The organism is Neobacillus oceani (genome assembly GCF_046237595.1).
In the GTDB taxonomy this organism is placed as follows: Bacteria; Bacillota; Bacilli; order Bacillales; family Cytobacillaceae; genus Bacillus_D; species Bacillus_D oceani.
In genome coordinates, this window is sequence record NZ_CP143543.1 from 4,436,555 (window position 1) to 4,494,225 (window position 57,671).

Here is a 57,671-nt window from a genome sequence, read left to right on the forward strand (position 1 = left end):
CTATACGGATTACCGTACCGAGAAGAAACGGCAGCACGAGCAGCAAGTAAAGGAGCATCAAAAGCAGCAGCAGCGAATAGAGCTCATAAACGAGCAGGTTGCCCAGCTTAAGCAATGGTCTGAAAAGTCGCACCGCGAAGCCGGAAAAGGCAGGTCTCCCTCCGAAAATCGGCAGACGGGTTTTAAAGAATATGGCCGGGTCCAGGCAAAGAAAAAAGACGTACAAATCAAATCCAAGCTACAGCGTCTAAATCATGAACTATCCAAGAAGAATATAGAAAGACCAAAAGATGAACTTTCTGTCCGGTTTGACTTTGAAGCAGCCGGAAACCGCGGGAAGCGAATTCTTGAAGCCCGCGGATTGGGCAAATCATTTGGTGAACGAATTCTATTTGAAAAAAGCCATTTTTACATCAAACACGGTGAGCGGATTGCCCTGCTTGGATCTAACGGAGCCGGAAAGACAACCTTTATAAAAATGCTGCTGGGAGAATTGAGCGCCTCCAAGGGATCACTTTGGATAAGCGATTCGGTTCGGATTGCCTATTTAAGCCAGGATGTGGGCGACCTTCCGGGTGACCGGACCGTCCTTGAGTTCATGGGCTTAGAAAGCATTGAGGACCGCACAAAAGCGCGTACCCTTTTTGCTAATATGGGCATGAAGGAAGAGAAGCTTTCAAATCCTGTTTCAGCTTTAAGCCTTGGTGAACGGACGAGGGTCAAGCTTGTTCATATGATTATGCAGGAATACGATATGCTTGTCCTTGATGAGCCAACCAACCATCTTGATTTGCCAAGCCGCGAGCAAATGGAGGAAACGTTGGCGAGCTATTCCGGTACCCTTCTAATCGTTTCGCATGACCGGTATTTCATTGAACGGCTTTGCGATAAATTGTTAGTAATTGAAAATAACCGGATTCAGCGAATTGAGATGGGCCTGCGCGAATACGAAGAACGGCAAATGACAAACGCGCGGCCGGATAATCGCCGCCGACAGGAAGAGCTTGTTATTCTTGATACAAAAATAGCCGAGCTGCTTGGGAAAATTAGCATGTTAACGCCCGAAAGCGATGACTATTCCAAGGTTGATAAGGAGCTGAACATACTCATTCAGCAAAAGCAAACGTTGCTCTAAAGGATCGGGTGCTGCCAATTCCTGGCAGCCCTTTTTTATTTCCCCTTAAAAATTTTCCCAACTCCAAATAGGTTTGCTAACTAACTTGCTGGATAAACAGAAATGGTAAGATTTTAAATCATTGAGGGGGTCCTTATGAAAAAATTCAAATTCCTTGTCCTGCTTGTTTTGCTTTTCACCCTGTTGAGCCCATCCTTTTCAACCCAGCCAAAGGCTCTCGGCCTAACAGCCGAAGTAAGTCCCGCCATTGCCAAACTGCTAAACTCTACTTTATCGGACAGCGAGGCTGAAGCTATCATTACCTATAAAAAGGCTCCAGCCCTCTCGGACATCAAGCTTCTAAAGGCTCTTGGCTTTGAAACTAAAACATTTGAAAACCTACCTATGATTGCAGTCAAGGGCAAAATTGCCGCCTTGACTACCCTACTTCTCTCATCCACGAATATTCTATCAGTCTATGAAAATAAGGAGCTTCAGTACTTCCTTCGCGACAGCCGCCAGCTGATTGGCGCTGAATCGGTTTGGAACGATCTTGGCTATACCGGGAAGGGAGTCACCATTGCCGTCATTGACAGCGGCATCGATGCGACTCACCAGGATCTAAAATTCGGTGAAAAGGTCGTCCAGAACGTAAAGTTTGTTGTCGGTAATCTTTTTGGCAATTCACCGCTTTACCTTGAGAACGTTGTTAACACAGATACCACTTCGGGACACGGAACCCATGTAGCTGGAACCATTGCCGGCAGCGGCACGGCGAGCACCGGCGTTTATAAAGGGGTGGCCCCGGATGCAAAGCTTGTTGGCCTTGGCGTTGGTGAAGGCATCAACATTCTATGGTCGCTTGAAGCCTTTGATTATGCCATTAAAAACAAAGACAAGTATGGAATCGACGTGATTAGCAACAGCTGGGGGACAACTGGTGACTATTCACCGAACGACCCAATTAACGTAGCTTCGAAAACCGCCCACGATGCTGGGATGACAGTTGTTTTCGCAGCGGGCAATGAAGGCCCTGGGGACAATACATTGAACCCTTATTCGGCAGCACCATGGGTAATTAGTGTTGCTGCCGGCACAAAGGATAAGCAGCTGGCTGATTTTTCATCGCGCGGTGTTGCAGGTGATGCGTTTCTGCATCCTGACATTACAGCTCCGGGAGTGGACATCGTTGCGACGAGGTCTTCAACAGGCCTCATCATGAATGTGCTAGGAACAGCAACGGACATTTCGTATATTGATCCAGAACATATGCTGTTCTATACAACTTCTAGTGGCACAAGCATGGCGGCTCCGCATATTTCCGGGGTTGTTGCCCTCATGAAGGAGGCTAAGCCGGATCTTACCCCCCGGGAAGCGCATGAATTTTTAGCCGAAACGGCTGAGCCAATGCCGGGTTATCAGTACCATGAAGTTGGCGCGGGCTATGTAAACGCCTATGAAGCTGTGAAAAAAGCTTCAGCTGTACAGTAAAATAAAAAAGAACTCCGCCTGCTGAAGTAGAGTAGCAATGCGGAGTTCTTTTTTGTTAATCAAGGGCAACCGCCCCGTCTGTCCCCTCTTTTTTCCTAATGATTCCTACAAGAAGGTACACAAGCGGTGTAATCGCAATCGCAGCAAAAAATTTAAAAATGTATTGTGTAATGATCATTGTCCCAAGCACCGCCGCCGGTACGACCCCGTAAAAAGCAATTCCTATGAATATGGCCGTATCAGCCAACTGGCTTAGCATGATGGAAGCATTGTTGCGGAGCCAAAGCTTTTTTTGGCCATGGCGGGTCTTCAATTTGTTGAAAACAAGAACATCTAGATTTTGGCTGATAGCATAGGAAATCAGGCTCGCGACAATGACCCGGAAGCTTCCTCCCAAAATGGTTTCAAACGACTCTTGCTGTGAAAACACAGGCGCAGACGGCAGCGCAATTGCTGCCGAAATGAATACCAGCGCTAGGATTTGAGTAATCAAACCAGCCTTGACAGTCCTTTGCGCCTGCTTTTTCCCGTACACCTCGACAATTACATCAATGATTGGGTAGGTAAAGACAAACACAATGACGGCGGCAGGCAGGACGGCATAATTTCCGATGCTGAAAAGTTTTACAGCGACCACGTTCGCAAGGATCAAGAGGCCGACAAACGCACCATTCAAGTATAAAATCATCTATTTAGCCTCATCTTACCTGTTGTCGATTTTTTCAGGGTAAAGGTCATGGTTCATTAACCGAAAATGTGCCATTTCCTCATATTTCGTCCCCGGTTTCCCATAGTTGCACCACGGGTCGATGGAAATGCCTCCCCTAGGCGTGAACTTGCCCCAAACCTCGATATAGCGCGGGTCCAGCAGTTTAATCAAGTCGTTCATGATGATGTTGACACAGTCCTCATGAAAGTCACCGTGGTTCCGGAAACTAAAGAGATACAGCTTCAGCGATTTGCTCTCAACAATTTTTTTATCCGGAATATATGAAATATACATCGTGGCGAAATCCGGCTGATTGGTCAGTGGGCACAGGCTTGTAAATTCAGGGCAATTAAATTTAACGAAATAATCTCTATTTGAATGGAGATTGTCGACGGCCTCCAAAACCTCCGGCGCATATTGAAACGCATACTTGGTCCCTTGGTTGCCCAATAGCGTCAAATCCTTCAAACCTTCCTCATGGCTTCGTCCAGACATAAAAAAACCCCCTTGCAAAAGTATCCCGCCCTTTTACAAGAGAGCCTAAGCCAATGAATCTATTAAAAACAACGGAAATAACCAATAAAAAAGCCATGTCCGATTATGGACATGGCATATAGTCATGTATCCATAGTTTTTTATAGAGGGTATCAGCTATGAACCTCTCCCGTTAAGGCACGGGTATTCAATTCCTTTTCATATATTACAGAAAAGGCGCGTAAACGTCAAACATATTTTTCCGGCAAAAAAATGCCCGTTACACCATAATCTTGCAGATATCATTCGTAAATTCAACCGGATCCTGGAGCGGCAGCCCTTCAATCAAGAGCGCCTGGTTGTAAAGCAGGTTCGTATAAAGGGCCAGCTTCTCCTTGTCCTTTTCAAGCGCACCTTTGAGCGACTGGAACACTTCGTGGTTCGGATTGATTTCAAGGATTTTCTCCGCTTTTACATCCTGGCTGTTCGGCATCTGGCGGAGGATTTTTTCCATTTCGATTGTCAGGTCGCCGTCGCTTGCCAAGCAGACAGGATGGGACTTGAGGCGCTTGGAAATCCTCACATCCTTTACTTTTCCGGAAAGGACGCCCTTCATCGCATCAAACAGCTCTTTGTTTTCCTGCGCTTCGGCCTCGGCTTCCTTCTTTTCTGCTTCTGATTCAATCCCAAGGTCGCCACTTGCAATCGATTTGAATTCCTTTTCCTTGTAATTCATCAACATGCGGATTGCGAACTCGTCAATGTCCTCGGTGAAATAAAGGATTTCATATCCCTTTTCCGAAACAAGCTCCGCCTGGGGAAGCTTTTCGAGACGCTCAACCGATTCACCGGCCGCATAGTAAATATACTTCTGCTCTTCCGGCATCCTCGAAACGTATTCATCTAGCGTGACAAGCTTCTTCTCCTTTGATGAATAGAACATCAACAAATCCTGCAGGGTTTCCTTATGCGTGCCAAAATCGCTATACACGCCATACTTCAACTGGCGGCCGAACGATTGATAGAATGTTTCATATTTCTCGCGGTCGTCCTTCAGGAGGGCGAGCAGCTCACTTTTGATTTTCTTGCTGATATTCTTGGCAATCAGCTTCAGCTGTCGGTCATGCTGCAGCATTTCCCTCGAAATGTTCAAGGACAAATCCTCGGAATCGACCATCCCTTTTACGAAGCTGAAATGGTCGGGAAGCAGGTCCGCGCACTTGTTCATAATCAGAACACCGTTGGAATACAGCTCCAACCCTTTTTCGAATTCCTTCGAGTAGTAATCGAACGGGATGTTTTCCGGAATGAACAGGATGGCGTTATAACGGACAGCCCCATCTACGCTGATATGGATGTGCTTCAGCGGCTTGTCGAAGCCATAATGCTTTTCGTTGTAAAAATTCGTGTAATCCTCATCCGTCAGCTCGTTCTTGTTCTTTCTCCAAATCGGCACCATGCTGTTTACCGTCTGCTCTTCGTTGACGGTCTCCCACTCTTGGTCGCTGCCCTCTTTTTTCCTGCTTGTGCTGATGTCCATTTTAATCGGATAACGGATGAAGTCGGAGTATTTTTTAACAATCGACTTCAGGCTGTATTCCTCGAGGAACTCATCGTAGTTCTCGTCTTCGGTATTTTCTTTTATTTTTAAAATAATTTCCGTGCCCACGCCATCCTTTTCGGTAGGCTCAATCGTATAACCGTCCGCACCGGTCGATTCCCACTTGTACGCCTCATCACTGCCAAGCGCTTTGCTAATCACCGTTACGACATCGGCAACCATAAAGGCCGCATAGAACCCGACACCGAATTGGCCGATAATGTCATAGCCATCTTTGAGGTCCGTTTCTTTTTTAAATGCGAGCGAACCGCTTTTCGCAATCGTACCGAGGTTCGTTTCTAACTCTTCTTTCGTCATCCCAATCCCGGTATCAATAATCTTCAATGTTCGGCTTTCTTTATCCGGAACAATCTTTATGTAGTAATTGTCTTTATCAAAAACAAGCGAATCATCAGTCAGCGCTTTGTAGTAAATTTTGTCGATCGCATCGCTGGCATTGGAAATCAGCTCGCGCAAAAACACTTCCCGCTTTGTGTAGATGGAGTTAATCATCATCTCTAAAAGCCGTTTTGACTCGGCCTGGAATTGCTTCTTTTCCATAGTGATATCCCCTTTCCAGTTCATGTCCACATCTATTTTAGCACTCTTGCAAATAGAGTGCTAATCCCACTATTTATTTATCATACAGGTTTGAAAACTGTCAATAACCCAGGCTTCAAATTCTTGTAAAATATATTGCAATGCTTTTCGCAGGGGATTTTTTCACGAGGAAAGTGGCTAAGAGTTTGGCATTTTATCATTAATAGCCAGAAGACTCCTTCCTCAGCCAAGCAGATGGGAGATGAATGGCGTCAAATGCTTTTGCTCTTTTGAACTGCGGGGGTAGCCTGCTCATAAACTGCCTGTTAGGGCGGTGTTCGCAGGAATCTCCCACTTCAACGAAGTAAGTGGGAGTAGTTGTTCAATGAATGGCTCTTACAAACACCTGAATAATCAGTGCAACTGTGGCGAAGCGGAGGATTGGTTTTACAAATTGCGGCTTCAGTTTTTCGGCAATCCTCACACCCAGCTGCGCCCCTGTTACCGACCCAAGCATAAGGGCGAGCGTCATCGGCCAAATGATTTTTCCTGAAGCGATATACATCGCCGCCGCCCCAATGCAGCTTGAGAAAGTGGCCAGCCGCACGAAGCCGACAGAACGGAGATAGGAAATGTTCAAATGGCCGAACAGATAGAGCATCAGTGTTCCCTGGCCAGGCCCAAAAAGCCCGTCATATATACCAATTCCATAGAGGCCCGGAAGGCTAAGTTTGTTAATTTTCAGCGTTCCATTCCCCGTGAAACTTCCTTTTCCGATAAATGAAGTAATAAAAGCAAAGGTTAATAGAATTAAGGCAAGGACCATCATTTTATCCGCTGGTATTCTCGACGCAAGAAAGCCGCCGCTCATTCCTCCTAAAATGCTGACAGGAATAATCCAATAGGCTTCCTTCCAAGTAATCCGTTTCGTCCGGTAGAGATGGAAAAAGCTTGAGAACGAGCTAACTGTATTTGATACTTTATTCGCCCCGATGGCCGAGTGGGCAGGCATGCCAAGCAGAAGCATAATCGGCAGGCTGATCAAACCGCCTCCCCCAGCCAATGTACCTATTGTCGTCGCACATATACCAGTAAGGAAAATTATAATATATTCCAATTAAACCACCTCTTTCCTTTAGTATAGTACAGTAAGATACTTTAGGAAATTTTATTGTTTTTATAAAAACACATAAGTTTTTCTTATTGAATTTTGTCGAATGTTGGAGGAATATAGGGTAGCAAGAAAAAGTCGTAGAGAGGAAGAAAATCGGCTCTGATATTGTTATAGATGAGGGAATCGGACATTGAAAGAGGAAAAAACGGGGTGACTGTCAGAATCAAGGGGCCATGTTCGGATATAGACCGAGCAAATCGTAGTACCGGTGTCCGAAACAAGGGTGGATTCGGACAAAGAGAGTGGAAAACGCGACGCCACTGTCAGAATCAGGGGGCGATTGGGACATAGAACCAGGAAACATGCATTGTCAATGTCCAAATGCGGGTCCGATTTGGAATAAGAGGATTAAAAAAACAAAGCTTTGTTCATAAAGAGGATCAAAAATCGAAGTTGTGTGAGATCGCGGAGCAGGCCGGTAAAAACAAAAAAGCCTGCCCCGGCATACTCGAAAGCAGCCGGGAAACAGGCTTAGGAAAAGAAATATAACTGAATCGCAAACAGGATGCCAAATACATAAATAAGCGCGTGAACGTTTTTGCCCTTTCCGCTTACCAGCTTGATAATCGGATAGGTGATAAACCCTAGGGCAATTCCAGTAGCAATGCTCGAAGTCAGCGGCATTGCGAGAATTGTGATGAATGCTGGGAAAGCCTCATCAAGCTCACGCCAGTTAATTTTGGCAAGCCCCTCCATCATGTAGCAGCCTACAATGATTAGGGCAGGCGCGGTGATTGCTGGCAAGGACGCGATTGCCGAGACGAGCGGCGAGAAGAACAAAGCAGAAAGCATAAGCGCGCCGGCAGTCAAAGCGGTAAGCCCGGAACGGCCGCCTGCCGCCACACCGGTTGATGATTCGATATAAGCGGTAGAAGGGCTTGTCCCAAGCGCGGCTCCGACCGTAGTCGCAACGGCATCAGCGCTTAAGGCAGCTTTAGCCCTCGGCAGCTTACCGTTTTTCATCAGGCCGGCCTGCTCGGTCACGCCAATCAGCGTTCCGGTCGTATCAAATAGCGTTACAAGCAGGAAGGCAAACACAACGGTGAACAAACCATGTGAGAAGACGCCTGAAATATCCATATCGAAGAAAACAAGCGGCGGCGGAGCCGAAACAACCCCGTTCAGTTTGAGCATGCCCATGAAATAGCCGATGACCGCTGTCACAAGCATCCCGATAAAGAGAGCCCCCTTCACCTTGCGCGCAAGCAGGATTAGGGTTATGAACAATCCCGCAATGGCCAGAAGAGTTCCCGGCTGATGGAGGTTCCCAATCGAAACCAAGGTTTCCTTGTTTCCTGCTACAATGCCCGCCATCTTAAGGCCTAGGAATGCGATGAACAAGCCAATCCCCGATGTAATCGCGTGCTTAATCGATTCCGGAATTGATTCAATTAGCATTTCCCGTAATTTTGTTATAGACAGAAGCAGGAACAAGACCCCCGCCAAGAAAACCGTTCCGAAAACAATCTGGTAGCTCACGCCCTGTGTTGCAACGACGCTGGCAAAATATGCATTCAACCCCATCCCCGGCGCAATAGCAATTGGGTAATTGGCAAACAGGGCCATAATCAGCGTCCCGGTTACGGCGGCAATAATCGTTGCCATGAATACTTGGTTAAACGGCACACCCGCAGAAGATAGAATTGCTGGATTTACAACAAGGATATACGCCATGGCCATGAACGTTGTCATACCCGCCACGACCTCGGTCTTTGCGTTTGTTTCTAATTCTTTTAGATTAAAAAGGCGTTCCATGATGGCCTCCTAAAAAACTCCCACTTTTCGTGAAGTAAGAATATATTTACTAGAACACATGCAATAATAAGCGAATATTAAATTCAAGTCAACACCAATTGTTCGTGTTAATTTTCAATTCATTGGCATATTTGGTAAAAACAACAGTTTGTTTCAACAGTTTCGACCAAAATGGCCCTAACCTTCAATTCCGATATGAAATTCACTAAAAAAAGACAGCCCTACCCCAAAAAGGCAAACGGGCTGTCTTTTTTTTCAAACTCCTTTGGAAACGCGCTATAGGGGCGCTTACGCTTTTCTAGATAGATCCAAGCAGGAAATACAAGAGGAAGAAAAACGCGATAACGTACATTGTCGCGGATACTTCCGCTCTTTTTCCTGTCACGAGCTTTACTATCGGATAGGCGATAAACCCGAAGGCAATCCCGTTCGCGATGCTGAAGGTCAACGGCATGATAGCAAGCATCAAATAAGCAGGGAATGCCTCAGTAAAATCATCAAAAGGAACCTGTTTCAGGCTTTGTACCATCAGGCAGCCTACAATGATAAGAACAGGAGCGATCGCTTCGTTCGGAATGACTTTAAAAAACGGAATGAGGAACAATGCAGGGATGAACAATAGCCCTGCCGTAAACGAAGTGAGCCCCGTCCTTCCACCAGCCGCGATGCCTGTCGCCGACTCAGCAGAAGTTGTCGCCGGGCTGCAGCCAAACAGCGATGCGGCAATGACCGAAACCGAATTGGCCTGAAAAGACCGCTGGAATTTCGATTTATCGGGCAGCATCCCCAGCTGGGCGCCCATGTTTTGAAAAATGATGACCATTGACAGCGAAAAGACGGCTGTCCAAAAATTCACTGTACCGATTTCGCTAAAATCATAAGCCGCAAAGATGGAATCGTATCCTTTGAAGGAGATGCTGAAGTCGTGAAGTGAGGAAAAATCAACAATCCCGAGCAAAGCCCCGATTATCGTTCCAGCGATAATGCCGATCAGGAAATTTCCTTTTATATTTCTAAGGAATAGCGGCAGTACAATCAGCAGGGTAAGTACCGTTGTCAGGACATGCGGGTTGGCAAAGTCGCCTAATGTTACGAATGTGCCTTCACTCGCAACAATCAACCCGCCATTTTTCAAACCTAGGAAAGCAATAAACAGCCCAATCCCGGCTGTCATGGCATGAACCATCGACTGCGGGATGGATCGCGATAAATAGACGGCTCCCTTCGTAAAGGCCGCCAAGGCAAAGACAATTCCGGCGAATAGAACAGCGGTAAGCGACTGCTGCCATGTCAGGCCAAACGACAGGACAAGCGTGAACACGAAAAATGCATTGTCCCCCATCCCAGGGACGATAATGAGCGGTGAATTCGCCCATAGCGCCATCAGCATACAGCCGGCAAAGCATACGATTAGCGTGGCAAGAGTAACCGCTTCGTACGGCATTCCAGCCATGCTCAAAATCGCGCCGTTCACGACGATAATGTAGGCCACCGTCATGAATGATGTTAGCCCGGAGAGTATTTCCGTCCGGATATTCGCCTGTTCGGATTGTATAGAAAAAAGTTTATTCACAGTTACCTTCACCTCAAATGCGTAAAAGAGCCGGAGTCCTTCAAGACACCAGCTCTTTACTTTAAGAAAATCACTTACCTCTTTCCAACATCATACGGTTCGCCAAGCGCTTTAGGCGAACGGGAACGCCCTACCGCTCCAATGAGGACAAGAAGTGTCAAGACGTACGGGAGCATATAGAAAATTTCATTCGGTATGCTCTGGGCAAACTCAAATATTTGGAATTGGTCCTTGATGGCCTGCGCAAGACCGAAGAACAATGCGGCAAGCATCGCCCCTACAGGATGCCATTTTCCGAAGATTACAGCAGCAAGCGCGATGTACCCCTGGCCGGAAATGGTGTTAAAAGCAAAGTTGCTGTTCGATGTCAGAACGATCGTCGCCCCGCCCAATGCCGCAAGCGACCCGCTTAGGATCACAGCAAGATAGCGGGTGCGATTGACCTTGATTCCGGCCGTATCCGCTGCGCTCGGGTGCTCACCGACGGCGCGGAGTCTGAGGCCCGCAGAAGTTTTGAACATGACATAGTATATAACTAGCACAATCGCAATTGCAAGGTATGTTGTTGGATACGCGTTGAATAGAACCCTTCCGAAGAATGGGATATCGCTTAAATACGGAATCGAAACTTTATGGAATACTTGAGTAAGCATTGGCGTTTCAGCGGAACCCATAAAGATCATTTTTACAAAAAAGAACGTTGAACTCGCGGCCAAGATATTGATAACGACGCCGCTCACCACCTGGTTCGCCTTATACTTGATAGACGCTAGAGCATGGATTGACGAAAAGATGGTTGTAAAGACAAACGCCCCGAGCAATCCCATCCAAGGCGAAAGAGCGCCCATTCCGGCTGTTTCGGCATAATATGAAATGATAGCTGAGAAAAATGCCCCCGAGACCATGAAACCTTCCAGCCCGATATTAATTACCCCTGATCGTTCGGAAATAAGCCCGCCCAACGCCGCAAAAATCAGTGCTGTCGAGAAAACGAGCGTCCCGTTCAGGAGATTTGCAAGAATATCCATCGGTTATGCCTCCTTCTTCTTCTTAAGAAATCCCGGGAGGAACGCCCTAACAATGCCAGGCGCCGCGACGAAGAAAATAATGAACCCTATTACCATCCGGACAATTTCACCTGGTACGTTGGCACCAAAGCTCATACCTTGCGAACCATAAGTTAATGCCCCAATCAGTCCGCCAGCCAGAAGCACGCCGAAAGCCGAATTCGCGCCAAGCAATGCAACGGCGATGCCGTCGAAGCCAAGCCCTGATGTAACGGAGCTAATCGCGACATACTTGAAAACGCCGAGAACCTCGAAAGTGCCAATCAGGCCGCCGATTACACCTGAAATGAACATCGCCCGGACCATTACGTTTGATACCTTCATTCCGGCGAATTTCGCCGCATGGGGATTCAGCCCTGCGGCGCGGAGTTCATACCCCCACTTCGTCTTGTTGATATAAATGTGGTAGAAAATGACCGCCCCAATCGCGATGAAAAAGCCCCAGTGGATGCGCGCCCCTCCCATAAGGCCTGAAAGCCAGCCAATCTGGATATTCGCGGTTTCATTTATCATTTCAGAACGCTGCGTACCCGCCTGTGCCATAAAAAGGCGGATCATCAGGTTGGCGATATAAAGGGCGATGAAATTGAACATAATTGATGTGATAACTTCATTTACTCCCCTCTTCGCCTTAATGTAACCAATCAGGCCGCCCCAAATTCCTCCGAGAAGCGCGCCAAACAAGATGGCGACAATCCCATGGATGATGGGAGGAAGGCTTAACTGCGTACCGACAATCAGCGCGCCAAGCGAACCCATGACAATCTGGCCGTCCACCCCGATATTAAAGAGCCCGGAGCGGAATGCGATGGCAACCGCGAGGCCGCTCATAACAAGCGGGGTGATGGTCCTGAGCGCTTCACCGATATCATAGCTGCTCCCAAAGATTTTCCAAACCATTGAATTATAAGCCAGAATAGGGTCATAGCCCCCGGCGAACATGACGAGCGCCCCAATGAGCAAGCCGAGGATAATCGCCACAAACGGAACGACCCACGACTTCCTTCTAAAAATATTAGTGAGCATTTCCATTTGGTTCATCTCCTTCATGTTTACCCGCCATCATTAAACCAAGTTCCTGGTCGCTAGTTGTTTCAGGCGTTGTTTCACCGACAATCCGCCCCTCTGAAATAACCAGGATCCGGTCGGATACATTCAAGATTTCTTCAAGTTCAAACGAGACAAGGAGGACTGCTTTCCCCGCGTCCCGCTGGGCGATCAGTTGTTTATGGACGAACTCGATCGCGCCAACATCGAGCCCCCTTGTGGGCTGGGCTGCAATCAGAAATTCTGGATCCCTGTCAATTTCACGGGCAATGATAATTTTCTGCTGGTTTCCCCCGGACATTGAACGGACATGTGTCTCAACTCCAGGCGTCCGGACATCGAACTCCTCTATAAGGCGTTTCGCCATATCGTCCATGGCCTTGCGGTTAATGAATCCGCGCTGGGTAATTTCCGGGCGGTAATACGTTTGCAGAATTGTGTTCTCGCTAACTGTAAAATCAAGAACGAGGCCATGTTTATGGCGGTCTTCAGGTATATTGGATACGCCAGCCTCCCCGATTGCCCGGGGAGTCATATTTGCGATATTTTTCCCTTTTAAAAGAATCTCTCCAGATTCAACAGAACGCATGCCTGTCAAAGCTTCAATTAATTCCATTTGTCCGTTGCCATCGACGCCTGCCAGCCCGACAATTTCACCGGCACGGACAGCCATCGAGAGGTGGTCAATCGCATGCCTGTTGGCTGATGAACCCGCGACTACCAAATCCTTGACCTCAACAAACACCTCTTTTGGATGTGCCGGCTGTTTTTCTGTTTTAAAGCTTACTTTTTTCCCGACCATTTTTTCCGCCAATTGCTGTGGATTGGTTTCGGATACCTTTACGCTTTCAACTACTTTTCCTCGGCGGATAATTGTACACGTGTCCGCTATTTCCATGATTTCCTTCAGCTTATGGGTGATAAGAATGATCGATTTCCCTTCTGCGATCAGCTTTCTCATAATCTCAAGCAATTCACTGATTTCCTGCGGGGTCAGAACTGCCGTCGGTTCGTCAAAAATCAAGATATCCGCGCCGCGGTAAAGGGTTTTAATGATTTCAACGCGTTGCTGCATTCCAACGCTGATTGATTCAATGGTTGCGGTCGGGTCGATATCAAGGCCATATTTTTCCGAAAGCTCCCTGACCTTTTTGACCGCGCCTTTATAGTCAATTTTCAGGCCGCTTTTCGGTTCCATCCCCAGGATGATGTTCTCTGTTACCGTGAACGGCTCAACAAGTTTAAAGTGCTGGTGCACCATCCCGATTCCAAGGTCGATTGCTTTATTTGGGCTGTCGATGATGACTTTTTTTCCATTTACCTCTATTTCCCCTTCATCCGGTTGGTAAAGGCCGAATACAATGCTCATCAAAGTCGATTTGCCTGCACCGTTTTCCCCCAGCAAGGCATGGATTTCTCCTCGCTTTAGCTGGAAGCTTATCGAATCATTGGCTACAACGCCGGGAAATCGTTTTGTTATTCCTTTTAGCTCCAACGCGATGTCGGCATTCATCACAGTGATTCCCTCCCAAAAAATGTCCGTCCCCTAACGAATTCATTGCTAAGGGACGGAGCGATACTTATTCTGTCGGTACGACGATGTCACCATTAATGATTTTCTGGCGGTATTCTTCAACTTTATCAAGAACTTCTGGCGCTACATTTTTCTTCGATGTCGGCGCGATATCGACACCGTTTTCCTTCAAGCCCATCAATGTAACTTTTCCGCCAGGGAAATTCCCTTCAGCAAGGGCCATCGATACGCTGTAAACGGCTTCGTCAACCTTTTTAATCATAGAAGTAAGGGTAATGTCATCTCCGAATGTCAATGACTGGTCTTTATCGACACCGATTACCCATACATTTTCGCCCTTGCTCTTACGTTCTTTCGCTTCGTTGAATACGCCATTTCCTGTCAGGCCGGCCGCGTGGAAAATAATATCCGCGCCGTCGTTGTAAATCGTTGAAGCTGCGGATTTACCCATATCAACACGATTGAATAAACCAGTATAGTTCACAATTAGCTTTGCTTCCGGGTTCACTGCCTTAATCCCTTCCCTGAATCCAGCTTCGAATCGCTTGATAACAGGAATATCCATTCCGCCGACAAAACCGATTTTGTTTGTTTTTGTTGTCAGCCCTGCAATAACCCCTACGAGGAACGCGCCTTCTTGCTCCTTAAAGGAAACAGCGGCAACACTCGGCAAGACCAAATCCGAATCAACAATCCCAAACTTGGCATCCGGATTTTCATTCGCCAGTTGGGAAACCGCGTCGGCGAGTGTAAAGGCCGTCGCCCAGGTCAAATCATAATTACCTTTTACAAACTGCAGTAGGTTTGGCATTACATCAGCATCTGTCTTAGGCTCAAGGTACTTTACTTCAAATCCATGGTCCTTATTAAGTTTCTGAAGCGCTTCCCATGCACTTTGGTTAAATGACTTGTCATTTACGCTTCCAAGGTCGGTTACCATCCCGATCCTTAATTTGTCCTCTCCGTCATTTCCGCCCTTGTTGCCCGCATTGTTTTGTCCGCAAGCTGTTAGAAGAAGGGACAGGATAATCATAACTGGGATTGCGATTTTTCCGAATTTCTTCATGGATGATTCCCTCCAAAATTTTTTTTACTATATTTTAAATCCTACTAATGAAACCACTTTCATTTAAGCGTATGGCTCATTCCTTCTGCGTTGTCACTATTCGTAAACATCTTGTTCATCTCCCTCTTGAATCAAGTAGCCTCATCAGAGTCGTCCAATTCTGATATAATGTTTTTTTGAAAAACATTATTACTTCATTTAACTGCCAGATGAGTAAGGCAGAAGGCTACTCTTAAAATAGAAAGGATTTGCACAGATGATAAACAACCTCTCGGATTTTCCAATATTCTCTGGCCTTCCAGAAGATGCAATCCAAGACATAATGCCTTTGCTGAAGGAGCGGCAGTTTAAAAAGAACCACATCCTTATGTTTGAAAATGATGAAAGCGATGAAGTTTACCTGATCCGTTCCGGTATGCTTAAGGTATACCGCCTCCATGATGGCAAGGAAATTGTTCTCAGCATTGCAATGCCAGGGGAAATCATTGGTGAAGTTGAAGCGCTTTCCAACGATTCATACAGGATTTCCTCCGTTGAAGCGCTTGAACCAGTAACGACCTGGCAAATCAGAAAGCAGGATTTTCTCGAAATCGCCGAAACATATCCATCTGTCTTCCGCAAAGCCTATATGATTCTTGTTGAACGGATCCGCATTCTCAACAGGCTTGTCCGCTACTTGACTTTCTATGATGTAAGGACAAAAGTTGCGAATTTAATCATCGATTTTTATTTCAACTTAGGCCGGCAGACTGATAACGGTTACAAAATTGAAATGAAAATCAATCAAACCCTGCTAGCGAATATGCTCGGAGTGACAAGGGAATCGGTTTCAAAAACTCTTACAGAATTCCAGGATGAAAAAATAATCGACATCCGCGAGAAGTACTTTTACATAGTGGATATGAAAAAGCTTGAGTCACTCTGCGAGGAAACCGAAGAAATCCATACCCTCCGAAAATGGTATAAACTATAGCCTGCTGTGAAGATACTATACCAGTGAAAGCGCTTATTTTCCGTTAGCGCCTTAACGGTTATTTTGTTAACTGGTTCACAGTTTTTGCGCCAGACCCTTAACAGATAAAAAATTCGCTGTATGGTAAGATTTTCAGCGAATGAAACCGTTTTCCAATTCGATATTATGGAGGGAAATGTAATGAGTCTTCACATTGAAGCAAAAGCAGGAGAAATAGCCGAGTCCGTATTGCTGCCGGGGGATCCACTGCGCGCGAAATATATTGCCGAAACATTCCTGGAGAATGCGGTCTGCTACAACAACGTACGTGGAATGCTTGGTTTTACAGGTACTTATAAAGGAAACCGCGTTTCCGTCCAGGGAACTGGAATGGGCATGCCATCCGCAATGATTTACATCCAGGAGCTCATCGAAGGCTACGGGGCAAAAAACTTGATCAGGATTGGGACATGCGGAGCCATCCAGGAAGAGGTAAAGATCCGCGATGTCATCGTCGCACAGGCAGCGGCAACCAATTCCAACATCATCCGCAACAGCTTCCCGGGTTATGATTTCCCGCAGATTGCAAACTTCGATTTGTTGAAAAAAGCCTATGATACAGGCACAGAAAAAGGCTTGAAGCTTCGCGTGGGCAATGTTTTGTCTTCCGACCTTTTCTATACTGACCGCCAGGATGAATTTGTCCGCCTTGGAAAACACGGAGTTTTGGCAGTAGAAATGGAAGCCGCAGGCCTCTACTACCTTGGCGCAAAATTCGGCGTAAAGGCACTTACACTTCTGACAGTCAGCGACCATATCCTGACTGGCGAACAAACATCCGCACAAGAGCGCCAGACAACATTCAACGACATGATTGAAGTCGCGCTTGAAACAGTCCGTGGTTAAATCTCTTTCATAAAAACAGGAAGCCAGCGTCCCGGTGCCGGCTTCCTGTTTTTTTATACTTCAAGAACGTTTTAGCTTAAGTTCCCAACGTAGACAGTCTTGATAACCTCCATCAGGACAGTTTCATCTTAGATTCCTACCTAAAGCAGTCCTGATAACCTCCGTCAGGACCGTTTCATCCTAAACATCTCAAAATGGTCTTGAGATCATCACTACAGAACCTAATTGTTTTCTTTTCCATAAATACCCTCCAGTTCCCAAAAGTACTATAATGAAAGGGATCAATTCACCGGGGGTGCCAACATGCTGGCCATTCAAAACCTGACAAAACGATTTAAAAACGGGAGAGGGATTTTCAATGTCTCTTTTGAGGTGAAAAAAGGCGAGGTTTTCGGTTTTTTAGGTGATGCTTCCCACACAGCTGGTGGCCAAACTCGTCGACCACGGGTCAATGGCCTACCTTCTCGCTACTCCGACTACAAGGGGCAAAATCGCGTTTACCCAGGCACTTGTCCTCATAACAGGGATTGTGCTGATTATGGCCCTTACCACCATTTCTGGGTTCACGGGCTTTTATTTATTCATTGAGGATGCCAGCGCCTTCCATACCGCCCGCTTCCTTCAGCTAAATATCGGGGCCTTTCTTCTTTTCTTTGCGGTTGGCGGGATTTCCTTCCTGATATCTTCCCTTTCGAACGATAGAAAAAAATCTTTAGGGATATCAGGGGCGATCGCAATAGGCTTTTTTAGCCTTGACCTGGTTGGTAAAATTAGCGAAAAAATTGACTGTCTCCGGAACATGACCATTTATTCTTTGTACGCCCCTTCCGACATTGTGAGCGGCACCGCAAAGCTTGGACTATCGTGGGCGCTTCTTGCCGTAATTGGAACGTTTGCCTATTTTGCGGGTATATATGTTTTTAAAAAAAGAGATCTTCCACTGTAACAAAAAACGCCAGCCCATCAATTCAGGGGGCTGGCGCTACTATTATCCGTTCCACTATTGTTTACTTAATTAAACAGCTTTGAAAAGATAGCCTTCAGCGATTTCCCTTTCTTGTAGTAAATTTCATCGCGTACCTTCTCGTTAATCGACTGCCAGAGCATGATTTCAACATCGGAGAGCGGCTGGGTCTGTTCCTCTTTAATAAATGCCGCGAAATAATCAAGAGGCACTCCATAGAATCTCGAAATATCCGCCATGATTTCAAAAGAAACAGATTTCCGGTCACCTTTTTCCAACATGCTTATATACTGAAGCGTGATCCCCGTTCCATTTGCAACATCTTCAAGCCTCAGGTTTTTTTCAAGTCGTAATCTTCTTAGTTCCTGTCCTAATGGCGTAGTCATATTTGTCTCTCCCTCTCCCCTAATCGACTTCGATTCTATGTTTAAGCGTTACTATACAGTACCAGCTGATGGCCGCTTCGAAAAAAGTTATAATCATTTCTTCTGTCTTTATTGGAAACTTGAATCTTCTCATATTGAAGTGGAGCAACTCGTGTATAATCGTTTGCAGCTGCTCCGGGTAATCCAATTTCTCATCGATGGCGATCATTTTTTTCTCGAAGTAACATATACCTTTTATTTCTCCTAAATCCATAAAGTAGAACTCGACTTTATACTTTTTTGAAAATTTTTCCGTTATCATGTCAATATGCGCCTGGTTGATTCCGATAAATTTCTTATGCAGGAACCCAATGAATGTGTAATAGGAAAGAAAAAGAATGAGTACGAGATTAATTTCGAGATGGTCGTAAAAAGCGAGAATTGGGAAAACAATCCCCGCCTCAAACAACATTGGCCCAAACCGATCCAGGAAAAGCTTTGTAGTTGCAGCCCCGGTTTCAAGATACACATATACATATTTCAGCAGGACACTTAGGAATAGCATAAATAAAGACGTTAAATAACGGGCCTGGTAATCCATATCGGAATAGCCATTATACAATTCGTTGCAGACTATGATTATAATGGTATAGATCGACAATAATGATAGGATAGATTGAAGCCGGCCCCTTTTCTGAAGAAGGAGGGACATTATGCTATCAACCAAGAGATAAATAAATCCATATACGACCGAAAATCGATCAAATACAATCAGCGACAAAATGACATTGAAAAATGAGTACCCAAAACCGGAAAAAACCTTCAAATTGACTTGATCAAACACGACCATAATACAGAGGAATAAAAGAATGCCCCACTCAAGTTCGGTGGGAATCGTTATGAAAGCGTTCGTTAATAGCAGCGCGGGTATAAGAAAAACAAGACTGACATGTTTCCGGATAAAGCTTCTCATGGTGCTTCACCTGTTTTCCTAATAATAGTTTTCCTACTTCCTTCCATCTTACTTGAAAAAAACAGTTTTTTTAATCATTATTTTTCTACATACACACGGTTTTTGGCGTAATTTGTCTATTAAAAAAGGTATAATTTAACTATCGTTTACTATATACTTTGATTAAATAAGGGCAGCGATTGCCCTTGTTTACTTTCTTCCTCCTAGATATACACAATCCATTGCCAGCGCTAACCTTGTTAGTGCTCTTTTTTTGTTTTTTTCCATGCCAAATCCGGAAGTGATTTGTCGAGATTTTAGCAATAATGTCGGCTGGAAACGATTCACATTAAACTATAGTTTAATTTATATTACACTATAACAGATGTTCGATATAAAAGAATTTCCACTCAATAAATCGAATCTCTGTTTTCGGTTTGTCTGTACATGGTACCGACCGGCATTGGGGGAAGCGTTGAAGTAAAGCCTGTACGTGGGCACTTGGGTAATATGGAGCCAATAGTGTAACCGGCCCTTTAGAAACAAATCATACTCTAAGGGGAGAGGAATTTTCCAGTAATGTAAAAAGGAATCAATCGTCATCGATTGATTCCTTTATTTTACCTCCAGCATTTCACTGTGGAGGCGCCCTTCTTCTTTTAAAATCTCAACAAACGCTTCAACGACTTTCCTATCATAATGGGTATCAGCCATGCTGATTAGCTCATTGACAGCATACTGGACATCATAGGCTTTGCGGTAGGCCCGATCTTCGGTCATGGCATCAAATGAATCGCTTACCGCAATGATTCGTGCTTCCAAAAGGATATCATCCCCTTTTAAGCCATGGGGATACCCGCTCCCATTCAGCCGCTCATGATGTTGTTCGATAATCATGGGGATATCTTCATAATAGAGGTCTTTCACCATTTCCGCCCCATCGCCCGGGTGCCGTTTAATATAGGCAAACTCCTCGTCCGTTAACTTATCAGGTTTATTTAATATTTCCATAGGTATATTAATCTTTCCTATATCATGCAATATCGAAGCAATATATAAGCTTTCTAGCTTATCTTTTGGAAACATAAGCTTTTTGGCAATTTTCACGGCATACTCTGAAACCCGTTCACTATGTTCTACGGTATGGTGGTCTTTCCTCTCAACTTCTTCAACAATCTTTTTTAACCTTGTGAGGCTTTCGCTTAGTTGATAAAAAGTTGGCTCCGTTATCATCCATAGATAAGAAACATCTGTCAGGGTAGAGAAGTGGACGGGCTCATCCAAATCAACAGCTTTGTAGTAATCACCTGGCCCAAGTTTTATCTTTTCACCATCAATTTCACAAATCATTTCACCTTGAAGGATATAGAAAAATTCCATAACATTCGGGGTTTCACTCGGATAAACATAAAAAAGGTTGTCTTTTGAAATCGTTTGGATCATACATTCCATACCGCCGCCGTGGGCAAGCAATCCAATATCAAAGGTTCCAAGAGAAACCCGCTCTAAAACTTCTCCCTTTTTTCCAATAGAAAAACCCATACATAGACCCTCCCAGCTAGGCGAAAAGAAAAACGAGCCTATTTTAGACTCGTTGGCTTAATTAAATCATATAACATTCAGACTATTGCTTCAATGAATTATTTTTAAGGCAAAATTTTTACTACCCGAACTGGGTCAATCCACACCTCTCTATCGGCAAAACGGACAAGCACCCAGCTGCATTCGGCAATTACTCCGTATTCCGCGGCCTTCGCAATCGTTTTATCCGACATTTTCAGCGTTTCCTTATAAATATCCGAAATGATTTTATCTAACTTTTCATTGTATTTTTGCGTTAGTTTTTCATGCGTTTCAGTGTTGCCTTCTTGAAGTTTTCCAATATCCACAAGATACTGAGCTTGCAGCTTGTCTGCCTTTTCTACTGCTTTTTCAACCTTTTCGTAAATTTCGATATTGGTCTTTTCAATCAAACTAACCGCTTTGGCTACATCTTTCTCTTCATTCGCGAAAGCCGGTGAGCCCAATCCCAAAATCAGAACAGCCGTGAAAAAAATTGATAATACCTTTTGCAACATCCCCACTCCCTCCAACTGTTTAGAAAGTCCAACAAAAAAGACCCAATTATAGAAGAGGGACTTGTTTAATGCAACTGGCTGGCATGGCAGGACTCCTGCTTTAGCCCCTTTAGCTTTGCGTTCTTATCTTTTCAGATAAGTTGCCCCTGGGTCTATTTTAGTATATACCATAATTATACAAGGACTTTATAACTATTAGCAACTATTATCCAAATTTTTTGAATTTTTTTCTAGAACAATAGGAGAAAAGGCCTAAGGATGTCGATTTAGTACTGTTTTAATGTCCTTTTCAGGAATTCCCTTGTCCGTTCCTGGGTTGGATTGCTGAAGATTTGCTCAGGGCTGCCTTCCTCGGCGATAACCCCTTTATCCATAAAGACTACGCGATCGGAAACTTCACGGGCAAATTCCATTTCGTGTGTAACAATCAGCATCGTCAACCCTGATTCTGCAAGGTCTTTCATAACTTTTAGAACTTCGCCGACCATTTCAGGGTCAAGCGCGGAAGTTGGCTCGTCGAACAGCATGACATCCGGTTCCATTGACAAGGCCCTTGCAATCGCTACCCTCTGCTTTTGCCCACCGGACAATTGATGTGGTTTGGCATTAATGTATTTATCCATGCCGACCACTTTTAAATAGTTCATGGCGACTTTTTCTGCTTCTTCCTTTGAGCGCTTAAGCACCTTTACTTGCCCGACCACACAGTTTCCGAGGACGTTGTGGTTGTTGAACAAATTGAACTGCTGGAACACCATGCCTAGCTTCCTTCTGTAAAGGAACAGGTCATGCTTGTCATCAAGAATGTTTTCGCCTTTGTAAATGATTTGGCCGCCGCTCGGCATTTCCAATAGGTTTACACAGCGAAGGAGCGTCGACTTGCCGGATCCGGATGAACCGATAATACTCACGACTTCCCCTTTATTGACTGAAAAATTAATGTCCTTTAACACTTCATGGTTTCCAAAGGACTTATTTAAATGCTGGATATCAATAACTTTTTCCATACGTTCTCCTCCTTTCTGCAGTTATTATCTTGCAGGCTGGATATCCTCGCCGACAACCGTGTAGCTATCCGGCCCTTCAATTTTCTTTTCAAAATAACGAAGGATTTTCGTTACAGCAAAGGTCATGATAAAATAAAGGACACACGCCACAAAGAATGACTCGAAATAACGGAAATTGTTGCCCGCTACCGATTTTGTCAGGAAGTACAATTCCGATACCGAGATAACGTTAAGGACGGATGTATCCTTAATATTGATTACAAATTGGTTCCCTGTTGCAGGCAAAATGTTTCGGACAACCTGCGGCAAAACGACGTTGACCATCGTCTGGATATGGTTCATCCCAATAGCCTGGGCAGCCTCGAACTGGCCCTTATCAATCGAAATGATCCCGCCGCGGACAATTTCGGCCATATAGGCCCCTGTATTAATCGAAACAACAATAAGTGCTGCCATCATTACATTCATATTAATGTCAAATGCTAATGCGGAGCCGTAATAAATGACCATTGCCTGGACAATCATTGGCGTACCGCGGAAAAATTCAATATATGCTGATAAAAGAAAATTAACGATTGCCAATACAATTTTTTTAAGTCCCCGTTCTGGAACAGGAATCGTCCGGATGATGCCGGCAATCAAGCCGATAACAGCCCCGGCAATTGTTCCAATGAGTGCGATCCATAACGTCGTGCCCGCCCCGCGGAGGAACATCTCCCAGTTTTCCGATACGATTTTTACAATCCATTCAATGCTCATGCCTCTCCTCCTCCATATCATCATGAAACCGGCTGTATACAAGACACAGCCGGTTTCCACCGAAATCTATCTTTATTCTGCCGCCGGCTGGTTCTTGATTGCTTCATCCATGATGCTTGTTTGTTCTTCTTCGGAAATGCCGCTCAGGATTTCATTGATTTTGTCCGTTAGACCGCTTCCCTTTTTAAGTCCGACAGCAATCGCCGTGTCATCCTCGGATGTTTTGAATCCATCCTCGAATTCGACCATCACAAAGTTTTCGTTCGCGGCTGAAGCACTCACCGCTTCAGGGCGCTCGGAAACGTATCCATCAATGATGCCCGATTGAAGTGCGACCCTCATTGCCGGGAAGTTATCCATCGCTGTCGCTTTCTTGACGCCTTCGATCTGGTCAATGACGGAGTAATGGAATGTATTCAGCTGCGCGGTTACCTTCGCACCTTTGAAATCGTTAATTGATTTCGCTCCTTCATACTTGCTTCCTTTTTTCACAACCATTACGAGATTCGATTTATAGTAGTTATCCGAAAAGTCGATTGTTTTTTTACGTTCTTCCGTTGGTGACATCCCTGCGATAATCGCATCGATTTTGCCGGAAGTCAATGCCGGTACAAGGCCATCCCATTCTGTTTTGACAATGACCAGTTCCTTGCCGAGGCCATCGGCGATTCTCTTGGCAATTTCCACATCATAGCCGCCAGCGTATTCAGATGATCCAGAAATTTTGACAGCTCCATTTGAATCGTCTTTTTGCGACCAGTTAAAAGGCGCGTAGCCGGCCTCAAGCCCTACTTTGAAAGTATCCTTTTCTTCCTTGCCATTCGAACCCGATTTTGAACTGTCTGTACCTCCGCAACCGGCCAATACGAGGATTGCGGTAAGCAATACTGCCAGAAATAATGTACCCCTTTTTTTCACCCTTAACTTCCCCTTTCATTTTTAATGAATGAATACACCAAAAAGCGGCCTGAGATAAACTCAGGCCGCAACATGTATAGTTTGCGCCCAAATCCTCTCTTTACCCCAATGAGATAGCACAACTCAATAAACCGGGCAGTTCATTGAGACAGTCCTGCAATTATTCACTGCAGGCCCAGCAGGCAATACTGAGTATATGGCCCACTTCGGCGGTATTTCCTTCTCCCTAGTCTCGATGCTTCTCAGGCTCCACTAAAGACTGTTAAATACCGCGCCTCTACCCCACTGTGAAAGTGAGGTGGTTCTATTAAATTATATACAAATTAGACTATAACATTCCGACAAATCTGTCAACCTAATTTCTGCCTAAAAGCCTATATCCTGATTCCATATGAGGATTCATTTGGAAATAAGATAGCCTTAAATGGAGTGAAGGGGAATGTAGTCAATCAGGGCTTCCCTAAAACATAGAATTCTATTCATATCTTTAAGATTTGTACCGCTGAATCTTCAGCCTATCCAAATCCCACTTTACAAGGCAGAAGCTAGCCTTTCCATAAAAGACAATTGTTTCGTCCTCCATCTTGGGGAAATAACGTGCTGTAAATACTTCTTCGCCTTCGTTTACGAAGATTTCCAATGAAGAATGATCCATGTAAATCCTTAGCTGTGTTAGGTCCGAGATCGCGCATGTTCTTCTTTCCGGTTCGCCTGTTTTAAAATTTTTCCTTATTAGGCTAATCTCCGGTTTATCGGAATCGTAAAATAGTTCGGCCTCGCTTCTAAACCGGATACGGAACCCACCATTCTTCACTTTAAGGCTATCTAACAGCAATTCAACTGATTTTCCCACGACCCCATTGAATTGAGTTGCCTTTCCGGCAAGTTCGACATTCTGGTATTCCACTCTTTCTTTTCGCAGCAAAGAGAGCTCATAAATTGGCCGCTGATAAACCTTATCGCCGTGAAGTCTTAACTCCCGGGGGATGGTCAGTGCATGGACCCAACGGTTGAGTAGAGTCGGGTGGGACGATTCATTCTCATCAGTGATCCCCATCCAGGCGTAAAGGATGGTTCTCCCCTTATCATCAACAAATGTTTGCGGCGCATAGAAATCAAACCCACGGTCAAGCTCGGTAAATGGGCCATGCTTGAATTGGGCCGATTCATAATCCAGTGTTCCGACAAAGTAGCCCGATTGGAACAAGTTATTGTAAAAGTGGCCGCTTGGATCCAATCCTTGGGGCGACACAAGCAAAACATCCTTCCCGTCCAGACGGATCAGGTCCGGGCACTCCCACATATAACCGAAGTCCGCCAGGCCATTCATCCCTTCTCCCGCAATCTGTCCCGATTCCCTCCAGCTTTGCAGGTCATCTGAGGAAAACAGGACCACGGCCCCGTTCCCATTCACGGTTTGGGCACCGATGACCATATACCAGCGGCCGTTTTTCCACCAAACCTTTGGATCCCGGAAATGGGCCGTATACCCCTCCGGGAGCTTGATGATTGGGCCCTTTTTTTCAAAATGGATGCCATCCCGGGACACCGCCACACATTGATACGTCTCCCGCGTCCCATCGTCCAGTTTGACATTCCCGGTATAAAAAAGATACAGTTTTCCTTCCCACTCAACCCCACTGCCAGAATAGCAGCCATTCCGCTCATACCACTCACTCGGGGCGAGGGCAATCGGCTCTTCACGCCAGTGAATCATATTCCTTGATGAATAATGCCCCCAGAATTTCGCCCCATGAGCCGTATCAAAAGGGTTCCACTGGTAAAACACATGGTATGTACCCTTGTACTGGACAAGTCCGTTCGGGTCATTCAACAATCCGACCGGAGGCATAAGGTGGTAATTCAGCCGGTACGGGTCCGTATCCACCTGCTCTTTGTATTTATCAACTTCCTCATACGCTTTCTGGACGAGGAGAGTTTCCTTATCAGTCATCAGCAAACCTCCTTGTGTCATTTACATCCCCATTTTTGCATTGCCTTCTTTTTAAAAAAGGAGGCAAGTAACGCCCTGCCTCCTGTGAATCTTACTGATGTTCGATTTCCTTCTTAACTTTATCCGAGTATCCAAACATCCAGGTGAGCGCGAAAGCGACCGCAATCGCCACGAGGTTGACGAGGATGTACGGCAGGATTTGCCCATTTAAATAGAGGAGCGCCCCCGGGATAACCGTAACCGCCATTCCCGTACCTTTCAAGCCAAGGATTGACGCCAAAAATCCCCCGGCCGCGCCGCCAATGAGCCCCATGATAAACGGCTTGCCGTAACGGAGATTAACCCCGAAAATCGCCGGCTCAGTGATTCCCAATAAAGCCGACAGCGAGGATGGGTATGCCAGTGCTTTCAATTTTGCTGCTTTGGTCTTGAGGCCAACCGCAAGGGCAGCGCCGCCCTGTGCCGCAACCGAGCAAGTTACGATTGCGTTATATGGATTGCTGTTATAGTTGGCAAGCAACTGGATTTCAAGCATATTGAAAACATGATGAACCCCGGTAATGACAATAATTTGGTTAAGGCCTCCTATCAGCAGGCCACTAATTCCAAACGGCCAGGAAAGGACATCTGTTGCCACTGATAAAATACCTTGTTCAACGGTGTGGAAAATCGGTCCAATAACGAGCAATGAAAGCGAAATCATTACGAGAAGGGTGATGAATGGAGTAACAATAAGATCAAGTGTTTCAGGAACACGCTTCCTTACCGCCCTTTCCAGCTTTGCCCCGATAATCCCCGCGATGAAAGCAGGCAAAACCGACCCCTGATACCCAACAACAGGGATGAATCCGAAGAATTGGAGCGGTTCAACGTCACCGCCGGCTACCCCCCACGCATTTGGCAATGACGGGCTGACAAGCATCAAACCTAACACAAGCCCAATAATCGGCGTCCCGCCAAATACCCTGAATGTCGACCATGCTACAAGTGCTGGAAGGAAAATAAAGGCGGTATCAGTCAAGATTTGCGTAAATAATAGGAAATTTTGCGGTACATGGTCGGGTGTTATGCCAAAGAGCGCGAGAATTTCTTCCTGCATGACGAGGCCCCGGACCCCCATAAACAACCCAGTGGCCACGAGGACAGGAATAATCGGCACAAACACATCGCCGAACGTCCGAATTGCCCGTTGGAACCTGGACCCCGACTTGATTGCATCCTTCTTCTGATCGGAAGCAGATTTTGTTTCCAGCCCAAACTGGGATACCTCTTCATAAATGCGGTTGACTGTCCCTGTTCCAAAAATTACCTGGTACTGGCCTGAATTAAAAAAGGCCCCCTTTACTTTATCAATCTCCTCAACTCTTTCCTGATCAATTTTTTCCTTGTCGTTCACCATAATTCGCAGGCGGGTTGCACAATGGGCAACCGAATGGATGTTTTCCCTGCCACCAACGGCTTCAATCAGGTCTTCCGCAATTTTGCGATTTTCCGACATTTTATTCCCCCCTATTTTGTTACTTATGAATTCAATATCACAACAGCAGACAAATTAAACACTTTCTTCTAAAGATTAGACACCGCTTTGTTCACATTACGCTATTACTTCACGTTACCGCCGGACATCCTTCTTCAAAAGAATATGTACGCAAAAAAAATAACCCGGCTCTTATGAACCGGGAAAAATAGCCTTTATGGTTATTGGCCCTTTGCTGCCACTTACAAAAACAAAATGCTGATGCACCTTCATCAGCATTTATCGGGAACCATCCTTGTTCCCTTTTCCCTTCATTTCGTCCATCTTTTGCTTATACTTTTCCTTTAGTTCCTCATACTCGCCCTTCATTTCCGCTCCTGCTTCTTCAAGGCCTGCCTTTTCGTATGTCGTTCCGATGTTTAGATGGCCGCTTAGCTCTTTAATGCCAATAGTCCCCAGGTTGTTTGCCTGGTCAAATTTTTCAATGAACAGTTTATCAACCTTGATTTCTTGAAAAATAACAGGAGGCACGCCCCCCGAATTTCCTTTGCCGCCGCAAGCAGAATCCTCCAGATACCGTTCATGGATCGCCCCGCTTTCAGTGTACATTTTTTCCAAATCAGAAACACGGTTCTCAAGTTTCGAAATGTGCCGAGCAAACTGATTCAACATTTGATAGATTGGCGCCATTTCCGCATTGACTGTTTTTTGGATGTAAAGGAAGAGCTTTTTTTCAAGATGGTCGGTACCTTCCGTCTTTCTTTCCTGTTCCGATTTTTTAAAAGGCATAACCTGGCCCCCACCCAACTTTATAAAATCAGCGGATTAAGATGGTTTCTTCCCTTACATACCTTCTTGGATACGTAATAATCAGGAGCCCATTTTCGAACCTTGCATGAATGTCCTTGCTTTCGGTAGGCTCCGGAAGGTCAATAATCCTTTGGAACTCTCCGTATTTCCGTTCGGTTTGTACGGTGACCCCATTAATCATCGGCGCCTGGAGAACCCCTTTTATTGTAAGCCTGCTGCCTGAAACCGATAATGCAATGTCCTCCCTTATTGCCCCCGGGATTTCGAGTAATAGAATAACATCCCTGTCCGTCAGGAAAATATCCGTATTCGGGTAACTTCCTTGTTTTTGTTTTGCTTGGCGTACAGGCTGGTCTTCCAAGGCATCCCCCGGGGGATTGTCTTCAAACACCATCTCCCAAAACCGCCCGTTTTGATACTGCTGGGTCATTTCGATCCATTGTTTAATTTTATCCATATCCATCCGTATGTCCCCCTTCTTTTAAAAAGAATGGTCCACCTGGAAAAGGCTACTCCATGGGCGGGACTGCGACTTCGGTAAATTGCGGGTCCATCCTCTTCTTCATTTTAATCTGCAGATAGTTATCCCGGTATTCGGAAACCGAATCCTTCATTTTTACCATCGATGGCAATGTAAGGACATGCCTCGATTCCGGGGTAGGCAGCCCTTCAATAATCAATTGATTGGTATTATGGTAGATTTTTAAATTCGAAAGCTGCTCGGCATTCTTGATATACATTCTTACGTAGACATGGTCGTGGCTTTCAAAGGTGGTCACCTGAAATGATTCTATTGGATTTGTTTGCATGGCCTCTTCCCGCTCCGCATGCAGGATGTCCGCCATTTCAACATGCTTCATTGAGGATGTAATGGACTTTTGCACCATGTCCTCCACAAATTTTGTAATGTCATTATTCACGAATGACTGGTTCAGCCACTTTGGCAGCCCGCCTTTAAAAAACGGAAAAGGAAGCATAACAGTCCTCCTCTAAAATTGATTGCTTATAGGCAATGATGGATTGGCGATTTGATCCTGGTCGCTTATATCGGGGTCAATGTTGTTTGCCCCCATGAACGATGTCGTTGGCGACAAGTCACCCAGGGATATGTTCGCTCCAACGTACTTCGCGTTGGCAGTATGACTATTATGAATAACCGCCCCTACATCAAGGTTCCCGTTTGTCGTTATTCCGTTCGTTTTCATGCTGAATATATTTATGAAATAAGGCATTGTGTACTCCTTTCAAAAAAATACGCATCAATACTGGTTGGCATTTACGTTTGCTGGATTTGCAACATCCCCTTGATCGTTCACATCCGGATCGATGAATACATTTTCCATACCGGATGTGGTTGGAGAAAGATCGCCATAAGAGGAGTTGACCCCTTGCGATTTCGTGTTGGCGGTAGGCGAATTGTGAAGGGCGTCACCTATGTTCAGGGAGCCATTATTGGATATATTGTTTATTTTTATGCTGTATATATTGATATTCGTGGGCATGCTCTCTCCTCCCAACATGGCGTTGGTTATATATATGCCCAGGTTCTCCAATTGGTTAAAAGAACGTTCTACTCCGCTTCCCCGCCGGTTTGCCCCGTATTGATGTCAATCGCTTTTGTTTGGTTCTCGATCTCAATTACGTTTGAAAAATCGCCAAAAGCCAAGGAGGCTCCCGCTATTTTAAAGTTAGAAGTATGGCTGTTTTGGACGGTAGAACCAATGTTGATGTTTCCGTTCTGGGCAATAATATTCGTTTTAATCCTGTGGACAATAGCTATATTTTTCAAGGGTTCACATCCTAAAAGACAATTTGGTTTGGAATACTATATGCCAATGCCCTTTCTGTTGTTAGTAGGGATACCTGTCCGCCTTGCTTATCGAAAATAGTACTGGTTAGCCGAATAGTAACAGGGGTTTGGCCTCTTCGAATGCCTGCAAGACCGAAACCAGTCCTCATATGAACGAAATTACCACTTTTTCTTCTCAAAAATGAAAAAAACAAGCCAGCATCCCTGGCTTGTCCCTTCTTAATTCAAATGAAAGAAATGTACGAGCAAATACCCGAAAACCGCTAAAAGTACAGAACCTGCGAGCCCAGCCGCAAAAGCCTTCATACCCAGTTTCCGGAATGTCTTAATTTCGACATTCATCCCCAATGCAGCCATTGCCATCGCGATGAGCAAGTAAGCCGCGGTCACGATGTATCCTGCAACGGTTTCCGATACAATTCCTAGCGTATTAAAGCCGCTCATGGCCAGGAATCCCAGGATGAACCACGGAATGATTGACATCGGAATCGCTTTTTTTCCGCCTTCCTTTTCGCTTCGCTGCATGAAAAAGCCTATCGCCAGCGCAACCGGAACGAGCAGTGCGACACGTGTTAATTTTACGATAACTGCAAGATCAACCGCCTCATTCCCTCCGGCAGCTGCGGCTGCCACGACATGTGCAACTTCATGCAATGTCCCGCCGGAAAATACCCCATATCCTGTCGGGGTCAGGTTCAGAACCGTATATAAAAATGTATACGCAAGTGTAAATAAAGTACCCAAAATAGCTATAGTAGCTGCTGCGACAGCGGTTTCCTCTTCTTTTGCCTTCACTTGCGGAGATATGGCGACGATGGCAGCCGCTCCGCAAATCGCCGTTCCACAGGCGGTTAGGATGCCAAGCTTTTTTTCAACCCCGAACCACCGGCATAAACCATACACCACCAGCAGGGCGAAAACAATGTTCAGCGAAGCCAAAAGAAATACCTTTCCCCCTGCATTATAAATGTCCGCAAGGTTCAGTCTCATTCCTAGTAAAATAATTCCCAATCTGAGCAATTTTTTGTTCGTGAAGGTTATTCCAGGCTTCAATTCTCCCTTGTATCCAAATGCGGCCCTCCATGCCATTCCCAGTAGAATCGCAATCACAAGCTGGCCCATTATCGACAGAAACGATAATCCTGATAAAAACTTTGCGGCGAGCGCTATCAAAAGTGTAATCGCAAGCCCTTTTAAAAAGGCATTTGCCTTGTGTTGCTTCATTTGTTCCCTGTATGCCTTCCCCATCCTGTCACTTCCTGTTTCGTAAGTTTGTACACTTACACTTTATAGAAAGAATGAGTATTAGTAAATTACCATTTTAATAAGGGAGGAAGTACATGCGTATTTATGACATGTTAAAGACGTTTGTTAGCCTTGCGAAATTTGGAATTTTACAAAGGCCTCCGAAATAACTAGCAAGCGGCTGCCTTCGTTAATTTAGGCTGCTTTTTTCTTTTATATCGACTCCAGGCTTTCGAACAACAAGCCACCAGATGACCGCACTATAAAGAACCATTGCCGGGAGGCCCGCTTCAATCCCGAATGCGCCGCCAGTGACCCATATATGATCCGATTCAAAACGGGCACTGAGGAGAGACACCCCAGCTTCATTCGCTCCCTTCGTAAAGCCCACAATTCTTGGATTAAGAACGAAATTCCATAGGATATGCACCGCGGCTGCATTCCAAAGGTTTCCTGTCTTATGCATAATTAGCGAAAACAGAACCCCCGCGAGAGTACCAGCGAACAAAATTAGCAATGCATCGAGCAACCGCATGCTGCCAACCGTTAGGAGATGAAGGGCCCCGAACAAAACGGAGGTTGCGGCTATAGCTGCCAGTGCTCCCCATTTTCCTTTTATCAGTTTGAACAAATAGCCCCTGAATAGTACTTCCTCTATGATGCCTGCGGAGCATGAAACAATAAATGAACCAACCAGCAACGGCAAAACAGTTTTAATAGAAAGCTCCGTCTGAACTTCAAAAACAGAATATTGCGTTAGGAAATAAAATACGATTACTAAAAAAGGCATTCCAAGCCCAATTAAAATCCATTCTTTGTCCGTCTTAAATGGCAATTTGATACCAAAGCTGGCGTTCGCTCGTTTCAGTACCTTCTTCGTATACAGCCAAAACAAGCAAACAGTCACCAACAGCCGTAAACTTTCCTTCACAAGAATTCTGATTGTACCATTCCCTATTCCGTCCGTCAGCGGATTCACAAAAATTGCCGCGGCCAGGAATATCGACAAAAAGCCAATACAATGGATAAAAATTTTTCCCGACTTCATACCTTCAGCTCCTTCCCAAATAGTTAAGCAGCTAACCAGGATGTATATTATAATTTTATAATTAAAGAACCATTTTTTATCTAAGAAATTCTATAATGGCGAAAAAATGATTGCCTGAATTCGTTTGCCAGAAAGGCTGATAAAAATTGATCAATTCCAAACAACCCAAAAATGAAGGAACCCAATCAGCGTTGAGGAATACGTATATTGATTCACCAGAAAAACAACAGCGGCTTTATAAGAGGACCTTGCTGGTTGTCGTCATTTCACAAATTTTTGGCGGAGCGGGCCTTGCCGCGGGCATTGCGGTTGGAGCCCTGCTTGCCCAGGACATGCTAGGTACCGATCGTTACGCCGGTATCCCTTCCGCTCTGTTCACTCTTGGCTCTGCAGGTGCTGCTTTTCTGGTTGGAAGGCTCTCGCAGCGGTATGGGCGCCGGCTTGGGCTTTCAGCGGGATTCTTCGCCGGTGGCCTTGGCGCTGCGGGGGTAGTTGCCGCTGCTGTCACCAACAGTATTCTCCTGTTATTTCTCTCGCTGGTTATTTATGGATCAGGTTTTGCTACCAATCTATTGTCCCGCTATGCGGGTACGGACTTGGCCCACTCGAATCAGCGGGCAACTGCCGTCAGCACCGTCATGGTTTCAACAACCTTCGGGGTAATTGCTGGGCCGAACCTCATCCAGGCTATGAGCGGGATTGCCAAACTGGCCGGCATTCCACCTTTGGCTGGGCCATTCATCCTCTCGGCGGCGGCCTTCACGTTTGCGGGGCTTGTATTATTTATATTTCTTCGCCCGGATCCGCTCCTCTTGGCCAAAACAATCGAACCGCCAAAAAGCGAAACCACTGCCCATAGCAGCGCCACTTCTGCCAGGCAGCAAAGCAAAAAAGGGTTATTTATCGGGACAGCCGTTATGGTCATCAGCCACAGCGTCATGGTCGGAATCATGGCCATCACTCCTGTCCACATGGGTCATCATGGGCATGGACTCGGGAATGTCGGGCTGTTAATCAGCATACATGCGGGCTTCATGTATCTCCCGTCCCTTTTTACCGGCAAGCTCGTCGATAGGGCCGGCCGCAGTGCGATTGCCATCGCATCCGGGGTCACTTTGCTCGGAGCTGGACTTCTTGCCGCCTTTGCCCCTCCCGAATCGATGTTTCTGCTCACAACAGCCTTGGCTTTACTCGGACTCGGTTGGAACTTCGGCTTGGTTAGCGGCACTGCCCTCATCGTTGATTCAACAAACCGGGATACCCGCGCGAAAACGCAAGGATCTGTTGATGTCTTAATTTCGCTTGCTGGGGCTCTGGCCGGTGTAGGAGCCGGTTTGGCTGCGTCGCAATTAGGCTACAATATTCTTTCAATCGCAGGCGGTATCCTCTCCCTTATGCTCGTACCTGCGGCTATCTGGTTACGAACCGGTTCTGAATCCACATTGGAAAATAGTGCTACTGCAGTAAGCAAATAATTCTTCCAGCCTCATTTCGGCGGCGCGGTCTGCCTCGCGCATGTTGAAATGGGGTTTTCCTGTTTCGCATCCACCTGGGTTGTTTTTTCTAAAAAAGGGATATTTCCATTTTTCTAGAATATAACACTATGAATATATAGAAAACATAGGGGGATACACTTTTCATGGAAGTCGCCTATCAATCGGAAATAGAACCACAGCCAAAGCCTTCGCTTTGGAAGCAGCGGAACTTCCTTCTGCTTTGGACAAGCGGCCTTATTTGGTCGTTTGGTTTTCAATTTTACTATGTCGCCCTTCCTTTGCTTATTTACAAGCTGACCCAGTCCGCAAGCGCGATGTCCACAATGCGGGCAATCGAGTTCATCCCTAACATTGTATTTGGAATGATCATTGGCGTACTTGTTGACCGTTACAGCCGGAAAGGAGTCATGTTCTCCACGACACTCGTCCAGGTTTGCTGTATGCTTGCCCTCGTGCTCCTGCTTGCATCGGACCAATTGCAAATCTGGCATATGTACCTGATTGGTTTCATCATATCGACAGCCGGATATGCTTTCGGCAATGCGCAGCATTCGGCATTTCCGCAAATTTTCGGGAAAGAGCAGCTGACAGAAGCGAATTCCCACTTCTCATTCGCGAACACATTAATGAACATGATTGGCCCCGGAATCGCCGGAATGATGATCGCATGGCTTTCCTATGAAGCCAATTTCATCGTCTATTTGGTTTTATTATTGATTTCGCTCATTCTCGTCCAGCTTACGGCTATCCCTAAAACCACCATTCCGGTAAATCAGAAAGGGCAGTCTTCGATTCGCGGTGAAATGAAGGAAGGCTGGGACGAGCTTATCCAAAATAAGCTTTTGCTGGCGCCGACCATTATTATCCTATTGTTAAACTTCATTAATGGACTTGGAAACATTGTCGTGTTTTATGCTGTCGACCTTTTGCATGCGACGGAAGAACAGGTAGGCTTCATGCTGAGCATCGGAGCCGTCGGCGGCCTTTTAGGTGCCCTCGTTATGCCCCATTTGAAGAAACGGTTTCGAAGGGGGCAGCTTTTTCTTTATGCAATGTATTTCGTTCTTGCAGGGACACTGCTCCTCAATTTTGCCACTACATGGTGGCTTGTCGGAATATCGCAGTTCATAAGAACTTTCGCGGTAATCGTCATCAACGTCAACTACTTGAGCTTCCGCCAGGAATTTACGCCGAACCATCTTCTGGGTAGGGTTGCGGGTACATCATCAATGCTTATGAAACTCGCTTTGCCATTTGGATTGTTTATTTCCGGAATATGGGCAGAGGTTTGGAATGTCCCCAGCCTATTTGTCTGCTGCAGCATCCTCATGTTCCTGCTTTGTCTCGGAATGCGCGGTAACCCGATTGGCAACGTTAAGTAATAATGGCGGTCTATTTTTTATTAAAAAGGCAACCCCAACATATGGATGAGGTTGCCTTAAAACTTTCTTTTATTTAAAAAATAATTTATATGGTAAAAAGAGCGCTGCTACTGAAATGAGCAAAAAGATAATGTCTGGCATGAAAGTTCCAAACCCAATTATATGAAGGACAAAAAATAACGGATACACCCAGCAAACATACCAGGACCAACGAAGCCCTTTTCGAAAGGCATTTAATAAAATGGCAAAACCAAATAATGACATACCAAGAACCAATGATCCCCGCAGCTTTAATTCAATACCGGTTTCCGACTGGTCATTGGACAAGTAGGCATGTAAAACCGAACCTTCGCCAACTGGTCCATTTTCGCCTGAAAGACTTATAATTAACATTAAAATCTGAATGAGGAACAACAAAATCCAAGCCTTCGATTGCAGGAATTTCAATTAACACCACCCCTTCTATTAACGAAATATAAGTCATCCGCCTACTAGAATAATATTATTTCTCCTTTCAAGTTATGCAATGTAATTAGATTATTAAGTAGTACAGCTATTCTTGGGGTTCGCTGTCTCAAAAGGCCTGTCCAGGTTAAATGGTCCTCATTTTACCGATAGGAACTAAGGGCGACCCTTTAACGAAAGTTTATTTTTGATGGCTGCAGGTTAAAGAGAAAGAAGGTTAATTTTCACTGAATTTTGCGTTTCCAGTTGGTTTTATTGTATTTTAAAAGAAGCGAACTATTTCATTCAGAAGGATGGTATCACCTTGCGGCTTAATAAATTCATTAGCGACTCTGGTAAAACGTCGAGGCGCGGCGCTGATAAACTCATTGCGGATGGCAGAGTGACCATAAACGGAAAAATCGCCAAAATCGGCAGCCAGGTTAACCCAGGCGACGATGTCCGGGTGAACGGCGAACAAATCCGGATTGCCAGGAATCATGTTTATATTGCTTTAAATAAGCCAGTAGGCATTACAAGTACAACGGAAAAGAATGTAAAAGGCAATATCGTCGACCTGGTCAACCACCCGCTGCGAATTTTCAACATTGGCCGGCTTGATAAGGATTCGGAAGGGCTCATCCTCCTGACGAACGACGGCGATATCGTCAATGAAATTTTGCGTTCGGAAAATAGGCATGAGAAGGAGTACATTGTTTCCGTCGACAGGCCCATTACCCCAGAGTTTCTAAAAAACATGTCCGAAGGGGTCAGAATCCTCGGTACGAAAACTCTACCATGCAAAGTGGAACAGCTATCAAAATTTGATTTTAAAATCATTCTTACACAAGGGCTGAACCGCCAAATCCGTCGTATGTGCGAGGCTCTGGGATACGAAGTGTACCGGCTTCAGCGGATTCGGATTATGAATATTGAATTAGGGAACCTTCCTGTCGGACAATGGCGAGACCTAACCAAGAAAGAGAAAACACGCCTTTTTGCGGAATTGAATTACGAACCGCAGGAATGGTGAATGATTAGGGTTTGCACAGTGTGCGAACCCTTTTTTATGGGTTATACAATGAAAATAAAGTCATACGGGGCATGAAGATACTTTCATCCGGTTAGCGCATCCAAAACTGTTTTCATCGAGGACATGAAGACACTTTCAATCGATTTTCGCACCCGAAACTGTCTTCATCGGGGATATGAAGACACTCATACCCCACTTTCCCTTTCAAAACTGTCTTCATCCAGATCGATTGCCCTATAAATACAAGCATGTAACTAGTTATTTCCTCCAAACCATACTCGCTTAGCCAACCCTCATGGTATACTACTGTTATCTGAAAATTTCTACTTCTGGAGTCGATGCCATGGCGAAGGAACATTCAACAAACTTTGTTTTGCATGCAAAAAGCAACCAATTCAATTGGGAAGGCTCCGGGCAGCTTTCCATCAAAACCTTTTCCAATGGAAAGGCGCTATACAAGACGAATAAGGGTTTCTTTGCCGTTGAGGAAAAAAGGTACTTGCTCTTGAATGAAGGCGATTACACCATTTCGATTGACCAAAAGGAAGAAGTGGAATCTTTCTGCATTTTCTTCAGGGATGGCTTCGCGGGAGAAGTTTTGGGCGCAATGTCCGCCTCTTCAAACGCGCTGTTAACCGATCCGTTTAAGGATTCGGATTCGATTGGTTTTTTTGAAAAAACGTATCCCCTTGCGCCGAGCCTGGACAACCGGCTATCCGCGTTTAAGGAAAACCTGGCCATCCTTAAGGAGACTCCACTGGGTTATGAGGAGCAATTCCACCAGTTAATGCAATCTCTTCTTTTCGGACAGCTGAAAACCCTAAGAGAGGTTGAATCCTTGAAGGCTGTCCGAAGCTCGACCCGTGAGGAATTATACCGGAGAATCAGCATCGCCCATGAATACATACGATCGTTTTTTGATACGGCAATAAGTTTGGATGATATCGCCCGTACTTCCTGCATGTCGGCCAACCACCTTTTAAGAACATACATACAAATCTTTGGCAAGACTCCTTATCAGCACATATCCGAACTCAGGGTGGAAAAAGCAAAGCGGCTTTTAAAAAATCCCGGCCTGACCATCACAGACATAACATTTGAACTTGGCTTTACCAACCCGGTTTCATTCAGCAAAATGTTCAGGCAGCACACTGGACACTCACCACAACAATTCCGCAAAAAGGTGATTTTGGATAAGAATTATTCCTATTAATCGCTTATTCTTAAAATTGAACATGTACTTGAAGGGAGAAATTCACATTGGAAACAACTACAATTCAAAAAGTAGGACAAATCGGGGTACCAATCAAGGATATGGAGCGGGCGGTCGAGTTTTATAAAGAAAAACTTGGCCTGACGCTTCTTTTCACGGCAGGCAATCTGGCATTCTTTGATTGCGGAGGCTTGCGGCTCTTCCTTAGCCCTCCTGAAAATGAGGAGTTCGCTCATCCAGGCTCGGTTGTCTATTTTTCAGTCGAAAACATTAATGAATCCTATGATGTATTAAAAGGAAAGGGTGTTGAGTTCATTGACGAACCGCACCTTATCGCCAAAATGGGCCAAACGGAGACGTGGATGGCGTTTTTTAGGGATACAGAAGGCAATACCCATGCATTGATGAGCGAGTTTGAGGTTTAATTAGAAAGCAGGAGACCGGATGATGACGGGCTCCTGCTTTTTTGCCTTATATTTTTTTCACAAATTCGGATTTCAGTTTCATCGCACCGAAACCGTCAATTTTGCAATCGATATCGTGGTCCCCTTCAACAAGGCGGATATTTTTTACTTTCGTGCCTTGCTTCAGGACAGATGAGCTGCCTTTTACTTTAAGATCCTTGATGACTGTGACAGTGTCCCCGTCATTCAGGACATTCCCGTTTGCGTCTTTTACGACCTTAATATCTTCATTATTTTCGACGCTATCCGCTGTCCATTCATGCCCGCACTCCGGGCAAACAAACTGGATGCCGTCCTCGTATGTATATTCTGAATTACATTTAGGACAATTCGGTAAATTACTCATAAATACACTTCCTTCCAATGGCATTTTTGTAACAAATCCACCAATTAACCATTATACCATAAAGATTGTATCGTTCTTTGGAGAGTAATGCCAATGATCCCGCCAATTATCGGTATAACAATTACTAACCAGCCCATATTCATTCCAGTCCTCTCCATATCTAAATATCAATGAAACAAACACAGATTTCTTCTTTGGCATGTATTTAAAACATTTCGCATTTTTTCTGTTTTCATCTCTAAAGAAAATCCAGTTTTCTATCGTTCAAATAGAAAACGACACGGCAAGTAATTCCTTTGATAATTATCGCCCATTCTACTAGTATGAGAATAATACAACCTTTCCAGGAGGGATATGAATGGAACTGACCGTATATTTAGCCGGACAGATTCACGACAATTGGCGGGAAGAAGTGCAGAGGAAGGCGGAGGAAAAAAATCTTCCTTTGGCCTTTGTTGGTCCACAAACAAACCATGATAGATCGGATAACATCGGCGAGGATATTTTGGGGAAGCAGCCAGGAAGTGTCTATAAGGATGACGCCGCATCCGACATTAACAATTTCCGTACTCATGTTTTGATGCAAAAATCGGATATCGTCATTGCTCTTTTCGGTGAAAAATACAAGCAATGGAATACGGCGATGGACGCCAGCATGGCCATTGCGATGAATAAACCAACCATCATTGTCAGGCCTGAGTCGCTTATCCATCCGTTAAAAGAACTTTCCAACCGGGCAAATGTAACGGTTGAAACGATCGACCAGGCAATGGATGTTTTAAGCTATATTTTTGAATAGGCAAAAAGGGAAAGCGGCTGCTTTCCCTTTTTCATTTTTATTTTTTCAACCGTCTCCGTTAAACAGATTCAATTTCTACTATCATTACTTCAAAGAAATATCGGACTCCTCGATTAAATCCTTCAACGCAGGCCGTGTATTCCCGTCGCGCCCCACTACTGCTTCGGCCGTAACAAGCGAATTCAAAACAGCCTCTTCTGTCGCTTCCCCCACAGCCCGGAAAGCCAGGTCGATCTCCTCTTCATGAATCTGGGGGACGGATAACAGTTGTTCCGGTTTATCATGCGGTATTTTCGTAGCTGTTGAAAATCCGATAACGACCTCACCGCTCCCGGTTGTAATGATGGAACCCGTTCTGGATAGCCCCGTGACAGACCGTTTAAGAATCCTGTTCAGCTGCCTTTCTGATACCGGCAGGTCCGTTGCAACGATGACCATGATCGAACCTTTATCCTCTTCCTTGTACTTTTGGGTTATGGCTTCCTTTAATTCCTGGCCAACCGCCTTGCCGTTCACGCATAAATCCTTTAAAATGCCGAAATTTGATAAGACCAACACGCCGATTGTGTACGTCCCATGCTGTATATCCATCTTGCGGGAAGCAGACCCGATTCCCCCTTTCAGGGAGTAACAGAGCATCCCGGTTCCCGCGCCAACCGCACCTTCCCTGAATTCAGACGAAGCATTTTCAATTGCCTGGAAAACATGCTCCCGTTTTACGAACTTACCCCGTATATCATTCAAAAACATATCATTGCATTCTCCGACGATTGGATTAACGGTCCCGGTAGTCCGGCCGATTTCGGGATTTCGCTCCAACATATAGTCAATCAGCGTATCAGCGGCCGTTCCGATTGCCAATGTATTTGTAAGGAGAATCGGCGTTTCCAGGGTCCCAAGCTCAGCCATCTGTATGGTTCCCATCGTTTTTCCAAATCCATTTATGACATGGCTTGAGGCGACCAGCTTCTCTTTGAATGTATTTCCCTGGTGCGGCAAAATGGCTGTCACTCCAGTCTGCATCTGTTTATCGCTCAAGGTCACATGGCCAACAGCCACCCCTTCAACATCGGTAATCGCATTGTAATGCCCCGGCTCCAGTTGGCCGATTATGACTCCGTAATCCCGTATTCTCTTTTGCTTGAACATGGACATTCCCCTTTTTACACAGTGGTTTTTTACCGTCTTATGTCCATTAAACTCCCTTGCTTCTCCGGCCGCAAGGGAAAGCGAATATTTTAAAGGGCCTTTTCCATACTAAAAAGCAAAGGAGGCGATCCACCATGGCAAAGCGTACAAAGAAAAACGACCCACAGCAAAAGAATAAACAAGGCTTTGATTCAAGCAAAACTGATTCTGAATTCGGCAAGGAATTTGGCAGCGCAAATGCGAACCGGGCAAAAAAGCAGAAGGAAAAAGAACAAAGGGCTTATGAAAACAGGAGTTAACCAATCTCGCCCCCTGTTAAACACCACCATTTTAACCGGAAGGAGCTTCCATACATGACCCAATCAAAACGCCAAAAGGAAAGGCAATGGGCCGCCAGGAAAGAAGCCCAAAACCCGCACGGAAAAGTGAAGTCATTCGAGCAGCTTGCTGATGAAGCAGGGAAAGGCGACACCCGGCAGGGGAAATAGATTGGACCTTCCTGCGCAAGGCTACTTTTTCAAAAGATAAAAGCCAATCTCCGCAGTGGCGGAAATTGGCTTTGCGTTCGTTATGCTGTTAAATCGCCCTTTGGCCCGAAGAATTCGTAATGAATCCTCTCGCAAGATGCGGCTGCTGGGGGTTTTTCAATCCGGGAAGGTGGGACACCAGTATCTACACCGGTATGTATCACGATAAATTGGGAAAAAATTTATGAGGCGAAATTTGAAATCGTGGATTAATATCTTTTATTTGTTGAAGGTGATGCGCAGTTCTTCGTGTGCAGAATGATTCCCTTTTAAAACAAAAACTAACCGGAAGCAGGTTCCGATTAGTTTTGTTGGTTAATTTAAAAATCGATTATTATTAAACAGCTACTGCAGAAAGTTTCTTTGCAGCTTCTTTAACTTTTTCCAATCCTTCAGCAATGATTTTCTCTGCTTGATCAGGTGCCGCAGCATGTCCTTCGATGACTACTTCGTCAATGATTTGCATACCGAACACGCCGCCAGCAACATTCTTAATGTAGTTAACGGACATTTCCATTGCAGCCGCAGGGCCTTCGGAATAGATGCCGCCACGCGCGTTTAAGATAATCGCCTTTTTGTCCTTCATAAGCTGGACTGCCTGGCCGTTTTCATCATATTTAAACGTAAATCCTGCCTCATATACATAATCGATAAATGTTTGAAGCTTCGCAGGAATTGTTAGGTTCCACAATGGGAAAGCAAAAACAACGATATCCGCTGCTGTTAAAGCATCCTTTGCTTTTTGCTTTGCTGCCAAAATGCGTTTTTCAACATCTGTAAGTTCTTCGCCAGTTGCAAGTTTGCCGAATGCATTGAAAAGATCCTGGCCAAGGTACGGCATATCTTCAGCAAAAACATCAAAAGTTGTTACATTGACTCCGTCAAGGTTTTCCATGAAAGTCTCATACATCTTGCTTGATACCGCCTCGGAAGCCGGTCTGTTATTTGCTTTTACTACTAATACGTTCATTTATCTTTTTACTCCTTTTTTTAAAATATATTGAGATATCTCTACTTTATATATCTCGATTTAAAGATATACTAAAATAATGTAGAAGTCAACTAAACGAACTTTCTTAGTCAGTTGCTTCTCATTCAAGTATAATTAGAACCTATTATTGACCTTCTTTAATAGTGTTAAAATTGTCTCTTCCTCTTTATGTTTCAAAACTTCAAACGGATCATCGACCATTTCGAGATAGTTTGGCATAATTTTGTCCATTAGTCAAAGCCCTTCATCCTTTCCAATCACCTAAGAACTCCATTATTTTTGAAACCTGTCCAACAAACTAAAGAACTCTCGAACAAACTCATAGAATAGCCTCTCTGCGGGAAGCAGCTTGCGTTCAGCAGGAATGATGATTCCAACAGTACGCGTAACGTGCGGTTCAATGACCGGCAGCCTAACGGTTGAGCGCGGCAGGCTATCGACCAATGTAACTTCAGGAATAAGAGTCACACCCAAACCCGCGGATACCAATCCCTTAATTGCATCAATATCTTCCCCCTCAAAGGAAACCTGGGGCTCGAAGCCAAAATGCTTACAGGCATTTTCTACTATCTCTCTTAAAACAAACCCCTTTGGAAACAAGATAAAGGAATCATCCCTTAATTCGTTCAGGTTAAGTGAACGTTTAGTTGCAAGGGGATGGTGGGTTGGCAACAGGGCAACAATCCTTTCTGTAAAAAGGATATCCCCTCTTACCTTTTTTTCCTGCATAGGAAGCGGCCCAAGCAGCGCCATATCGATATCCCCTCTAATCACTCCACTAATCAAATCGTGGTAGGAACTCTGCTTCAGCTCGAATTTCACATGGGGATAGCGTTCACGGAAGGCTGAAATGATCGTGGGCAGCGTATAAGCAGCGAAACTGCTTGGAAAGCCAATGCGAATTTTCCCTTGTTCCGGATCTAAATATTCCTGAACCTCTTGCCTTGCATTATCGATCACCTTCATCGCTTCTTCCATATGCTCCAAAAAAATTTTCCCAATCGGAGTTAATCTTACATTCCTACCTTCCCGTATAAAAAGATTAACCCCCAGTTCCTCTTCCAAATTAAAGATTTGCCGGCTCACAGCGGACTGGGCGACATGCAGGGCCATTGCTGCCTCTGTCACATGCTCCCGCTTGGCAACTTCAATAAAATATTGAATCTGTCTTAGCTCCACTATTTTCCCTCCCGTTTCCATTCATCTCATTTCGGCATCATTATTATCTAATTTTCATATTGTTTAGATTGTTTTTCAATAATAAAATTAGGAAATAAAAAATCCAATCGTATAAACAATAAAAAACTCCTATTTATATACAGAAACTTTGCAAAGGGGTGCTTAAGCCATTATGACAACTTTACATGAATTGCAAGATGCAAACACAAAAGTCGCAAAAAAATATGTAAATGAAGTATTTGAAACAGTAATTGCTCGCAATCCTTTTGAAAGTGAATTCCATCAAGCCGTTAAAGAAATTTTCGATTCACTCATTCCTGTTTTTGCCAAGCATCCACACTATATTGATCAAAACATCCTTGAACGTATGGTGGAACCAGAAAGAGTCATCAGCTTCAGGGTCCCGTGGGTTGACGACCAAGGCAAGGTACAGGTAAACCGCGGGTTCCGTGTTCAATTCAACAGCGCGATCGGGCCATACAAAGGCGGGGTACGTTTCCACCCTTCCGTAAACGCCAGCATCATCAAATTCCTGGGATTTGAACAGATTTTCAAAAATTCCCTCACCGGTCTGCCAATTGGCGGAGGCAAAGGTGGCGCCGACTTTGATCCGAAAGGGAAATCCGATGGAGAAATCATGCGATTTACCCAGAGTTTCATGACTGAGCTTTACAGGTATATTGGGCCGGATATTGACGTCCCTGCCGGAGACATTGGTGTTGGCGCCAGGGAAATTGGCTTCATGTACGGCCAATTCAAGAGAATCCGCGGCGGTTTCGAAGCCGGTGTCCTGACCGGCAAAGGGCTCGGATACGGCGGAAGCCTCGCCCGGACCGAAGCGACTGGCTATGGCACTGTTTATTTTGTAGAAGAAATGCTCAAAGACAGAGGGCAAAGCTTTAAAGGCAGTACAGTCGTTGTGTCAGGCTCAGGCAATGTTTCGATTTATGCCATGGAAAAAGCGATGCAGCTCGGCGCGAAGGTGGTCGCCTGCAGCGATTCAAACGGTTATATCTATGACCAGAATGGCATCCATCTTGATACAGTAAAGCGCCTGAAAGAAGTTGAACGGAAAAGAATTAAGGAGTATGTCACTGAACATCCGGGTGCACTCTATTTCGAAGGCTGCTCCGGAATTTGGTCCATCCCTTGTGACATTGCCTTGCCATGCGCGACACAAAATGAGATTGATGAAGCGGCGGCAAAAATATTGGTAGCCAATGGGGTAAAAGCGGTAGGAGAAGGAGCGAATATGCCATCCACGTTGGATGCGATTGACGTGTTTTTGAAAAATAAGGTCCTTTTCGGCCCGGCAAAAGCCGCGAATGCAGGTGGTGTCGCGGTTTCAGCCCTTGAAATGTCGCAAAACAGCATGAGGTTATCCTGGACGTTTGATGAAGTGGATGCCAAATTGCATAAAATTATGGAGAGCATCTACCGGAACTGCGTCAAAGCGGCTGATGAATATGGCCATCCGGGCAATCTGGTTGTAGGCGCCAATATCGCTGGATTTTTAAGAGTAGCCGATGCTATGATTGCACAAGGAGTGATTTAGTTTCAAATTCGTATTACTTGATTTAAAGGATGATTGCTTTATCATTTTAAGCAATCATCTTTTTTTATTCATGATTATTTTAAGAGTATTATCAATCATCCACTCTCTATTAGTTGAGAAAAGAACATCTAATTGAAAATCCGGTCCTCCCTTTACTCATTTCACCTTTTTCTCTATCTCATCCCCATATTTCGACCTCTTTTTGCAAAATCAGACCTTTTCCTTGACATATAATCTAAACTATATAATAATAGCTAGTGTATTAGAATTATTATAAATAACTAATTATTATTAGTTGTTTATTTATATGGGTTAAATTCAGATTTTACAAGCGGCGCGTCGCAATTCGGAGGAGTCCCTCCTCTAGTATAAAATCCAAGTTTAACCCAAATACTAACAATTAATTATATTTATGGGAGGAATTTCTACTATGTCTCTAATCGGAAAAGAAGTACAACCATTTAAACTGCAAGCTTACAAAAACGGAGAATTTATCGAAGTAACTGAGCAGGATTTTAAAGGCCAATGGACCATCCTTTGCTTCTATCCAGCGGATTTTACATTCGTTTGCCCAACTGAATTGGAAGACCTACAAAATCAATATCCAGCTCTACAAGAACTTGGAGTAGAAGTATTCTCAGCATCAAGGGATTCTCATTTTACACATAAAGCATGGCACGATTCATCAGAAGCGATTGGTAAAATCACTTATGCAATGATTGGCGACCCTGCCCATGTTCTATCTCGAAACTTTGATGTGTTCATTGAAGAGGAAGGTGCTGCTGACCGCGGTACATTTATCATTGACCCTGATGGCGTCATCCAAGCAGTTGAAATCAACGCAGGCGGCATTGGCCGTGACGCAAGCACACTGATTAACAAAATCAAAGCAGCACAATATGTACGCAACAATCCAGGTGAAGTTTGCCCGGCGAAATGGGAAGAAGGAGCTAAAACCCTTAAGCCTAGCCTCGATCTTGTTGGTAAAATCTAAGGAGTGCTATGAATGATACTAGATGCAGATATTAAGGCCCAATTAAATCAATATCTTCAACTGTTGGAAAACGATGTTCTAATAAAAGTCAGCGCTGGTTCCGATGAAGTATCAAAAGACATGCTTGCTCTTGTCGATGAGTTAAAGGCAATGTCTCCAAGAATAAAAGTCGAAACAGCCACTTTGGAAAGAACACCAAGCTTTAGTGTCAATCGCATCGGTGAGGATACCGGCGTAACATTCGCCGGTATCCCTCTTGGACACGAATTCACTTCCTTTGTATTGGCACTGCTGCAGGTAAGCGGACGTGCCCCAAAGGTTGATCAAAGCGTGATTGATCAAGTGAAAAGCTTGGAAGGCGACTATCGCTTTGAAACGTACGTGTCCTTAACCTGCCATAACTGCCCTGATGTCGTTCAGGCATTGAACGTAATGAGCGTCCTCAACCCTCGGGTTACCCATACGATGATTGATGGGGCGGCCTTCAAGGAAGAAGTGGAAAGCAAAAACGTAATGGCGGTGCCAACTGTTTTCCTTAACGGAAAAGAATTTGGCGGAGGACGTATGTCCCTCGAGGAAATTTTGGCAAAGCTCGGAAGCACACAGGATCCATCCGAGCTGTCCAATAAGGAACCATTCGATGTCCTTGTTGTCGGAGGCGGCCCCGCGGGTGCAAGCGCGGCCATTTATGCGGCGCGTAAAGGGATTCGCACCGGTATTGTAGCTGAACGCTTTGGCGGACAGGTCATGGATACGGTCGGAATCGAAAACTTCATCGGCACGAAATATACAGAAGGCCCTAAGCTAGCCGCAACCCTCGAAGAGCATGTGAAAGAGTATAAGATTGATATCATGAATCTACAGCGGGCAAAACGCCTGGAAAAGAAAGACTTAATTGAACTTGAGTTGGAAAACGGCGCTGTCCTAAAAAGCAAAACCGTCATCCTTTCTACCGGGGCCCGTTGGCGTAAAGTCAATGTCCCAGGTGAAACTGAATTTACAGGCAAGGGCGTCGCCTACTGCGCTCACTGTGATGGCCCGCTATTCGAAGGAAAAGATGTTGCAGTCATTGGCGGGGGCAACTCCGGAATTGAAGCAGCCATTGACCTAGCTGGAATCGTAAAGCATGTAACCGTTCTCGAGTTCATGCCGGAACTAAAAGCTGATTCAGTCCTTCAAGAAAAGCTCTTCAGCCTTCCGAATGTAACAGTCGTTAAGAATGCCCAAACAAAAGAAATTACCGGTACCGACAAAGTAAACGGAATTACTTATATCGACCGTGAATCAGGCGAAGAACATCATGTGGAACTCGCTGGGGTATTTGTTCAAATTGGTCTTGTACCAAACACCGATTGGCTGGGCGACTCACTCGAACGCAACCGCATGGGTGAAATCGTGGTCGATAGCCGCGGTGCAACAAGTTTGCCTGGCGTATATGCCGCGGGAGACTGTACAAACAGCCCGTATAAGCAAATCATTATTTCGATGGGATCAGGTGCTTCCGCCGCACTCGGCGCATTTGACTATCTCATTCGGAACTAACTACAATCTAAGCAACAAAGAAAGCCGCTGTACTGCCATTAATGCAGTATAGCGGCTTTTTTTGCTAGCTATTGAGTATTTAAGAGAAGAAGCACCTTTTAAAAAGATGCTTTTAAAGAAATATTATTGGAATACAGCTTTTCTTTCCTCCTCATGGCTTTCCGGAGAATGAGTTCCACCCAGGCCAAGCGACCAGGTTGTGAAGGCATGAAGTTCATTAAAAAGTTCAGGGTTTTCGGATAGGTTCACTCCGTATGAAGGAATCATTTCCATGATTTTTGGTTCCCATCCCCCTACATGTTGCGGGAAGCAATTCTTTATTACCTCTAGCATGACGTGTACAGCGGTTGAAGCGCCAGGGGATGCCCCAAGCAATGCAGCGACACTTCCATCAGCGGCAGTAACTACTTCCGTCCCAAATAGGAGCGTTCCTTTCCCGCCAACAACCGTATCCTTAATAACTTGTACTCGTTGGCCCGCTACGATAATCTCCCAATCCTCGCTCCTGGCGTTCGGAATAAACTCCCGCAATTCATCGATCCGTTGTTCTTTTGATAACACGAGCTGCTCAATCAGGTATTTTGTCAACGGAATGTTTTTTGCGCCAGCCGCCAACATTGTTACGAGATTATTAGGTTTAATGGAATTGATTAAGTCCATATTTGAACCTATTTTTAAGAACTTAGGCGTGAAGCCGGCAAATGGTCCGAACAGCAAGGATTTTTTGTTGTCGATATATCGTGTATCCAGATGCGGGACCGACATTGGTGGGGCGCCAACCTTGGCTTTGCCGTATACCTTTGCATGATGCTGCTCGATTACGTCCGGATTGTTGCATGCAAGGAACAGTCCGCTTACAGGGAAACCTCCGATATGCTTGCTTTCGGGAATCCCTGTTTTTTGCAGCAAAGGAAGGCTTCCTCCCCCGCCGCCAATAAAGACGAATTTTGCTGCATGCCGTTCAATGGCACCGGTATTCATATTCCAAACCTTCAATTCCCATAAGCCGTCGTCCGTACGTTTTATATCATCAACCTGATGTTTATATTTAATATCCACGTTTTGTTTCGCTAAGTGATGGAACAAGATGCGTGTTAGTGCACCAAAGTTCACGTCTGTCCCGGAGTCGATTTTCGTCGCAGCTATCGGTTCATCGTATGTACGGCCTTCCATAATAAGCGGCATCCATTCCGCAAGTTTACCATGATCCTCGGAAAATTCCATTCCCTCAAAGAGCGGATTGTTTGAAAGCGCTTCAAATCTTTTTTTCAAAAAAGCTACATTTTTCTCGCCTTGCACGAAACTGATGTGCGGCAATGGCATAATAAAGTTTTGTGGATTACGGATTATATTTCTGCTTACTAAATAAGACCAGAATTGCCTTGAACTCTGGAACTGTTCATTTACTTTTATCGCTTTCCCAATATCCAAAGACCCGTCCGGTTTTTCGACGGTATAGTTAAGTTCGCATAGAGCCGAATGCCCTGTTCCCGCATTATTCCACTCATTGGAGCTTTCTTCCCCAGCGGTTTCAAGCTTCTCGAACACCGTAATTTCCCAGTCGGGTACTAATTCTTTCAGCAGTGTCCCCAGAGTCGCGCTCATGATTCCGGCACCAATTAAGATAACATCTGTTTCAGTATGTCTGTTACTCATTTTACCCATCCTTATCTCATAAGCTTTGCAGAAAGAATGTAAACGCATCCATCCAATGAATCAAAGAAAGGCAAGGAGAAACAAAAAACATCTTTTCTGCATTCATTAAATTCCGATAGTAAAACACTACTTTATTAGTATATCACTGTTATTTGTAGATTAACATTTCTACTGTTTAAAAGATGGTAATATTGAAAATTTTCTTTAATAGATTCGGGCATATAAAAACCCCAGAACTTTTTGTCCTGAGGGCACTATTAACGGTCATTACCTTTTTTGCGCTTTCATTCTAAATTCCGTGTAACTTTGCTTATACTCCTCTTCCGTCACCGCCTTAAATGGGAGTTGGTTGTCTGCTAACCAAAACGACAGATCGAAGGCAGTTGCATCCCCATGAAAATTCCCCTTCAACATTGTTTGCTTTCCGTCAATTTCCGTGTAAAGCCTCAGCATTTGCCCGTCTGTTATTCCATTTAAAGCATATGTGGTTTCTTCATGGGGGTTATTCGGGTTCCCCATGTCAGCAATCACAAGAAGAGTGCCCGACAGCTCTCCTTGAAGAAGGGCTTCATCGATTTTCAAAAACAGCTGGAGTGAGCCGTTTTCCGCGGAATAAAGAAATCCATGAATATCATTAAGATCAGAAAAGAAATTCCTTAACCGGGTATTCTCTTTTTCCTCAGAATGGTACACGGCAGTTTCATACTCCTGCTGAATATCTTTTATATTTTTATCGATTTCCTCCTGGCCAACAGCTTTGTATTCCTTGGCGGCTTGTTCTCCATGCTCCTCCACCATGAGAGTTGGCCCTGAAAACCACGCTGCAATTGTAGTTGTATTCCCCCCGTGGTTTACCTTGAATTCATACCCTTTATCGGTCTCTTTTCCTTTCAGGCGATAATGTTTTTCCTCCAAAAATGGCGGCTTCCCGATTTCTTCAATGACCCTCATTTTATGCTGTTTCCCTTTCACCTTCCCGGTTCGGCTGTTCACGTCAAACCAATAGAGAAGGCCGTTTTCCCTGTAGGCAAATGCATCCGACTGGTTCAGTGGATCCTTTCTGTCGCCAGCCGCCGATGCTGCCCACCAAGCCGCTATACCAATCAGCAAAACGATGACCGCTGTACCCAAATAGAGCGATTTCTTCAGACAGTTTCCCTCCTTTTAACCACAAAATCTATATGTTTTTTTAAAAAAACCGTCCTTTAACGTTACTTGAGTTGCTTCCATTTTATCACACCCGTACTAACCCGATTTCAGGATGCACTTGTCACATATCAGGGCTTTATCTGACAAACAGACCTGATTTCAGACTGTGCTTGTCACCTATCCGGGCTTTATCTGACAACCTAACCCGATTTTCGCCTTCGCTTGTCACATATCCGGGTTTTACCTGACAACCCAACCCGATTTCACCCTACGCTTGTCACATACCATGACTTTATCTGACAAGCTAACCCGTTTTAAGCCTGCGCTTGTCAGATATGAGTGACATTCTCTCCGGAGGATAGCCTGGGCCTGCCAACAATTTCTGAACGGGCCTCCTGTCCCGCTATTCATCCTTTCGATACTAAATCATTCAACCTATCGATAAATCGAATTGCCCTTGATATAAAATTCCAGTTATAGTAAGAAGTAAATTTAATTTTTAACAAGCCTAGAACTCCCTAGGCATTTTTTGTATGGATTAATTCTAAACAAATCCATCGGGACACTTTTCTAAAAAGATTATCCCCTTGGTTTTTTTAAAAGGAGAGGGAGGACTCATGAATCTTTATTCAAAAATATTCAAAGAATATTGGAATCCGTACGTAGCGATTGGCATTGCAGGTCTCGTAAGCGCTTTGTATTTCGGAATTACCGGTACGGTTTGGGCGGTTACCGGGGAGTTTACCCGATTAGGCGGACACACCCTCGAATGGTTCGGGGTGAATGTATCGGACTGGGCATATTTTGATTTGGTCGGCATGCAAGGGACTCCCATCACACGGACAGATGGATGGATCGTCATTGGAATGCTGGTTGGCGGACTTATTACCATATTATTAAGTAACAGTTTTAAAATCCGTGTACCGAAACAAAAGAGGCGACTGACACAAGGCTTTGCCGGGGGAATTATTGCGGGATTTGGCGCTCGCCTTGCGCTTGGCTGTAATTTAGCTGCATTTTTCACAGGGGTTCCACAATTCTCGTTTCATTCCTGGATCTTTATGGTTACGACGGCCATTGGAACCTTTTTTGGAGTAAAAGTCGTGAATACGAAATGGTGGCGGGGTAAACCAGCCTTGATGAAAGGGACGCCGAACCCGGTTGTCACCGAGCACGTACAAAAAAGGAATATCCAGCCGTTCCTAGGTTTGCTCTTTGCATGCCTTTATACAGGTCTGGTTATATACTTCTTTGCAGCCGGAAAATTCATGCTTGCAGTCGCCTGTATTGCCGGGGCCTTGTTTGGGATTTTAATTGAACGCGGACAAATTTGTTTCACCTCGGCTTTTCGCGATTTATGGATCAGCGGACGCGCCGTGATGTCAAAGGCGATTGCGGTTGGTATGATGATCAGCGTTGTCGTTACATTCTTCTATATTCAAAGCGGTTCTGTTGCCCTAATTAAAGTCGTTGCTCCAAGCACAGCGCTCGGCGGACTGTTATTCGGGTTTGGCATCGTTTTGGCTGGCGGCTGTGAGACCGGCATGATGTACCGCGCAATGGAAGGCCAAGTGTTATACTGGGTAGTAGGCGCGGGAAATATTGTTGGTGCCACACTGCTCGCTTACGGATGGGATCATCTAGGTATCTACAACGCCCTTGTCGAAAATTGGCCGAAAGTGAATTTGGTCGAGCAATGGGGGCCAATGGGAGCTTTGTTTGGAACGCTGGCCATGCTTGCTGCCTGGTTCTTACTATCAAATTGGTGGGAAAAGCGATTCCGCTACGGATCGGGAATCAAACATCCTAATTCGGAAAAGAGGATTTCCCCCGTTACGAAGGAGGCTTAATCCATGTCACAATTAATAGACGTCAATTACACCCTCGACATTCGCGGCGAGCCTTGACCATACCCTGTCATTTATGCGCTGGATGCGCTAAAAACGATGAAAATCGGGGAAGTTTTGCAAGTCATTGCTGATTGCCCGCAATCGTTCCGAAGTGTTCCTGAAGAGGCTGTCAAACACGGCTACAAGCTTTTGGCTGAGCCGAAGAAAGTCGGACAGGACATCTATTTTTACATTAAAGTCGTTCACTAGCTGGCACGTTTCATCTACCTTAAAGCAAATATATCTAAAAAGTACCCTGCAGCACTGACATTGGAGTCAGGCTTTGAGGGTACTTTTTGTTTTGATAATTTCTACTGTTCCTTCGGCAATGAGATTACCGACTTAAACAAATCTCCATCAATTTGGATGACAAATTTCCCGCCTTGGATTTCAATCAGGCTTTTGACGATTGATAGCCCTAAGCCACTGCCTTGGTTGGAACGGGATTCATCGCCTCTCTTAAACCGTTCCATTAATTCATCAGCAGAGATATTCAGCTCATAAGCGGAAATGTTTTTGAAGGAGAGAAGAATTTCGTTCCCTGTATCCTCGACTTGGATATAGACCCTTGACCCAGGGAGCGCATACTTGAAAATATTCGATAATATGTTCTCAATCGATCTCCACAATAGTTTTCCATCGGCTGTTACTATTATCTTTTCGTTAGGGTAATTTATTTTGAAATCCAAACCGGAGGCTTCAATTTTATCGTTCACTTCTCCCAATCCCTGTGTAAGCAGCGACACCATATCGATTCTTTCCAACTGGACTGGAATGTTGCCGCTGGATGCTTTTGCCGCTTCGAATAAATCATCCGTCAACACTTTGAGCCGCTTCGATTTTTGATCGAGTACATCGATATATTCTTCAGCCTTTGCCGGATCCTTTTCTCTTTTCAACAAATCAACGTACGTAATAATCGAGGTTAATGGGGTCCTAATATCATGTGACACATTGGTGATGAGCTCCGTTTTTAAACGCTCGCTTTTCAGTTCGCTGTCCACTGCTTTTTTCAAACCATCGGTAATGCTGTTAATATTGGCTGCCAGTCCGGCAAACTCTCCTTTTTCTCCAACATAAATACGGTGATGGATGTCGCCGTCCTTTATTTTCTCCACCCCGTCCTGTATCGCCTGGAATGCCTTGATTTTCTTTAACGAAAACCAAGCCGCAAGCCCCAGGGTAATCGGGAAAATAAAGATCGTTAACCCAACCAAAACGGGGTATCCAATTACAATCAAAACCGTCTTAACCCCAATGCTTCCGCTATCGTATACAGTCCGGACAAATGTAATGAATCGGTAAATAATTTGATAAACGAGTGTATGTTTAAAAAATGTTCGATTCTTTAAATGCCTAATCAAGGAAAGGACGAGGAATAGACCCGCAGCCGCAATCGGAAATGTAACCGGAGCTACCATTTTTGAAAGGTTTTGATATGGAACCTCATTCACCATTGAAGCCCAAACCGCGATTAACAGCATACAAAGTATGAGATTTACATCAACATACAATTTATCAACTGCCTGCAAATGCAATTTTCCATCCCGGAATGACTTTCTCCCGGCGGCCATCACAATATATAGGATGGAGAGAATAAATCCAGCCAGGTATCCCAGGATGATAAAAAACCTTTTTTCGGCACTTTCCTTTCTGTCTTTCCACTCTTGGATTTTTAAATTCAGATGCTTTTCTGGAAAAGCAATGTAGACCAATTTACCCTCCGGATCCACTTCTTCCCTGCTGGAGATCAAAGACTGGTAATATCCATTCCCTTCTATTTCTTTCGGGAAAACGTCACTTTTATACCCATTAAAGACCAAATATGAAGGGAAACTTTTAAATTGATCCTCGTCCGCCAACGTACTATTCTTATATTCATTGACGCCGTCACTGGCAAAATAAAGTGGTCCATTGACCTCCGTTAATCTTTCCAACAAGAAATTGTACGCCCTTAAATCATCTTTAATAAGATTTAGCCTGGCCAGAGATAGCTTATCTGCATAATCAGTTTTAAATTTTTCATAGTTTTCAGCATCGCTTAAATTTGGATTATAGTTCTTTGAATTCTCCTGATAATCAAAATACAATTCTTCTTCTGCGTTTCTTAATTCGATTTCTGCAACCGTTCCACCCTTTTGAATGTTCTCCTCGCTCTTATACTCCCCTATCAGCCTGGTAAGATCCGTAACGAGAGTTTCATTATCCCTAAAATAGGAATAGCTATGAAAATAACTGTCTTCAAATAAGATGCGGAAATCGCCTTGGTTCGAAGCGTCCACTTCTACTACTTCTTTGATAAGGCCGGCAAAACAAGAAATGGCCAATATAAATGCGATTATTTTTACAAAGACTGAATGGCTATAACTTTTCAACTTTATACCCAACTCCCCACACTACCTTTAAATATTTAGGCTCTTTCGGATTTATTTCTATTTTTTCCCTTATTTTTCTTATATGGACGGACACAGTATTCTCCGGGCTAAAGGCCGTTTCGTTCCAAACCCTTTCATAAATCTCCTCGATAGAAAAAACTCTCCCGGCATTGGACGTTAAAAGCTTCAATATTTTATATTGGACCGGTGTAAGATGGACGACTTCCCCATCGACGGTAATCGTTTTACTATCGTCCTCAATGACGAGCCCCCCTGTTTTGTATACATTGCTCTTTGTTTCAAGGCTCCCCAATGTTGTATACCTCCGCAGCTGCGATTTTATCCTCGCGATAAGCTCCAAGGGATTAAACGGTTTCGTTATGTAGTCGTCCGCCCCAATATTCAGTCCCAATATTTTATCGTAATCCTCCGACTTGGCGGATAGGAGGATCAAAGGGATATTCCTATCCTCCCGAATCTTTTTTGTCGCGCTAATTCCATCCATCATTGGCATCATAATATCCATGATAATCAGATGGATTTCCTGATTATCGAGAAGCTCGATCGCCTCTAATCCGTTAAAGGCTTTATATACCTGATAACCCTCGTTTTCCACGTAAATGCCTATAGCGTTGACAATTTCCTTATCATCATCACAAACCAAAATATTCATGAAAGTTGGCTCCTATAAATGTAAGTCATCTCTAATCTCCCCCTGTTTCTCTAAATTCATGATACCGGGCAAATCTTAACAAACCAATGATAAAAATCTTAAGATTTTCTTAATGAAATAAAAATAGCCCATCGTGTTTTGGATTTTTCCAACACGTTGGGCTTAACGCAGATAACATTTCAATCCTTTTTTAAGCAAAACGCAACAACTTTTAATACCAACTATTTCTTTACAAAGTAAACGCATTATTGTTTTTTAGCAAATGCGAGGATATGGCCATCCAGGTCCATACCATAGGAAACAATGTCTCCCCACGATCTTGCGGCAACTTTGCTTATACCGCGCCCTCCCGCATGAATCAATTTATCATAATATTCATCCGGGTTATCTACATATAAATAGATTTCACTACGTGGGATTCCACTTGCGGTTTCTGGATGCGGAATGTTCCCTTCAAGAATCTTAAAAATGCCCTTTTCCGGCATGATCCCTAAGATAATTTTGCTGGATAATTCGAATTCGGTCATTCCCGGAACATCCAATATAGGTTCTTTACCTAACAAGTTTTTATAAAATGATTTGGCCTTTTCTTGATCGCTTACGTACAAAATGAATATAAAATTTCCGTCTTTGGGATTCATTAATACCACCCGCCTTTTAACTTTCCAGTAGATGGATTCGACATAGACATTGTATTCACCTTTTCAATTCATAGTGGAGAATCCATGAGTTAAACATTCTCCACCATTTCCCTCTTTTCCTTTTGGTTCGCATCAAGCCGTTTGAAGGTATCCTCCTGCATTTTCTCTAACTTTGTTAAAATTTCAGCCACTTTACGGTACTGATGCCTTGTTTCTTCAACCGAATGGGTGATTTTACTTTGAACCATATAATCGACAATGAATCCGTCGAAGAAAAAGTCCGCAAACTTTAACATTCCCGATATATTAATGTCAAGATACGCCTCTTCCTTCACATCAAGCAGTTCCTTTTGAAATTTGCGCATACTACCCTGGGCCCGATAAAGGTTTTTTTCGGCTGCATCAATATGTTGGTGTTTGATCATTCCGGAAATCGTACCACCGCCAAACAAATCGAATTGTCCCCAAGCCCCGGCGCGTTCCAGCGATTCCAATGCATCCTCAAGGGCTCTCTTAACATTTCTTCCGGCAGCAATCGCCTCGTTCAATTCCGTAAGGCTTGATTTCAGTTCTGCTTCCTTTTCAATCAGTTCAAATAGTTTTCCGGCAAAAGGCAATGAGCTCTCTTTGATCATCTCTTCTTTCTGCTTCAAAAGCCGTTGATACTCCCATTTGGAAGATTCAACATTTTCCAGTTTTTCACGAAGCAATCCTATCTCTTTATCAATGTCGTCCTTTGTTTTCCGGGCTTCCGATAACTTATGCTGTGCGGCTATCATCTCTTGCTTTTCTTTCGTTAGCGTTTCTTCCTTTGTACCTGCCAGTGTCGTGAGCAAATTGGCTAAACTGAATCGCTCAAGCTTTACCACATCATCCTGTTCCGATTCAAACTGGCTTTGCAGCTCAGCAATCCTCTCCTCAACCCGTGCGAGCTCCTGCTCATAATCCGCCAACTGCACTCGGTATTTAATGTCCTTTCGCAGTTCTCCTATTATCGCAACCAATTTTGCATTCATTTCGGTAAACATGTGGACCCCCTCCTACTCCTATGTATTGGTATACGGATATAGACAAAAAATGTTTCTATAAATGGATAAATGAAAACGCTTGAAGATTTATTTCAAGCGCCCGACCCCATTTCATTCATATTTACGCCTTCTAATTAGGATTCCCTTCCCTGTATAATGCAAAATACACCAGCTGGTCAACCAGCTCAGCGGACTGGATAAAGCCAAGCTTTTTCAATAATTGCTGTGAAGGTAGATTATCTGGTTCTGTTGTTGCTTCTATATAGTCCAATTTCATTTGCTCAAAGCCAAATTGAATAATCGGCTGTACAGCTTCTAGCATATAACCTTTTCTCCAATGCGAAGATGACACATCAAAACCAATTTCTGCTTTCGAATGCCCCGGGGGCCTCTCCCAACAGTGAAATCCGCATGTTCCAACTAATTCGCCTGTTTCTTTTAGAAACATTCCGTACCGGCGTCGTGCAAATGGAAAGAAATGATTTCAGCAGCCTCTTCCCGGCTTTTACACACCTCAATGTCCATAAATTCAACCACGAGTGGATCCGAAAAATGGCGGAGTACTTCCTCTGTATCATCCAAAGTCAGCTCTCTTAATTGTAAACGTTCTGTTTCAAAAATAGGGTATCTCAATTACTATTCTTCCCTTCAATTAATTCCATATTATTTCTCAACCCAATCACCTAATATGACCATTTTTAAACATCCTTAAGATTAATTCTTTTCTAAAAAGCAACGAGAAACTAAAGGCGTTAAA

Annotated in this window: 58 protein-coding genes, 1 pseudogene and 3 riboswitches (1 of these 62 cut by a window edge); of the genes and pseudogenes, 19 read left to right on the forward strand and 40 right to left on the reverse strand. The window is 44.6% G+C overall.

Translation table 11 applies throughout. The features are described from left to right. Positions 1–1,135, forward strand: the 3' portion of a protein-coding gene (abc-f, locus tag V1499_RS22235) for a ribosomal protection-like ABC-F family protein (protein ID WP_409272662.1). The gene continues 581 nt to the left of window position 1, outside the view; 1,135 of the gene's 1,716 nt are visible here — the last part of the coding sequence; its start codon lies beyond the left edge, outside the window; the stop codon is at positions 1,133–1,135. A gap of 135 nt (positions 1,136–1,270) precedes the next feature. Further along, positions 1,271–2,605 carry a S8 family serine peptidase gene (locus tag V1499_RS22240; protein ID WP_409272664.1) on the forward strand — a complete coding sequence of 445 codons (1,335 nt, stop codon included), beginning with the start codon at positions 1,271–1,273 and terminating at the stop codon, positions 2,603–2,605. A gap of 55 nt (positions 2,606–2,660) precedes the next feature. Here V1499_RS22240 and V1499_RS22245 read toward each other — a convergent pair whose 3' ends face one another. From V1499_RS22245 to V1499_RS22290, 10 genes are all read right to left on the reverse strand, one after another. Then, positions 2,661–3,293, reverse strand: a complete 633-nt coding sequence (locus tag V1499_RS22245; RefSeq protein WP_409272666.1) for a queuosine precursor transporter — start codon at positions 3,291–3,293, stop codon at positions 2,661–2,663. Positions 3,294–3,308: 15 nt separating this feature from the next. Continuing rightward, a complete protein-coding gene (gene queF, locus V1499_RS22250; RefSeq protein WP_409272667.1) occupies positions 3,309–3,809 on the reverse strand; it encodes a preQ(1) synthase in 501 nt (166 codons plus the stop codon). A gap of 259 nt (positions 3,810–4,068) precedes the next feature. After that, on the reverse strand, positions 4,069–5,949 hold the full coding sequence (gene htpG / locus V1499_RS22255; protein ID WP_409272669.1) for a molecular chaperone HtpG: 1,881 nt from the start codon (positions 5,947–5,949) through the stop codon (positions 4,069–4,071). 361 nt (positions 5,950–6,310) lie between these two features. Then, positions 6,311–7,045 carry a sulfite exporter TauE/SafE family protein gene (locus tag V1499_RS22260; RefSeq protein ID WP_409272671.1) on the reverse strand — a complete coding sequence of 245 codons (735 nt, stop codon included), beginning with the start codon at positions 7,043–7,045 and terminating at the stop codon, positions 6,311–6,313. A gap of 528 nt (positions 7,046–7,573) precedes the next feature. Next, complete coding sequence (locus tag V1499_RS22265; RefSeq protein ID WP_409272672.1) at positions 7,574–8,857, reverse strand: NCS2 family permease; 1,284 nt, start codon at positions 8,855–8,857, stop codon at positions 7,574–7,576. A gap of 298 nt (positions 8,858–9,155) precedes the next feature. Further along, entirely contained in the window at positions 9,156–10,442 is a 1,287-nt protein-coding gene (locus V1499_RS22270) for an NCS2 family permease (protein ID WP_409272674.1), read from the reverse strand. A gap of 62 nt (positions 10,443–10,504) precedes the next feature. Beyond that, complete coding sequence (locus tag V1499_RS22275; protein WP_409272676.1) at positions 10,505–11,458, reverse strand: ABC transporter permease; 954 nt, start codon at positions 11,456–11,458, stop codon at positions 10,505–10,507. A 3-nt stretch (positions 11,459–11,461) separates the two neighbouring features. Next, entirely contained in the window at positions 11,462–12,529 is a 1,068-nt protein-coding gene (locus V1499_RS22280; RefSeq protein WP_409272678.1) for an ABC transporter permease, read from the reverse strand. Then, positions 12,513–14,057, reverse strand: a complete 1,545-nt coding sequence (locus V1499_RS22285) for an ABC transporter ATP-binding protein (RefSeq protein WP_409276366.1) — start codon at positions 14,055–14,057, stop codon at positions 12,513–12,515. The genes V1499_RS22280 and V1499_RS22285 overlap by 17 nt, the downstream gene beginning before the upstream one ends. Positions 14,058–14,124: 67 nt before the next feature. Further along, entirely contained in the window at positions 14,125–15,144 is a 1,020-nt protein-coding gene (locus V1499_RS22290; protein WP_409272680.1) for a BMP family protein, read from the reverse strand. Between the two features lie 256 nt (positions 15,145–15,400). Here V1499_RS22290 and V1499_RS22295 point away from each other — a divergent pair, with 256 nt between their 5' ends. From V1499_RS22295 to V1499_RS22310, 4 genes and pseudogenes are all read left to right on the forward strand, one after another. After that, positions 15,401–16,117 carry a Crp/Fnr family transcriptional regulator gene (locus V1499_RS22295; RefSeq protein ID WP_409272681.1) on the forward strand — a complete coding sequence of 239 codons (717 nt, stop codon included), beginning with the start codon at positions 15,401–15,403 and terminating at the stop codon, positions 16,115–16,117. A 180-nt stretch (positions 16,118–16,297) separates the two neighbouring features. Further along, entirely contained in the window at positions 16,298–17,002 is a 705-nt protein-coding gene (gene deoD, locus V1499_RS22300; protein ID WP_409272683.1) for a purine-nucleoside phosphorylase, read from the forward strand. Positions 17,003–17,305: 303 nt separating this feature from the next. Next, positions 17,306–17,407, forward strand: a pseudogene (locus V1499_RS22305) (ABC transporter ATP-binding protein); the annotation flags it as partial. Between the two features lies 1 nt (position 17,408). Continuing rightward, the gene (locus V1499_RS22310) at positions 17,409–17,948 is read left to right on the forward strand and encodes an ABC transporter permease subunit (RefSeq protein WP_409272684.1); all 540 of its coding nucleotides are present in this window, start codon (positions 17,409–17,411) and stop codon (positions 17,946–17,948) included. Positions 17,949–18,013: 65 nt separating this feature from the next. Here the strand turns inward: V1499_RS22310 and V1499_RS22315 are convergent, their stop codons facing one another. The 17 genes from V1499_RS22315 to V1499_RS22395 form a co-directional block, all read right to left on the reverse strand. After that, positions 18,014–18,352: a helix-turn-helix domain-containing protein gene (locus V1499_RS22315; protein ID WP_409272685.1), complete on the reverse strand. Its 339-nt coding sequence runs from the start codon at positions 18,350–18,352 to the stop codon at positions 18,014–18,016. Positions 18,353–18,371: 19 nt separating this feature from the next. Beyond that, positions 18,372–19,304, reverse strand: coding sequence for an ImmA/IrrE family metallo-endopeptidase (locus V1499_RS22320; RefSeq protein ID WP_409272687.1), 933 nt, complete (start codon positions 19,302–19,304; stop codon positions 18,372–18,374). A gap of 438 nt (positions 19,305–19,742) precedes the next feature. After that, positions 19,743–19,826: riboswitch (cyclic di-GMP riboswitch) on the forward strand. Between the two features lie 72 nt (positions 19,827–19,898). After that, on the reverse strand, positions 19,899–20,825 hold the full coding sequence (locus V1499_RS22325; protein WP_409272688.1) for an HD-GYP domain-containing protein: 927 nt from the start codon (positions 20,823–20,825) through the stop codon (positions 19,899–19,901). Positions 20,826–20,929: 104 nt separating this feature from the next. Beyond that, complete coding sequence (locus tag V1499_RS22330) at positions 20,930–21,361, reverse strand: hypothetical protein (RefSeq protein ID WP_409272690.1); 432 nt, start codon at positions 21,359–21,361, stop codon at positions 20,930–20,932. Positions 21,362–21,427: 66 nt separating this feature from the next. Further along, positions 21,428–21,516: riboswitch (cyclic di-GMP riboswitch) on the reverse strand. A 111-nt stretch (positions 21,517–21,627) separates the two neighbouring features. Then, positions 21,628–22,368, reverse strand: coding sequence for an amino acid ABC transporter ATP-binding protein (locus V1499_RS22335; RefSeq protein ID WP_409272692.1), 741 nt, complete (start codon positions 22,366–22,368; stop codon positions 21,628–21,630). Between the two features lie 24 nt (positions 22,369–22,392). Next, entirely contained in the window at positions 22,393–23,127 is a 735-nt protein-coding gene (locus tag V1499_RS22340) for an amino acid ABC transporter permease (RefSeq protein ID WP_409272694.1), read from the reverse strand. Between the two features lie 72 nt (positions 23,128–23,199). Further along, a complete protein-coding gene (locus tag V1499_RS22345) occupies positions 23,200–24,045 on the reverse strand; it encodes a transporter substrate-binding domain-containing protein (RefSeq protein WP_409272696.1) in 846 nt (281 codons plus the stop codon). Between the two features lie 106 nt (positions 24,046–24,151). Beyond that, positions 24,152–24,333, reverse strand: a riboswitch (Lysine riboswitch). 199 nt (positions 24,334–24,532) lie between these two features. Beyond that, a complete protein-coding gene (locus tag V1499_RS22350) occupies positions 24,533–25,999 on the reverse strand; it encodes a glycoside hydrolase family 32 protein (RefSeq protein WP_409272697.1) in 1,467 nt (488 codons plus the stop codon). Positions 26,000–26,090: 91 nt separating this feature from the next. Next, positions 26,091–27,497, reverse strand: coding sequence for a sucrose-specific PTS transporter subunit IIBC (locus tag V1499_RS22355; RefSeq protein ID WP_409272698.1), 1,407 nt, complete (start codon positions 27,495–27,497; stop codon positions 26,091–26,093). 258 nt (positions 27,498–27,755) lie between these two features. Further along, positions 27,756–28,265: a hypothetical protein gene (locus V1499_RS22360; RefSeq protein ID WP_409272700.1), complete on the reverse strand. Its 510-nt coding sequence runs from the start codon at positions 28,263–28,265 to the stop codon at positions 27,756–27,758. Positions 28,266–28,293: 28 nt separating this feature from the next. Continuing rightward, a complete protein-coding gene (locus V1499_RS22365; protein WP_409272701.1) occupies positions 28,294–28,749 on the reverse strand; it encodes an Hsp20/alpha crystallin family protein in 456 nt (151 codons plus the stop codon). Positions 28,750–28,795: 46 nt separating this feature from the next. Next, positions 28,796–29,263: an Hsp20/alpha crystallin family protein gene (locus V1499_RS22370; protein WP_409272703.1), complete on the reverse strand. Its 468-nt coding sequence runs from the start codon at positions 29,261–29,263 to the stop codon at positions 28,796–28,798. A gap of 12 nt (positions 29,264–29,275) precedes the next feature. Further along, positions 29,276–29,518 carry a spore germination protein gene (locus V1499_RS22375; RefSeq protein ID WP_409272705.1) on the reverse strand — a complete coding sequence of 81 codons (243 nt, stop codon included), beginning with the start codon at positions 29,516–29,518 and terminating at the stop codon, positions 29,276–29,278. A gap of 27 nt (positions 29,519–29,545) precedes the next feature. Beyond that, on the reverse strand, positions 29,546–29,788 hold the full coding sequence (locus V1499_RS22380; protein WP_059171704.1) for a spore germination protein: 243 nt from the start codon (positions 29,786–29,788) through the stop codon (positions 29,546–29,548). Positions 29,789–29,856: 68 nt separating this feature from the next. Continuing rightward, positions 29,857–30,075 (reverse strand): spore germination protein, encoded by a 219-nt coding sequence (locus tag V1499_RS22385; protein ID WP_409272706.1) that lies wholly within the window; start codon positions 30,073–30,075, stop codon positions 29,857–29,859. 240 nt (positions 30,076–30,315) lie between these two features. After that, positions 30,316–31,344: a YeiH family protein gene (locus tag V1499_RS22390; protein ID WP_409272708.1), complete on the reverse strand. Its 1,029-nt coding sequence runs from the start codon at positions 31,342–31,344 to the stop codon at positions 30,316–30,318. Positions 31,345–31,531: 187 nt separating this feature from the next. Continuing rightward, entirely contained in the window at positions 31,532–32,389 is an 858-nt protein-coding gene (locus V1499_RS22395) for a lysostaphin resistance A-like protein (RefSeq protein ID WP_409272709.1), read from the reverse strand. Positions 32,390–32,535: 146 nt separating this feature from the next. On the opposite strand from V1499_RS22395, the gene V1499_RS22400 reads away from it, so the two are divergent. After that, a complete protein-coding gene (locus V1499_RS22400; protein WP_409272711.1) occupies positions 32,536–33,864 on the forward strand; it encodes an MFS transporter in 1,329 nt (442 codons plus the stop codon). A gap of 164 nt (positions 33,865–34,028) precedes the next feature. Next, a complete protein-coding gene (locus V1499_RS22405; RefSeq protein WP_409272713.1) occupies positions 34,029–35,267 on the forward strand; it encodes an MFS transporter in 1,239 nt (412 codons plus the stop codon). Between the two features lie 69 nt (positions 35,268–35,336). Here the strand turns inward: V1499_RS22405 and V1499_RS22410 are convergent, their stop codons facing one another. Then, on the reverse strand, positions 35,337–35,714 hold the full coding sequence (locus V1499_RS22410) for a hypothetical protein (protein WP_409272715.1): 378 nt from the start codon (positions 35,712–35,714) through the stop codon (positions 35,337–35,339). Positions 35,715–36,036: 322 nt separating this feature from the next. Here V1499_RS22410 and rluF point away from each other — a divergent pair, with 322 nt between their 5' ends. From rluF to V1499_RS22425, 3 genes are all read left to right on the forward strand, one after another. Continuing rightward, a complete protein-coding gene (rluF, locus tag V1499_RS22415; RefSeq protein WP_409272717.1) occupies positions 36,037–36,744 on the forward strand; it encodes a 23S rRNA pseudouridine(2604) synthase RluF in 708 nt (235 codons plus the stop codon). Between the two features lie 343 nt (positions 36,745–37,087). Continuing rightward, a complete protein-coding gene (locus V1499_RS22420; RefSeq protein WP_409272719.1) occupies positions 37,088–37,957 on the forward strand; it encodes a helix-turn-helix domain-containing protein in 870 nt (289 codons plus the stop codon). A 47-nt stretch (positions 37,958–38,004) separates the two neighbouring features. After that, on the forward strand, positions 38,005–38,382 hold the full coding sequence (locus tag V1499_RS22425; RefSeq protein ID WP_409272721.1) for a VOC family protein: 378 nt from the start codon (positions 38,005–38,007) through the stop codon (positions 38,380–38,382). A 46-nt stretch (positions 38,383–38,428) separates the two neighbouring features. Here V1499_RS22425 and V1499_RS22430 read toward each other — a convergent pair whose 3' ends face one another. Further along, positions 38,429–38,767, reverse strand: a complete 339-nt coding sequence (locus V1499_RS22430; protein WP_409272723.1) for a zinc ribbon domain-containing protein YjdM — start codon at positions 38,765–38,767, stop codon at positions 38,429–38,431. A 358-nt stretch (positions 38,768–39,125) separates the two neighbouring features. Here V1499_RS22430 and V1499_RS22435 point away from each other — a divergent pair, with 358 nt between their 5' ends. After that, on the forward strand, positions 39,126–39,566 hold the full coding sequence (locus V1499_RS22435; RefSeq protein ID WP_409272725.1) for a YtoQ family protein: 441 nt from the start codon (positions 39,126–39,128) through the stop codon (positions 39,564–39,566). Positions 39,567–39,650: 84 nt separating this feature from the next. Here V1499_RS22435 and V1499_RS22440 read toward each other — a convergent pair whose 3' ends face one another. Further along, positions 39,651–40,715, reverse strand: coding sequence for a P1 family peptidase (locus V1499_RS22440; protein ID WP_409272726.1), 1,065 nt, complete (start codon positions 40,713–40,715; stop codon positions 39,651–39,653). 134 nt (positions 40,716–40,849) lie between these two features. Here V1499_RS22440 and V1499_RS22445 point away from each other — a divergent pair, with 134 nt between their 5' ends. Then, a complete protein-coding gene (locus V1499_RS22445) occupies positions 40,850–41,014 on the forward strand; it encodes a hypothetical protein (RefSeq protein ID WP_409272728.1) in 165 nt (54 codons plus the stop codon). Positions 41,015–41,068: 54 nt separating this feature from the next. Next, entirely contained in the window at positions 41,069–41,203 is a 135-nt protein-coding gene (locus V1499_RS22450) for a DUF6254 family protein (protein ID WP_409272730.1), read from the forward strand. 376 nt (positions 41,204–41,579) lie between these two features. On the opposite strand, the gene V1499_RS22455 is transcribed toward V1499_RS22450, so the two are convergent. Together V1499_RS22455 and V1499_RS22460 are read right to left on the reverse strand one after the other, a co-directional pair. Then, on the reverse strand, positions 41,580–42,212 hold the full coding sequence (locus V1499_RS22455; protein WP_409272732.1) for an FMN-dependent NADH-azoreductase: 633 nt from the start codon (positions 42,210–42,212) through the stop codon (positions 41,580–41,582). A gap of 294 nt (positions 42,213–42,506) precedes the next feature. After that, positions 42,507–43,412: a LysR family transcriptional regulator gene (locus V1499_RS22460; RefSeq protein ID WP_409272734.1), complete on the reverse strand. Its 906-nt coding sequence runs from the start codon at positions 43,410–43,412 to the stop codon at positions 42,507–42,509. 172 nt (positions 43,413–43,584) lie between these two features. On the opposite strand from V1499_RS22460, the gene gdhA reads away from it, so the two are divergent. The 3 genes from gdhA (at position 43,585) to ahpF (ending at position 47,503) form a co-directional block, all read left to right on the forward strand. Next, on the forward strand, positions 43,585–44,967 hold the full coding sequence (gene gdhA / locus V1499_RS22465; protein ID WP_409272736.1) for an NADP-specific glutamate dehydrogenase: 1,383 nt from the start codon (positions 43,585–43,587) through the stop codon (positions 44,965–44,967). Positions 44,968–45,397: 430 nt separating this feature from the next. After that, positions 45,398–45,961 (forward strand): alkyl hydroperoxide reductase subunit C, encoded by a 564-nt coding sequence (gene ahpC / locus V1499_RS22470; RefSeq protein ID WP_409272737.1) that lies wholly within the window; start codon positions 45,398–45,400, stop codon positions 45,959–45,961. 12 nt (positions 45,962–45,973) lie between these two features. After that, entirely contained in the window at positions 45,974–47,503 is a 1,530-nt protein-coding gene (gene ahpF / locus V1499_RS22475) for an alkyl hydroperoxide reductase subunit F (protein WP_409272739.1), read from the forward strand. A gap of 123 nt (positions 47,504–47,626) precedes the next feature. Here ahpF and mqo read toward each other — a convergent pair whose 3' ends face one another. Both mqo and V1499_RS22485 read right to left on the reverse strand, forming a co-directional pair. After that, positions 47,627–49,159: a malate dehydrogenase (quinone) gene (gene mqo, locus V1499_RS22480; RefSeq protein WP_409272741.1), complete on the reverse strand. Its 1,533-nt coding sequence runs from the start codon at positions 49,157–49,159 to the stop codon at positions 47,627–47,629. 267 nt (positions 49,160–49,426) lie between these two features. Next, positions 49,427–50,269 (reverse strand): hypothetical protein, encoded by an 843-nt coding sequence (locus tag V1499_RS22485; protein ID WP_409272743.1) that lies wholly within the window; start codon positions 50,267–50,269, stop codon positions 49,427–49,429. 656 nt (positions 50,270–50,925) lie between these two features. Here V1499_RS22485 and yedE point away from each other — a divergent pair. Further along, the gene (gene yedE, locus V1499_RS22490) at positions 50,926–52,158 is read left to right on the forward strand and encodes a selenium metabolism membrane protein YedE/FdhT (protein WP_409272745.1); all 1,233 of its coding nucleotides are present in this window, start codon (positions 50,926–50,928) and stop codon (positions 52,156–52,158) included. 69 nt (positions 52,159–52,227) lie between these two features. Next, positions 52,228–52,407 carry a sulfurtransferase TusA family protein gene (locus V1499_RS22495; RefSeq protein WP_281272294.1) on the forward strand — a complete coding sequence of 60 codons (180 nt, stop codon included), beginning with the start codon at positions 52,228–52,230 and terminating at the stop codon, positions 52,405–52,407. 101 nt (positions 52,408–52,508) lie between these two features. Here the strand turns inward: V1499_RS22495 and V1499_RS22500 are convergent, their stop codons facing one another. The 6 genes from V1499_RS22500 to V1499_RS22525 form a co-directional block, all read right to left on the reverse strand. Next, on the reverse strand, positions 52,509–54,572 hold the full coding sequence (locus V1499_RS22500; protein WP_409272747.1) for a histidine kinase dimerization/phospho-acceptor domain-containing protein: 2,064 nt from the start codon (positions 54,570–54,572) through the stop codon (positions 52,509–52,511). Continuing rightward, positions 54,559–55,245, reverse strand: coding sequence for a response regulator transcription factor (locus V1499_RS22505; RefSeq protein ID WP_409272749.1), 687 nt, complete (start codon positions 55,243–55,245; stop codon positions 54,559–54,561). The genes V1499_RS22500 and V1499_RS22505 overlap by 14 nt, the downstream gene beginning before the upstream one ends. Positions 55,246–55,490: 245 nt before the next feature. Beyond that, positions 55,491–55,886, reverse strand: a complete 396-nt coding sequence (locus V1499_RS22510; RefSeq protein ID WP_409272751.1) for a VOC family protein — start codon at positions 55,884–55,886, stop codon at positions 55,491–55,493. Between the two features lie 89 nt (positions 55,887–55,975). Then, positions 55,976–56,914, reverse strand: coding sequence for a hypothetical protein (locus V1499_RS22515; RefSeq protein ID WP_409272753.1), 939 nt, complete (start codon positions 56,912–56,914; stop codon positions 55,976–55,978). A gap of 130 nt (positions 56,915–57,044) precedes the next feature. Further along, positions 57,045–57,362: a GNAT family N-acetyltransferase gene (locus V1499_RS22520; protein WP_409272755.1), complete on the reverse strand. Its 318-nt coding sequence runs from the start codon at positions 57,360–57,362 to the stop codon at positions 57,045–57,047. After that, complete coding sequence (locus tag V1499_RS22525; protein WP_409272757.1) at positions 57,353–57,547, reverse strand: GNAT family N-acetyltransferase; 195 nt, start codon at positions 57,545–57,547, stop codon at positions 57,353–57,355. Before V1499_RS22525 ends, V1499_RS22520 begins: the two co-directional genes overlap by 10 nt. Positions 57,548–57,671: the final 124 nt, after the last annotated feature.

What these genes read in the sequence shown, in the direction of transcription:
- V1499_RS22280 (WP_409272678.1), bottom strand. Translation starts at nt 12,529, where the DNA reads ATGGAAATGCTCACTAATATTTTTAGAAGGAAGTCGTGGGTCGTTCCG.
- V1499_RS22455 (WP_409272732.1), bottom strand. Translation starts at nt 42,212, where the DNA reads ATGAACGTATTAGTAGTAAAAGCAAATAACAGACCGGCTTCCGAGGCG.
- V1499_RS22405 (WP_409272713.1), top strand. Translation starts at nt 34,029, where the DNA reads ATGGAAGTCGCCTATCAATCGGAAATAGAACCACAGCCAAAGCCTTCG.
- V1499_RS22310 (WP_409272684.1), top strand. Translation starts at nt 17,409, where the DNA reads ATGCTTCCCACACAGCTGGTGGCCAAACTCGTCGACCACGGGTCAATG.
- V1499_RS22295 (WP_409272681.1), top strand. Translation starts at nt 15,401, where the DNA reads ATGATAAACAACCTCTCGGATTTTCCAATATTCTCTGGCCTTCCAGAA.
- V1499_RS22275 (WP_409272676.1), bottom strand. Translation starts at nt 11,458, where the DNA reads ATGGATATTCTTGCAAATCTCCTGAACGGGACGCTCGTTTTCTCGACA.
- V1499_RS22330 (WP_409272690.1), bottom strand. Translation starts at nt 21,361, where the DNA reads ATGTTGCAAAAGGTATTATCAATTTTTTTCACGGCTGTTCTGATTTTG.
- V1499_RS22435 (WP_409272725.1), top strand. Translation starts at nt 39,126, where the DNA reads ATGGAACTGACCGTATATTTAGCCGGACAGATTCACGACAATTGGCGG.
- V1499_RS22440 (WP_409272726.1), bottom strand. Translation starts at nt 40,715, where the DNA reads ATGTTCAAGCAAAAGAGAATACGGGATTACGGAGTCATAATCGGCCAA.
- V1499_RS22395 (WP_409272709.1), bottom strand. Translation starts at nt 32,389, where the DNA reads ATGAAGTCGGGAAAAATTTTTATCCATTGTATTGGCTTTTTGTCGATA.
- V1499_RS22340 (WP_409272694.1), bottom strand. Translation starts at nt 23,127, where the DNA reads ATGAGCATTGAATGGATTGTAAAAATCGTATCGGAAAACTGGGAGATG.
- V1499_RS22450 (WP_409272730.1), top strand. Translation starts at nt 41,069, where the DNA reads ATGACCCAATCAAAACGCCAAAAGGAAAGGCAATGGGCCGCCAGGAAA.
- gdhA (WP_409272736.1), top strand. Translation starts at nt 43,585, where the DNA reads ATGACAACTTTACATGAATTGCAAGATGCAAACACAAAAGTCGCAAAA.
- V1499_RS22365 (WP_409272701.1), bottom strand. Translation starts at nt 28,749, where the DNA reads ATGGATATGGATAAAATTAAACAATGGATCGAAATGACCCAGCAGTAT.
- V1499_RS22350 (WP_409272697.1), bottom strand. Translation starts at nt 25,999, where the DNA reads ATGACTGATAAGGAAACTCTCCTCGTCCAGAAAGCGTATGAGGAAGTT.
- ahpC (WP_409272737.1), top strand. Translation starts at nt 45,398, where the DNA reads ATGTCTCTAATCGGAAAAGAAGTACAACCATTTAAACTGCAAGCTTAC.
- V1499_RS22420 (WP_409272719.1), top strand. Translation starts at nt 37,088, where the DNA reads ATGGCGAAGGAACATTCAACAAACTTTGTTTTGCATGCAAAAAGCAAC.
- V1499_RS22375 (WP_409272705.1), bottom strand. Translation starts at nt 29,518, where the DNA reads ATGCCTTATTTCATAAATATATTCAGCATGAAAACGAACGGAATAACG.
- V1499_RS22390 (WP_409272708.1), bottom strand. Translation starts at nt 31,344, where the DNA reads ATGGGGAAGGCATACAGGGAACAAATGAAGCAACACAAGGCAAATGCC.
- V1499_RS22445 (WP_409272728.1), top strand. Translation starts at nt 40,850, where the DNA reads ATGGCAAAGCGTACAAAGAAAAACGACCCACAGCAAAAGAATAAACAA.
- V1499_RS22370 (WP_409272703.1), bottom strand. Translation starts at nt 29,263, where the DNA reads ATGCTTCCTTTTCCGTTTTTTAAAGGCGGGCTGCCAAAGTGGCTGAAC.
- V1499_RS22380 (WP_059171704.1), bottom strand. Translation starts at nt 29,788, where the DNA reads ATGCCCACGAATATCAATATATACAGCATAAAAATAAACAATATATCC.
- V1499_RS22430 (WP_409272723.1), bottom strand. Translation starts at nt 38,767, where the DNA reads ATGAGTAATTTACCGAATTGTCCTAAATGTAATTCAGAATATACATAC.
- V1499_RS22335 (WP_409272692.1), bottom strand. Translation starts at nt 22,368, where the DNA reads ATGGAAAAAGTTATTGATATCCAGCATTTAAATAAGTCCTTTGGAAAC.
- V1499_RS22505 (WP_409272749.1), bottom strand. Translation starts at nt 55,245, where the DNA reads ATGAATATTTTGGTTTGTGATGATGATAAGGAAATTGTCAACGCTATA.
- V1499_RS22245 (WP_409272666.1), bottom strand. Translation starts at nt 3,293, where the DNA reads ATGATTTTATACTTGAATGGTGCGTTTGTCGGCCTCTTGATCCTTGCG.
- V1499_RS22320 (WP_409272687.1), bottom strand. Translation starts at nt 19,304, where the DNA reads ATGAGAAGCTTTATCCGGAAACATGTCAGTCTTGTTTTTCTTATACCC.
- mqo (WP_409272741.1), bottom strand. Translation starts at nt 49,159, where the DNA reads ATGAGTAACAGACATACTGAAACAGATGTTATCTTAATTGGTGCCGGA.
- V1499_RS22265 (WP_409272672.1), bottom strand. Translation starts at nt 8,857, where the DNA reads ATGGAACGCCTTTTTAATCTAAAAGAATTAGAAACAAACGCAAAGACC.
- deoD (WP_409272683.1), top strand. Translation starts at nt 16,298, where the DNA reads ATGAGTCTTCACATTGAAGCAAAAGCAGGAGAAATAGCCGAGTCCGTA.
- V1499_RS22285 (WP_409276366.1), bottom strand. Translation starts at nt 14,057, where the DNA reads ATGAATGCCGACATCGCGTTGGAGCTAAAAGGAATAACAAAACGATTT.
- yedE (WP_409272745.1), top strand. Translation starts at nt 50,926, where the DNA reads ATGAATCTTTATTCAAAAATATTCAAAGAATATTGGAATCCGTACGTA.
- V1499_RS22325 (WP_409272688.1), bottom strand. Translation starts at nt 20,825, where the DNA reads ATGGGTTTTTCTATTGGAAAAAAGGGAGAAGTTTTAGAGCGGGTTTCT.
- V1499_RS22315 (WP_409272685.1), bottom strand. Translation starts at nt 18,352, where the DNA reads ATGACTACGCCATTAGGACAGGAACTAAGAAGATTACGACTTGAAAAA.
- queF (WP_409272667.1), bottom strand. Translation starts at nt 3,809, where the DNA reads ATGTCTGGACGAAGCCATGAGGAAGGTTTGAAGGATTTGACGCTATTG.
- V1499_RS22360 (WP_409272700.1), bottom strand. Translation starts at nt 28,265, where the DNA reads ATGCCTTTTAAAAAATCGGAACAGGAAAGAAAGACGGAAGGTACCGAC.
- V1499_RS22515 (WP_409272753.1), bottom strand. Translation starts at nt 56,914, where the DNA reads ATGTTTACCGAAATGAATGCAAAATTGGTTGCGATAATAGGAGAACTG.
- V1499_RS22240 (WP_409272664.1), top strand. Translation starts at nt 1,271, where the DNA reads ATGAAAAAATTCAAATTCCTTGTCCTGCTTGTTTTGCTTTTCACCCTG.
- ahpF (WP_409272739.1), top strand. Translation starts at nt 45,974, where the DNA reads ATGATACTAGATGCAGATATTAAGGCCCAATTAAATCAATATCTTCAA.
- V1499_RS22355 (WP_409272698.1), bottom strand. Translation starts at nt 27,497, where the DNA reads ATGTCGGAAAATCGCAAAATTGCGGAAGACCTGATTGAAGCCGTTGGT.
- V1499_RS22510 (WP_409272751.1), bottom strand. Translation starts at nt 55,886, where the DNA reads ATGAATCCCAAAGACGGAAATTTTATATTCATTTTGTACGTAAGCGAT.
- htpG (WP_409272669.1), bottom strand. Translation starts at nt 5,949, where the DNA reads ATGGAAAAGAAGCAATTCCAGGCCGAGTCAAAACGGCTTTTAGAGATG.
- V1499_RS22520 (WP_409272755.1), bottom strand. Translation starts at nt 57,362, where the DNA reads ATGTTTCTAAAAGAAACAGGCGAATTAGTTGGAACATGCGGATTTCAC.
- V1499_RS22290 (WP_409272680.1), bottom strand. Translation starts at nt 15,144, where the DNA reads ATGAAGAAATTCGGAAAAATCGCAATCCCAGTTATGATTATCCTGTCC.